This is a genomic window from Pantoea sp. X-Soil-MYKO-1785, assembly GCF_059730675.1.
The window spans coordinates 53,168-96,663 of sequence record NZ_AP036003.1 but is presented as its reverse complement, the minus strand read 5'-3'; the positions used below and the strand labels follow the sequence as shown (position 1 = coordinate 96,663).

Here is a 43,496-nt window from a genome sequence, read left to right as displayed (position 1 = left end):
ATCAGCGTTGGCGCGCGGACCACTCTCACTTTTGTCAGGCGTAATTCAGTAAGTTGATCGCCAGTCCGTACCACCATCCCAGCGAGACTGCCAGTGCGTCAGGTACATCTGAGCCAGCGAGGGCACACCGCGCACGACCATCGCGTTCTCGGAGTTTGACTCCGCTGCGCTCCGCGTAAAGTTAAACGAGCCGAGCTCCACATTCTGGCCATCGGAGATGATCACCTTGTCGTGCATGATTTTGTACTGGCTGTTAGTGCGCAGTGGGATGCCGGCGTTGACCACCACGTTCATTGCTGCCTGACTTGCTTTGCTGCGGTTGCCTTTGTCGTCCACCACTACCCTGACGTCCACACCACGACGTTTTGCCGCAACCAGGGACTTAACGATCGTGGGCGAGGTGAAGCTGTAGCCCATCAGGCGGATACTCTCGTGCGCCTCGTCCAGCGTGCGGAGGACCAGCTGCTCCGCGCTGCCCTCAGGCGAAAATCCGACGTCAATGGAAGGCGTCGCGGCTGATGCGTAAGCGACAAAGCTCAGCGAGGTCGCCATAGCGATCGCTGCAAACGTTAATTTCATGTTTTGTTCCTGCAGTAAGCCGGCAGTGGCCGGCAATAAGTCGGATGATTCATGTTGCAGAGGCAAAAAAAGAGGGCCTTAAAGGCCCTTAAAGGGATCAGCATTACAAACGTTTATTTAAGCAGTGGCAGACTGTGGATCAGTCTCACATTTGTTATCGGAATCAGGCTAAAAAGCTTTAGCCATTTCGCTACAAATAACCATACGTGACAACTGGTTAGCTAAAGGTTTTGGGGGTTTCAGACGCCAGCGCCACGTAGTTCTGCGCGGCTTTTTCAATTGCCTCGCGCCCCACGCCCATCAGGTGGGGTTCGCGCAGCCGGACCTTATAGCCCCGTCCCCGCGCAGGAAGGCTTTCCAGCACCATGTGCCAGAGTATTGCCGACCGCACCGCGGCTGATGGCGCCCGCTTCCAGCTGTATTCGCACTCCAGGGAGAATTCACAGACGGCGGCAAGCGCCGGATCGGTCAGCACCAGCCCACGGGTATCCTGTGCGGCCGGGGGCGCGTCAAGGACCTGCAGAATGTGCTGAACCCGGTCGGTCCGCACGTAGCTGCGGCGTCGGCGATAAGGCATGGTGGCCAGCAGCCGGGCTTCGGATGGCGGGCTGACCTCCATAAAGCGGTTGATGCGCACCGCTTCCTGCGTGAACTTGTCGGCATCATCGATGTAAAGCGAGCTCCCGCGGATGACCTGCCCCTTAAACAGGGTGACGTTTTCTCCCTCCTGCAGCGCCTGCACCTCCTCCACGTCGACCTTTTTCTTTTCGCTCACCTGCAGGCGCGGGTCATCGCTCAGACCGCTGCCGAGGATGCTGCCCTGCTGCACCAGTGCGCTCATGTGCGCACGGTATTCGGTGCCGGCCATCAGCTGCAGGATTTCCAGCGTGTCCTTCGGATCCATAATTTTACCGGTAATGCGCGTGCCCATGTTGGCGACCAGCGTCCACACCGCATCTCCCGCCGCCGTCTTCAGGCGCTGCACCTCCTGCCCGGCCAGCAGGAGGCAGTAGCCCAGCGAACGTATCTGCGTGGCCAGCTCACCGAGCTTCTCACTGTAGCCGGCGCCCACTTCGTCGATGATCCAGAGCAGCGGAAAGCGGTCCTTAAATTTGCGCACCTTCATGTTGTCTTCCGGACGCCCTTCCAGCTTTTCGCCAAGGTCCTGGCTTAATATCATGGCCAGCTGCGACTGATATAGCCGCCCAAGCGTGCTGCTTTCCGTGGCGGACAACTCAAGCGCCGGCACCAGCACGATCAGAATGCGGTCGTTGTGCACCACGTCCCGCAGGTCGATATCGCCCGCGTCGCGCGCAAAGACGTGGCCATAGGTGTCGTTGAACAGGCTCAGCATGCGCGTGTACTGCTGCATCAGGTAGCCGTGCTGGCGGTTCGCCTCCGGGTCCCACTCGGACGGCGTGGCCACCTTGTCCATGTCAAAGCCGGCCAGCGTGCTGAGGTAGTTCTCCAGCGCCACGCGGATTTCCTCGTGCCACTGCTCCTCTACCGCCTGCACGTAGAGCCCGGAAATTTTGCGCAGCGGCAGGTGCGCCTGGATGGTGCGCTGCGACATCACCGTGCCCTCGCGCCGGCACTTATAGACCAGCGCGGTTACCAGCGCCTGATTCATGGAGCGGGCCTTTTCCTGCCAGTCGCCGCCGCTGCCGCCAGTTTTGGGCAGCATGGAATCCATCAGGTTGGTGGTGTAGGTTTCCTGCGCGATGCCAAACACGTTGGTGGTGTTCGTCTGCGGGCGGCCCTTCACGTCTTCCAGCAGCTCCTGCGCGCGGGAGCGACCGCCTGTGATGAAGTTCATCATGCGCAGGTCGTCCTCACGGCCGAAGCGGCGGGCAATCGACATCATGGCCAGCGCCACGTCGTTCTGCGCCTTGTGGTCAGAAAAAATGACGCCCTTACCCCAGCACAGCGCGTTAAACACCCAGCCCAGCAGCGTCTCCGTTTTACCGGCACCGGTGGTACCGAACATCAGCACGTGACGCGTCAGGTCGTCCATGGAAAGCCACAGCTCCCGCCCGGCGTCCCTGCCGCGCAGGTAGCCGGCGTAAAGAATGCCGGCCGCGCGGCTGGTGTGAATACGCACGGTGGCCACCGGAAGAAAGCCCAGCACCTTTGCCGGCACCTTTCGCTCGGTCGACGGATCGTCCCGGTTAATGTCGGTCGGCATGCGCATCGGCATCTTCCAGCGGCCGGCGGGCGCCACGACCAGCGCCCAGAACATCAGCACCGGCAGGCTCAGCACCAGCGTGGCGGGCCAGAGGATGCCGGCGACCACGGCGGCCAGCATCCCCCAGGCCAGCGTGCCGGTCTCACACATCACGTCGATGAGCCACGAGCGGCCAGCGTGCCGGTTGACGCGCGCGCTGTCGAGCGCAGCGTTATTGTCCGCCATGATCGCCTCCGTTTAAAAAGTCCGCGAGCGCCGCCGGCGAGCTCAGTACGCTCTGCGGCACGTAGCGGCCGTCGTCTGAAATCGTCCAGGGGGTGCCCGGCAGCCGGTAGGCCCGGAAGGCCACCTCGTTGACGCCTATCGCCCCGCGCGCCGTTTCCGCCTGGTTCTCACTGGTGACCGCCGGTGCGACCGGTGCGGCGCCCGGCACGCCGATACCGGCATCGGCGGCAAAGAGCTGCTTCCACGCGGCAGGACGGTCAGCCTCGGGCAGTGCCATTACCGGCGTCAGCGTCTTCAGCGACGCCTCGCCACCCTCGATGGTGACCGGAAAAATCACCACGTTGACGGTGCCGGCAGCGGTTTCAAAGTGGCGCTCCATGCGCTGGCAGTTCGGGCATGCCGGGTCGGCGAACACGTAAATCGTGCGCGCGTGGCCGGATGACAGCGGTACGGTGAATAGTCCCCGTGCCGCCGCTTTACTGAGCTTGTCCGGCAGCTCAGCGCGCACATTCTGTGGCAGCTTCCAGTCGTCAGCAGGCGCGATAACTGGCGGCTGCTGGGGTTGCGTTGGTCGCTGTGGAGGAACTGGAGTGTCGGTGCGCCATCCATTTGGGGCCATGCCTGGCGCGTCGGGTGCAGTGATTGCGGCCGGAGCGCCCACTGTAGAGAGTAAACCGGCCCTTTCCGGCACCGGGGCCGTCTGCGGCACATGCGCAAACCACGTCAGAATCCCCAGCGCGACAGCCACAGCGCATCCTCCGGCGGCCCGCCACAAGCGGCGTCTTCTTGCTGCAGTGGTCAGCAGGCCGGTCAGGCAGCTGAGCAGCTGAGCGGCATCCTCTCCCTGATAAAGCGGCGTCAGCGCGTCGTGAGCATTCTGAGCGTAAAGGCCATCGCTGTGCAGCACGAGCCATGGCATATTTCTGAACGAACACGTAAAAATCGGCGAAGGGTTCCAGACTGTAGACCCCACGCCTCCGGTGGTGTCGGCCTGCGTTTGCGCGTAGCGTTTAACTGCCAGAAGTCTGCAGGTCAGCGTGGCCTCAAAGAGGCCCTCTCTGCGTGAAATTGTCATCATCAGATCCTTGTCTCAGCGCGCGCCGGCGCCGTCAGAAAATTCGTCTTCGCCCTGTCCGGGCAGATAAAGTGCGTCAGGGAACGGTATTTCTCGCTGCGGTTTCGCGCGTTTCGGCCGCGCGTCGCGCGGGTACACGAGCCCCAGCGACTCGAGCTCGAGCTGCAGGCCGGTCACTGCCTCATCCGTCATCAGCGGCGGGCGCGGCAGATTCATGCGGGCGGCCATTCGCTCCGCGCGCGCCTGCGCCACGATGCCCGCCCCCTCCACGAACACCTTGGCGGTGTCGGCGGTGTGAAGTCCGTACCACAGCGTGCGGTTGCAACCCTTCAGCCAGCGAAAGCGCGCTGGCGGCAGGCGGAGGTCACGTCCGTAGAGCCCGGCCAGCGCGGAGCGCACCGTCCCGTGCATGTTCAGCCACTCGATGACGCCCGGGCTGGCCAGCACGCGGGCCACGTGCTTTTCTGCAACCTGCCAGTCGGGCACGCTGCGAAATTCCGGCGCGCGAAACAGCCGGCGGGTCATGCAGGAGCGGTTCAGATCATCCAGCAGCGTGGTAGCCGCCTTCCTGTCACCGGTGAACACCTGCAGGCCAAAGACGGCCAGCAGCGCACGCTCATGCGGCTGCCACTGGTCAGGTGACGTCATGGCCGGCCCGTTCTGTGCATCGAATAAGGCTGTTGCCGCGTCACGATCGAGCACGCGGCGCTTGATCAGCCCGTGCTGCTCCGCAAACTCTTCGGGCTTCAGCGCCCAGGCGTTTTCCGGCGTGGTGTCGTTCATGAGCCCGTCACCGCGATGCCCGGACAGAACCGGAATGACGGAAGGCGCGAAGGTGGCCATTACACGCGGCAGCGAATGGATATCGATCGCGCGCCGGCTGCGAAAGCCCAGCGCAGGATGACGCGCCAGCGCCCAGCTGGTCACCGCGACTAACGGCATCATGGGCACGAAAAGGATGCCGGCGGTGAGGTTCATCACGTCGCGCCATTCGGTCAGCTTCACTGACTCCGCGCCGTTGCCGGTGGCGGCCAGCAGGTTGATGCGTTCGGCGGCGTAGCCGTGAATCTGCGGAAAGTCGGCGAAGCGCCACAGCCAGTAAAGGAACCAGCAGCTCCAGCGCACAAAGTCAGCAAAGAAAAGCCAGCAAAGCAGCAGCGTCAGGCCAAGGGTGATCATCACCATGGCCGGCTCGTTACTGCCGGTGGCGTTCGGATTAGAGGTGTACATGTGAGAGTTTCCGGGACCGGAGGCGGACGCAAGGGCCCGCCAGACTGCAGATAAGAAAACACCGGCTCGGGGCCGGTGTCAGAGGAAAAGCGTCAGAATGTCGGGTATATCAGACTACCTGCGGGACCACCACGTTGTGTTCGAACTCCACAAAGCGGCTCTGACGGCCAACATACTCAGGCCACGGCTCCTGCGGGAACGATTCTGAATAGCTCTTGTGGCTCATCGCGCCGATCGTATCAAACAGCTCTTTGGCCACCGTTGGATGCGCGTTAATACTCAGTACCGGCACTTCAGGATTCTTTGTATTAAGGCGAAGCGTACTACCTTCAAGTTCGCGATCCGTCCAGTCATCCATGGTGAGGCCGATGACGTCGACGAGCCCCTTCTTCACCATGTGGATGTACAGAAGGTTGCCGGACCTGATATCGACACCCAGATATTTACCGCGGCCCGCATCCATAACCTGATGGTGCTTCTGTGGAATGAAACGCTCGTCACTGGTGAGCATTGCGACCATATTTTTGAGCTGGCGATTGCGGGACTTCTTACCAAATCGACGAAAGGCCAAAGGGACAATAAGAGCAATCCAAACCAAAATAAAGAAACTAGCCATGCCAGCATCACTATGCCCGCCTGGTTGTTTGCCGAAATAGATCATGAGACTAGCCACAGCGAAAAAAATCAGACACGGCAGTACCAAAAAATAATAAACAAATTTTACAACAACCCACAGATTTTCAGTTTTTGAATCATGACGTTGGACTAATTTCATGGCATCCTCCTGCCGCATTTTCTCTGATTAAATTATACGCATGACTGTAAATAAAGCCAGGTGAAATTACTTAATTCCATCCTCTTTAGGCGAGCCAGTATTAGGGGATTTTTGCAAACCTGGCACTCTGCGGGAACCACCGCCTGCCGCAGCAAACATGCCTTTGACGTCATCAACCAGTCCGCCCATGATGCCGGCCATTCCTGCACCACCCAGGAACGTGATCACATAGTCGGCGAGCGTTGCCTGTAGTCCGAAGACTCGCGTGACGCCGAAGGTTGCTATGCGTGCGTAAATCAATAGCCAGCCAATCATTTTTACTAATCCCATAATTGAGTCCGCATTGGAGTTGGCCAATGCAGTCCCAAACAACAGATTCAGGAGGGTTCCACCGGCCATTACAGCCACGGAAGCAAAGAAAAAACCCAGAACCATCAGCGATGGACGAAGCATCATGTCGATCAGGAAGATATAGCCGTACGCACTGCGGCTGCCTTTATCCTCCTCGGCTCCTAAGTGAGTCGCAGACCACATTGGGCCCGCAGCACACCCCACCATGACGCTTACCAGCCAGTTAAACACCCCCACCATCCAGTAAAGAAAGGGTACCGCCGGCAGGAATACTGCCAGCGAAAATCCAACTGCAAACAGAAGTAACATCACGAAATAAAACGGCGGTGAAAGTTCCGTCAGAACATCTTTTACAACTGCTCCCGGATTGACGAAAAGCAGACCGCCAATTTTTCCCAATACTGAATTATCCGCAGTAGATGCCGCTGCTAGCGTTAATGTATAAGCTGCCAGAGCAGTCTCGGTGGCACCCAAAGTGTAGTCACCAATGGTTTGCATCTTAATCAGTGGATTAACTTGATGTGAAAAATCTGCTTGAGTGCCAATTTCGTTTGTAGCTATTGCGGTTGTGATTTTCTGCATCGGACTTTTATAAAAGCTCACAAATACTGCGTCCGGGTCTGTCGCGTTAAGAGCAGCCCCATCATCTTTAGCCGTCTGCGAACCGAGAGGCGCTGTGTAGGTGCTGTTCTGCACCTGCGATCGATACGCCGTAAACACCTGGTGATACAGGTCACCGGTGCCCGTTTCGCCGTGCAGGCTGGCCCCTGACGTCACCGGCGCCGCGTTGGCCACCTCATTCGTTTTGCTGTTGGCCGTCGCAAAGGTGTTGTACCAGGCGCCCAGCGAAATCCAGCCGTAGGTTTTAAGCTGCGTCGTCAGCTGGCTCTGCAGCGAGTCTTTGTAGTTCAGCTGGTTCAGCGCGTTGTTAACCGTTGTTTCATACGCGGCCGCCGCGTTCTGAATGGTGGTCTCCGGATCGCTCAGGGTACCGGTATCCTGATCGCGCCGGCTGAGATAGGCATCGACGTAAGCCTGCGCGGCGGCATCGAGCGTGGACTGCATGGTGTCCAGCGCCCCCCGTGATGCCGTGGTGACGCTCGCCGTGTTCACGGCCGACCCAAACAGGCTGTCCATGACGCCGGTTGACGGCTCGGGGATGCGGGCGCTGCCGCAGAGCGCGCTGCCGTTGCCCGTGGTGTAGTCGCCGTTTCCGCCCTTCGTTTCCATAAGCGCCGTTCGCGCCTGCCCGTCCTGATAAAGCGAGGACAGCTCGCGGTTGGTCGCGTACTTGCACAGGTTCATCTCGAACACCGCGCGCGCCGCCGAACGCGTGGAGGGCGCCGTGGGCTGCACGACCAGCGACATCCCGCTGCTTATCATGTCCGCCGCCTTGTCGGTGAACAGGTTCGCGCTGCCGATGCCCATGGTTGAAGCCGCCCACAGCATCACCAGCTGCGACAGCGACCAGCCGGACGCCGTCGGCACGAGCGTGATAAAGCCAGCAAAGCTCATCACGGGATGCAGCATGGTCCGGCCGGCGCTGAATACCTTGCCGTCCTGTCCACCTTTGAACACCGTCTTCAGCGTCACGATGAGGAACCACACCAGCGCGACCGAGCAGAGCACGCCATTCAGCAGCGCAAACAGCGAGCCGATAAGCGTGACCTGCCCGGGCTGAAACGGCGTAAGCACCACGTCGCCGAATATCATCACCAGCGCCTGCCGGGACAGGTCACCGGTCTTGCTGGCGGCATCGCTGATGGTCTGGTAGTCCACGCCGTCGGCAAACGCCGGGCAGGACGCGGCGCACAGCAGAGCCGCCGCCTGAATTTTTGTCAGTAGCTTCATGGTTTACCTGTGGGTCAGGGGATGACCTGAGTGAAAAGTGTTGGGGATGGCAGTATGGGAACGGCAGGCAGGCTGAATACGCTTAACGTTACTCCACGAACCGCCACACGTGCATCGGCACGCGATCGAAAAGCCTGCCGGCGGCGAGCTCCGCCCTGCGGTGGTCCCAGGCACAGGTCATCGCATACTCATCCGCCGGGTCGCCGCTGTATTTCAGCATCTCGTAAACCTTCTCCAGCGTGTCGGGCGACTGGTGACGCCGGAACTTCAGCAGCCATTCATCACGGGTCATGAGCTCTCTCCGTCCGATACGCGCCTCAGGGCGCTGACAAACCGGCTGACCGCAGCCGGCTCAAACAGCAGCTGCCCTTCGGACATGACCGGCACCGGCAGCGTGATACCGCGCAGGCGCTTACGCCGGCTGACGGCCTGCCAGAGCGCCAGCGGCGCAATGCCCGCCTCTCTTGCAAACGCATCAAGCGGTATCAGCGGTTCACCGGAGGGGGCGGGATGATCCGCAGGCTCCCGGGCGTGCCAGCGCGCCGCAAACGCCGTGGCCTCAGCCTGATCGAACATCAGTGCCGCACCGCGCACCTGCCTGCGGGCAGGCAGCAGCATGCCGTCCAGCTCGCCCGTGGTGCGCACGGCGTGAAGCAGCTCTCCCGGCCGCACCCGGAGCAGGCCGGCAAACACATCGAGCCGTATATACATAAAAGTCCTCCTTCAGCTCAGTCAGCCGCTCACAACGCGAAATGAAGCACAAGCGTCAGCAGCAGGGTAAAAATCAGCAGGTAACACAGGGGTTCTGTGAATTCCGGATTAAGCCTGAAAGGGGAAGACAGCGTATTCTCACTGGCGGAGTCAAGCTGGCTGATAGCCTCATCAATGACGACGGTAACCGCGGGTTCGGTTTCCGTTCCCTGCAGGCTCAGGCGTGCATTGTGCAGATGCGTAAGCACCTCTGACCTGCATTGTTCCGCTACACTGCTCCGCCCTTCCCTGCAGGCACGACGGGCGCTGTGCACCAGGTTCATGATCGTCTCATGCCGCTCACCCAGCTCCGCATCGTCCAGCAGGTTGATCACGCGGATAAGAAGCTGTTCGCGCGTTTTATTTCGCATGCGTTGTCTCCTTAAAGCAGGCCGCCGCTCAGCACCTGCCGGCACCAGCGCGTCTCCTGCAGAAAGTCCTGAAAACTGCCCTTCTCTGACGCCGACACCCGTTTTTCCGTCAGCTGCCACAGGCGGAAACTGGTGACCAGCGCCTGCACGAATCCGGTCGCCGCCAGCAGCATCAGCACGAGCATCACGCAGCCCACGCGCAGCCAGCCGGTCCCGCCGATGCTGCTGCCTGCAGCAATCAGCATCAGCAGGAACCCCACCACCGGCAAACCGGTGAGCCACATCAGTCCCCACCATATCCAGCGGCTGACGCGCAGGTTACGCGCAAGGCGGGCGGGCGGAAGCCCGCTGTCCGCCACCGCCTGCGACCAGTCAGCGGGGCGGTAATCTCCGGCGCCGCGCCCTGCCGTGACCTCGCGCAGGCGCTGCCACAGGCGGGAAACGTTGCGCCCGGCGTGGCGGCTCCAGCTGGACACCTCCCACGCCGGCAGGACAACGTTCAGCGCTATCCAGCCCACGCGCTTCGGCGTGATGCGGGACTTCTTTGCGCTCCCTTGCGGAGCGGCTGAATCAGATTCTTTCACAGGGGATCTCCTTCTGCGGTCAGGGTTGGCTCAGCGATCGAAAACGTGACGTGGTGAAGCGCCGCCAGCGCCTGCAGCGCGTTAAAGAGGAAGCCGTACACGGACGTCAGCGCCTCACTTTCCATGCAGCGGATGTCGGGCGTCAGGAAGATGACCTGTCCCGGACGCTGGCGCAGCGCGCTGAGGCTCAATCCCGGCGCGCCCGTGAACGTCTCCGCCACGTGCGGATGGTGGAAGATGGCCATGCGGCCGCGGATAGCCAGAACAGACTCGCCGGCGCCTTCATGCGTCAGCAGCGCGCGCGCCGCCTGCAGCGCCGGATGGTGCGGATACTGACGGCTCCAGCGGGCGATAGCCGTCCACAGGTCGTCAGCCCACAGCTGACCGGCCAGCGCGCCGAGCCCGGATGAGCGCCCGATGAAGTGGGCCGTGTCGTCCGCGAACGCCAGCACGCAGGCCATCAGACTGCGCGTCAGGTCGCTGTGCCCGTCTGCCGGGAACAGCGCGGAGGCCAGCGCCTCGCTCCCGTCCGTGGCGTGCACGTGGCGCAGCGCGCCCAGCACGTCCCAGACGTCGCCCTCCTGCGTTTGTCCGGGCGCCAGGCGCCACGCCTGCCACAGCGTCTTCCAGCGCGGCGCCTGCCAGAATGCCTCCCACAGCGCGCCGCAGGGGTCCAGCACCAGAACCGGGCCGGCGGCCGCGTCCAGCAGGGAAGAAAGCGCGCCGGCGTCCGGCGCGAAGGTACCGCTTGTCGTCATGGAATGCTCCGTAAAGGAATTACTTAGCGCTCACGCCGGCGCTCATCTGCGAGGACAGCGCCTGCAGCTGCGGGGCGTATTCATTTTTTGCCGCCAGCGCCAGCTGCTGGCCGCTGATGATGTTGGCCTGACGCAGCTCGTTTTTGATGCCGAGCGCCAGCCAGTTGGCCAGACTCTGCTGGCGTGCCATCTCGCGCGCCAGGTTGTCGCCGTCCATGCCCTGCAGGTCGGTGACCCACGCGGTGTTGGCGTAGCGCCGGCCCACCTCAAACGCCTCAAACTCGCGCTCGCTCATGGTGCCGGTCTGCTTTGCCTGCGCCGACGCGGTCTGCTGGAAGTAGCTTTCCGCCGACGGCGCCTGCCGCGCCTCGGTGAGCGCCGCCTGCGTGGCGTCCTGCGGCTGGCTCGCCGCCACCATGTCCAGCTGCGGCTGCATCGCCGCGCTCTGCATCGCCTTGTACTGCGTGAGCAGGCCCTGATACTCCTGACCGGTGGCGGTCTGGATTTCACCCTTGCCCGGCGTGCGTCCGGCATCGAGCTTCGCCGAGTTGTTCACATAGGCCATCGCCGCATCGGTCTGCGCCTGGGTGAAGGTGAGCTCGGGGTCTTTACCCGCCGGGCCCGCCCCGTCGTAAAGCGATCGCGCCTCGGTGTCGCCGCCCGGCATCGGCGAGACGCCCGGGCACAGCCCGGTACCGCCGTACAGCTTTGCCTCCTCCGCAGTACAGTAGCCCGCGTGAATCAGCGCGCTGCGATAGCCGCCCTGCCGGGGCGAGGTGGGCAGGCTTGCCAGCGTCTCCCGCACGACCGCACTCGACACGGCGCTGCCGCCGGCAAGCTTTGACGCCGCCGCGCGGGTTGCCTGACTCACCTGCGCGGCCGTGCCGGAGGCCGACTCGCTGCAGATGCTGTCCGGCACCGTGTAGGCCGCCCGGGCTTTCTCCAGCCGGTCCGCCTGACGGTTGAAGTTCTCCGCCTCGCGCTGGGTGCGCGCCGCTTCCGTGATGGCCGTGGTAGTTTTGTCCGAGGACTGCACCACCGCCGTGCCGGTCTCCTTCTCCGCCGACAGGATTTCAGCCAGCGTGGCCTGCATGGTCTGCAGCGCGGGCATGACCTGCGTCTGAATAGGGATGCTGCTCATTTCCTCGGTTGGGTACGCCAGCGCTTTCGGCGCCAGCGCCGCCAGCACGCAGGCGGCAAGCAGCCGGCGCCCCGCGGGGCGCCATGGTGTGGATTTATGCATGTCAGAACTCCTGAGGGGTCAGAGGTCGTAGCCCTGTTTATCGATTAGCTCGGTGGCGAGCGTGCGGATGACGTTGTCGCCGCGCGCCTCGCCCGCGGTGCGCTGACGGTGCTCGATGACCTTCTCGGCCGAGCCGTTCGGGAAGAAGCGACCAAGGATGCGGCGGGTCGTGCCGGCGCCGACGTCTTTATCAAGCATGCGGCGCAGCGACATATCCACCGGCGTGGTGCTGTGGCCCCACAGCTCCTCCGGGCCAACCGCGTTTTTCATGATGTGGGCAATGGTGCTGCCTCCCTTAATGCGGAAGATGCCAAGGAACGGCACCCCGCTGCCGTCGGCCGCCGGGCCGCTGCCCATGCGCTCAAAGCGGTCAAGCGTGGCGTCCGGCACCTTAAAGCGCTCTTTCAGCAGTTTCCTGTCCTCAGGGTCAACGCCGACCATATAAACGGAGTTGGCTGACTGGCGCAGCGCGTCGGGCATGTCGCGGAAGTACTGCGAGGACAGCACGGTGCGCACGCCAAACTTGCGCTGCTCGCGGTCGGCGGTTTCGAGCATCGGGAAGATAAAGGGGACGCCCTTGGCGTTGTGCAGCTCGTCGTACTGGCGGGTTTTAACCTCCTGGTCGAGCTGATCCACGCGCGCGCGGTGCATCCGGTGCCAGCGTTCGTGGAGCGCGGGAAAGAGCTCGTCCTGATACTGCGGCAGCACGAAGTCGCCGCCCGCGATGTGGCCGGCAAACAGGTACATCATGCCGGTCTGCAGGTGGCCCGCCTTTGACTTGTCGCCGGCGACGTACTGAATGTCGACCGTAATGACGCGCGCCTTCGGGCTTATCATGAAGCGCGTGCGCCCGGCGAACATGCGGTACTGGCCGCAGGCGTCGCGCAGGCAGCGGGCGATATACTCAATCAGCGGCTCGCTGCTGCCGTCGCGCTGGATGTTGCCGTACATGCTGCGAAAATCCTCGCTGAGCAGGCGTGGCGCCATGTCGGCGAGCTCCGGCACCGCCTGGAACTGCGCGCGCTGCGCGGCGTCCGGGTGGTCCGCGTCCTGCAGCAGGTCCCGCACCTCGTACCATGTAGCGTTGTCGCGGTATTCCGGGTGCGCCTCCCAGATGCCGGCGTCACTCAGCGCCGCGTCCACCTCCGGCACGAGCCCCGGCTCGTAGCGTCTCGGTTCCTCGCGACAGGCCTTAAACGAATCGCTGACCAGACGGCGCAGAATGATCGGCGTATCGCGGCCGTTGGGCGGCACGCCGGTGCCGGGGTCAATACACAGGGCCTGCAGCGCGTTCTCCATAAATTCGGATTCGTAGCTGAGCGGCATCGAAAGCCCCAGCTGGATGTCGAACAGGTTGCGGCAGTGCTGCGCGTCGTTACGCAGCACGATGTTCAGCACCTCGTCCTGACGCTCCGGCGGCAGCCCATCCCGCAGTATTGAGACCATGCCCTGCGCGCTGAACCCCTTATCAATGCCGGCAAAGAAGGGTAACTGCTGCTGCGCGGACATCGCCAGGATGATGGGCTGCCGGTTGATGAACACCGACTTACCGCCGCCGGACTCGCCGGCCACGATGCTCGTTTTCTTGGTCTGGTTGGAGGGCGCGAGCGCCACCGGCATCAGCTTGCCGTCGGGCGACACAAACAGCGCGTTGCCGTCCTCGCTCCAGGCCGTCGTCGGACGGGTAAGCGGCATCAGGTTCAGCGCCTCAGACAGCGGCGGATACATCAGGCACGGCCCGCTTGAGGCAGACGAGGCCGTGAGCGTAGCCACCCACGCCTTAACCGGGTCGCCGAAGGTCTGCGTTACGCCGCAGATCCCCCACGACGTCAGCGCCTGCTGCAGCAGCGTCAGGTTGCGCGTCACCGTTTCCGGAGAATCCCCCCAGGTCGCAGCCGTGATGGTCATAATGCACACCGGCTCGTGCATCTCGCGTTCGGCCAGCATCGAAATGGAATCGAAAATCGGTTTCAGGCCCGGCACCCAGGACGCCATGCTCAGCACGACGTGCTTGCCGCCGAGGCGACGCATGCCGCCGGGCATAAGGTCCTTGCGGATGCGGAACGGCACGCTGCGCGGAATAAGTTCGCGCAGGCGGGCAAAGCTCTGCGGACTCTGCGGCCCGAGGTTCACGGCGAGCGTGCCGTGCCAGACGCCTTTAATTTTGATCAGGTTGTTGCGTATCTCATCAACGCCCGCGCCCATGACCTGAAAGTTCAGCCAGGGGGCCAGCAGCGCGGTGGCGTCCTCCCCCTGACGCACGCCCCGGGGGATAATACGATCGTCCGGCAGCAGCGGCTGCCAGTCAGCGCCCGTGCCCGGGTCCACCTGCGCGCGCAGCACGCGCCCGGCTTCGTGCGCGTCGATGCGGCGCATCAGTACGCCCCTGCCGCTGTCGCCGAGCGCCCGCTCAACCTGCGAGAGGAAGGCGTCGTGGCGGATTTTGAGCCCCGCCAGCTCGGTGAGCAGCGGATTCTGCCCAAACGCGGCCGCCGGGCTGCCCTTCACCAGCGCCTTCAGGCGGGCGTTTTCATCGCGCAGTTCGTGCCCGGCCAGCACGCCGCGGCCGCTGTAGCAGACAAGCCAGGTGCGCTCCGCGTTCACCCAGGGCGTGAGCTTCTTCACCTGCTCATCGAGCATGTATTTCAGATCCAGACCGGTGCGCTTCAGTGACTGATACTGCGGCGCCAGCAGCCGACGGATGACAGCCCCGCCGCCATCCGGATCGCACTCGTGTACGGTGCTGATTTTATGACCCGTATGGCGATAGTGGGAGTTTAAGGACTCAGTCATGCGGTCAAGCCGTCCCTGCCACGCATCGTCATGCCCGGCGGCCAGCTTTTCGTCTGCCTCACTGTAGCTGCCGGCAACTTCATAAACCGTCAGATAGTCACCGCGATGAGTGACCATGATGTACGGCGCGCTCAGCTCCGGGTGACGAATGCGATCGTCGTCGGTGAGGCGCACCACGGTCTGCAGGTCGCAGTAGTCGGGCAGGTCGCGCGACACGGCAAAGCGCGTCGCGGCGGTGATCACTTCTTCAGTCCAGCGGATGAGGCGGTTTGGCATACAGGTCGCTCCGGGTATAGGTCGCCCATGCCGGGGTATGCACCGCGCTATCGGCGGTGCGGCCCAGCGGCAGCAGCAGGGTCAGGTCGTTAAAAACGTCAGCGGGCAAAATGAGCACGCAGCCCTCAAGCCGCTGCTGCATCTGCGCGCGCTTTACAGGCGGAAGTCGCGCGAAGGCCGCGGCGAACTCGGGCGCGCGGGAGGTGCCCCACATGCCCTCCACCTCGCGTGCGTGGCGGGCCAGCCAGTTCCAGACGCGCCTGCCCTGTTTACGCACGGCTTTACTCTCGCTGTGCTGCCCGATAAGCGCGCGGCGCTGCAGATTGATGATGTCGGCAGCGGGTGCATCAGGCAGCCAGGCGAGATGTCCGTGCGCGGCGGTGGGGCTGTCGAGGTTAAAGGTCAGCCAGCACAGCGTGCAGACCGGCTGCGCGTCCGGCCCCTGCCACAGGCGCTGCGCGCGCGTACCGCAGCAGCGGCATGACGCGCCGGGAGACAGCGCCACAGGTCGCGGGGATTCGTCTTCACCGCTGACGTCCGGTACAAGCGGCAGCAGAGAACCTGCCACCGGAGCCGGCGTACGATTCAAAACCATAGTGAAGTCCTGTTCGAACAAGAGGAGAACTGTCCGGGAAGTCCGGCAGTGATGCGGAGAATTGCCGCCCCGTGAGGGGGCGGCCGGGAAGTTAACTGATGCTGACCGGCGTCATGCCCATCTGGTTCATGCCGCGCTTGATGATTTCCGCGATACCCATAGCCAGCAGCCCGCCAATAATGGCAAGCGCTATCATCCAGGGTTTAATCTGCGGGTTATTCTTCATGGCTTTAATGGAAAGAATGCCGCCGGCAACTGAAAAGAACCCGATAACCTGGATGATGATGATACCGCTGGTCTGCCACGACTTGGCGCCATCAGCCAGGCGGGTACCTATTCCGGCTAAATCATCGTCGGCCATGGCCATCGGCGAGATGAAGGCAAGCCAGGCGCAGAGTGCGCGTAAAGTCATACGGCGCAGGGCTTCAGACAGCATCAGGACGCGTGCGTATGCCGCGCGGTAAAAGCGAGTAATCATGGTGTTTTCCTTAATGAATAAGAGTGGCCGGATGGCCGGTTAAATCGTCCATGAGGACGGAAGTCTTTGAATCTGCCTTAGCGCATACCGAGGGTTTTCTGTAAGGCGTCGAGCAGATAGGGGTTACAGATGAGCAACACCCCAAGGATAAATCTCACGGTACCCTTGTTGACGTCGTCGCCCGCCGTCAGGCCCGAGTGGCCATCTTTACGGGAACGGCGATACAGCATCACGCCCGCCAGTGCGAACCAGACGCCGACCATACGAAGCAGGCTCAGCAGGGCGTTGGCCGCGACCGCGCCCTGCCCGAACGTCCCCTGGTCCACATAGCTGATGGCGTCAAACGAAACCTGCCAGCCCACCTGTCGCGCCCCCGCGCCGATAAGCTGGTCCAGCCCCACCAGGCAGCCCGACAGCAGCAGACAGGCCACCACGGCCCCGCCGCTCGCCGACTGACCGGGCGCCTTGCGGGCAAGCCACGACTGACGGATAAGAAAGCCGCCGGCGCCGAGCACGCCGAACAGCGACCCCAGCGTCAGGGCCAAGGTGATGAACGAGCTCTGCAGCCCGGATGCCAGGTTAGACAGCATGGTGATGCCGTCAAGCGATCCTCCCATGACGCCTCCCTAGCGCAGCACGCCGGCGCTGGTTGTGACGCTGCGATCCGCCGCGTTAATGTCGCGCACGGTGACGCCGCCAAGGGTATCCCCCGCCTGCACCGCCCACGTCCTGCCCTGCCAGCTGATCCACGCCATCCCCTCCTGCAGGCTTTCCAGCCGCATGCCGGTGAGCGCCGATCGCGTCGCGCGTTTGCCGGCGGCGTGTCCGCCCGCCTCGGGGTAAGGCCGCGCGGCCAGCACGGTCAGCTGATTACCCAGCCGGGCGTTTTCCTGCGCGATGCCGGTAAGCTGCTGCTGCAGGGTGGCCAGCGCCTTCGTTTGCGCACGCACCGTGTCCGACAGGCGGGTGATCGCCTCGCGGTTGGCCGCCTCAAACTCGCGCCCCTCGCGGATGAGCTTCACCACGTCGTCCGGCACGCTGCCGGCCGGTTCCGCCAGGCTGAGCGCGGCGGCAGGGACGCTGAGTCCGCCCGTCTGCAGCGGTGCCGGCGCGGACGCGGCAGAGGCGGGCTGCACCGCCTCAAGCCCGGCGTCCTGCCCGAACGCGCGCTGGCTGGCATCCTGTGAGGAGCCTGAGGGCAGGAACAGATACCAGGCGATGCCACCCAGCACCAGACCTATCCCCGCCAGCCAGGGCAGGGAGTATCCCAGCAGCAGCGGGCGCGTCAGAAAGCTCTGCTGCTGCGGGGCGGGCGGTGAAGCGGCGGGGGTGACCGGCGCGATGACCGCCGGCTGCGGATCGAATTCATTCACGGGGCATTCCTCTCTGTTCGGCGGCGCGGATGCGCGCTTGGGTTTCTTCGCGCAGGTCCGCGGCGCTCGGGGTCGGGTTGCTGCTCAGTGCCGCCGGCAACGCGTTGCCTCCGGTCGCCTGCGACACGCCCTGCGGCGACTCGGCGTCGGTGCTGTAGACGCCGCGCATAAACTGGATGGCCACCACCTCGCCGTTTTTCACCGTTACGGTGCGGTCCGGCAGGCGGGCCGCGTCGCTGTTCAGCACCTGCGCCGCCTGCTCCGCCGTGCCGCCGGCAATCACCCCGGCCACCGCCGTGCCGTCAGGCGTGGACGGGCGAGTGGTGACGGTGTTGAAGCCGTTGCTCAGCAGCTGCGTGTTGGCCTGCGCGTAAAGCTGGCCCGCGCTGCCGATGCCCTTGAAGATGGACGGCAGCACGATGCGGCGGAAGTAGTGATGGTCGACGTCGGTGGCAATGTTGGCCACGAGCGTATCGTCCTGCAGCGCATAGGCGTCCACTTTGAAGTTCTGCCCGTTCAGCGCCATCGTGGTGAAGTGAATGATGACCCCGTCGCCCGACAGCTTCGCCCCCTCAGGCGCCTGCAGTACGGCGCCAGCATACTGGCCCGTGGTGATGCGGCCCAGCACCGGCGTGGTGCCGTTATCCGAGTTCACGCCGGTGTAAATTTCACCCGGCCCGCGCCAGTAAGGCGCCACAACGACGGAGGCCGGTGGCGTATTCGCGGCGACCTGACGGCTGCGCGCGGCGGCCTGCTGCACGTAGCTGTCCGGCTGCGAGTCGCGCCATGCGGCCCAGCCGCCGTCCTTTCCGCCCAGCAGCTGCGCGGCGGGAAGGTCGGTCTGTGGCTCCGCCTGGATTTTTGCAAGCAGCGCGGTCAGCGACTTCTGCCGCGCCTCGCTGAGCGCCTTCTCCTGCTCCTGCGTTCGCCCGTTACCCTGCGGGCGGGGCAGCTCACGCGGCGCCAGGGCCGGTGCGACCGTTGGCGTTTCTTTCGGCGTGACCACGTCCTGCTGCAGCGGGATGCTGGCGATAAAGCTGCCGTTCGAGGCGGCGGCGGTCTGCGCGCCCCGGGCGTTGTTTTCGCGCAGCAGCTCGCGGTAGGCCGCCTGCTCCTGTGCGCTCACCTGCGTGCTGCCGCCTACCCGCGTCAGGTTCACGCGGGAAGGTTCAGGCGGCGGTGCGGCAAAGTAGCTGTACAGCGCGTAGCCGCCGCCCGCCACCACCACGATGCCGCCAAGGATCAGGCCCATCATCAGGCGGATGTTGCCGCCGCCGGTGTTCTGTTTATCGCTCATGATTACTCCAGGGCAATGCTGAGGGCCTCGGTGCGCCCGTCAACCGAGAAGGCCACGCGCGGCGTCACCGGCAGCTTCCACAGGTGGGTGCCGTCGGCCGACGAAAGCGTGGTGTCGAACTCGTCGCGGATGTCCGCGCGCGAGCGAATGTAGAGGTCGTCGCCCTGCTGCCACACCGCAGTGTCCGGCACGCTGCCGGTGGTCTTCAGGCGCTTCGCGCCCGATGGCGGTACGCCGTCCAGAAACGCCTGCAGCACGTCGTCGTGCAGCCCGATGCGCGAGGGGCCCGGTGCGTCAGGCGCCGCGCCCGGCCCGCGGCGGGGAATGCGCAGGTCAAGGCGCGCGTCCACCGTCCAGGTCTTTTTCGCCGTGTCGGCCTCACCGCTCATCACGCTTATCTGCAGCGGCACCGGCAGGCCCTCAAGCCCCACGGTCACCAGCGTGTTCACGAAGTCGCGCTTTGCGGTGATGACCATAAAGGACATGCCCGGGATCCACTTCACGTCGATGTCCGGGGAGCCGCTCACCGGGTCGCCGAGGATTTTCCAGGGTGCGCCGGTGCTGTCGATAAAGCTCACGGTCGCCGGCCAGTTCACCGCGGTGCGCACCAGCGGCAGGCTCGCGCCGGGCTGCAGGCTCACCGTCTGCGCGGTGATGCGCGGTACCGCCGTAATACCCGGCGTGGCCAGCGCCCGGTTCTGCTCGGTCTGCTGCGCACGCAGCTGGCGGATTTCATCGGGCGTCAGCGGGGCAATAGTCGCCTGCGCCTGGTCATACGTGACCGAGGTGGGCGGCGGCAGCGCCTGCCCGGGCAGCGGGCCGGCCGCAGCCGGCGCGGCGGGCGTGCCCGTACCGCCACCGGTCTGGCCTGTCGTGGCAGCACCGCCGGCGGAAGTAGTCGAGCGCCAGCCGCCGTCGGTGCCGGCCGCCGGGGCGGTCCCCGTTGCCGTGACGGCGCTCGCGCTGCCGCACAGCGCCAGCCACAGGGCCAGCGTGCGAAAGTTGCTCATAGCATTATCCTGCGTTGTTGGTGATGGTCTGCGTGACCTCAAGGCCGCGCGGTTTGAGGCGCGGATCGGCCTGCTGAATGCGCAGCGTGAAGATGTAGCGCAGCGGCGGCGTACTGGTGTTCTGGCCCTGCAGGCGCAGCGTCACGGGATACTGGAACTCCCACGTGTAGCGCCCGCCCACCACGCCGCGGCGGGTGATGACGCCCGGCTCGACGGTGTTGGTCAGGTTCATGCGCTTGTCCTTCACCAGCGACAGGGTGTTTGAGTCGGTGCTGAGCGCCCTGTTGTAGCCGGTGAAGCCCTCCTCAGAGAAGTCAGCGGCCGCGGCGGTCATCTGGTCGCGGTAGTGCACGAAGTCGAGCGTAAACGCCTTGCTGATGGTGTCCGCACCAAACTGCCGCACGTCGCTCTCGCTCCAGACCGGCTTATCCGTCGGGTAAAGCGGCGTGATGCGCCCCGCTTCGGTAGCAAAGTACTCGCGCGGGAGAAACACGATGTAAACGGCAAGGGCGCCGATGACGATGGCCTGAATGACGTTGACGCTGAGGCTCCAGCCCAGCCTCTTCAGGCAGGTGCGCGCAAACTCTGCGCCGAGCGTGCGCTCGTGCTGCGCGTGCAGGGCGTGCTCATAGGCGTCCGGGTCGGTCAGGACGACAGCCGCCTCCTGAGACGGCGCGACGTGTTGGGGGTTCTGCATGCGGTACTCCTTACATTCCGTAGGACTGCCACGGATCGATGCTGGTCGGCAGGTTGCTGTTGATTTTGTCCGTCAACGCCCCGCAGACCTTCTCTGACGCCTGGTTCATGATGTCCTGCAGGCTCGGCAGGTTCGGCAGGCTGATGGAAATGTTGCGGATGCCGGACAGGCAGTTTTGCAGCTGATCGGACGTCTGGCTTTCACGGGCGGCCCACGCGTCGTTAGCCTTTTTGGCGGCGTTGTAGCCCGCCTCGCTGCCGGTCTGCGCGGCGCTGCCGGCTCGACAGGTCGCGGCGCCGGCGGCAAAGGCGGTGCAGCAGAAAAAGACCGCCACGAGGGCGGTCAGGTGTTGTTTCATGTCAGTTCTCCTGTCAGGAAGTGGCTTACACCGGGCGGGGTGGGGTGACCGGCGCTGCCTGTGGTGCCACCGCCGGCCGGTCCTTTGGGGCGGCAGCTTCTGCCTTGTAGCGCTCGTCGTAACCAAGGCGGGCGTGCAGCGCAGCGGGCACGTCTGCCGGAGCGTCGAGCTTCGCAATTCGCGGCTCAGCGTCACCGGTGAGGCGCACCACCACGTGCTCACGCGGCACGGGCTGACCGTTTGAGCGGTTGATGCCGTTGCCGCTGCCGACAGGCTGCGCTCCTTCCGGCGTCAGCAGGTTGACCACCATCGGCGGTGCGTCAGCGCTGCCCGGCAGGCTTACCAGCACGTGCTGATAGGTGCCGCCCTGACGTACCACACCCTGCAGGTAGTCCCCGTCGCCCTGCACCAGGTGCAGGTCGAGCCGGCCGTCATCGCCCCACGCGGACATCACCGGGATGCCGGCGCGATCGTTGTGCGCCGGGCGCGGCGCCGAGAGCGCATCGCCCGCCTGCGCGCTGCCCTGCCCGTCCGGCTTCAGCCAGTACAGGCCGTCGGCCGGCTTTGGCGGTGCGTCGACGTCCAGCCCGAGGCGGCTCACCAGCGTGTGCTGGATCTGGGTGTAACGGTTCACGTCCACGGCCGCGAGCGGCACCATGTCGTCTGCACCAGTCTGTACGCGGGCTCCGCCCACCGGGGCCATTGACCACTGATTGCGTCGGGTCTGAACCTTTTCGTACTGGCCGGTAAAGTTACCCTGAAGGTCCTTAACGGGCTTGTTAACGGTGACCGGCTGTTCGCCCTGCCACTGAAGGGTGACCATGCGCCCGGGCTTAAGGTTGGTTTCGCGCAGCAGGCCGGCAAGCTCCTTGCCCCAGAAGGTCTGCGGCCCCTCTTTAGTGCGCAGGGTAATAAAGGTGCTTTCGCTCTGGTCCGCTTCAAAACGGAACGGCGCCTGCCCGCAGGCGGTGACCTTACCAGTCACCGGCTCGCGCGCCTTTTCCGCCGGCGTATGAACCGCCGGTGACATCTTCGGCGCGGCAGGCTCTGGCGACGGTGCAGAAGCGGGCTGCTGTGACGCTGTCACGGGCGCTGCGCTTTGTGCGGGAGCCTGTGCAGGCGCAGCCTGCGCAACCGGCGTTGCGGGAGGCGTCTCAGTGGCCTGCGGTGCCTGCGGGTCTCCGCGTACCGCATCAGCTGGCGCGGCTGGCGTGACGGGCTGACCCGCTGCGCGGCGCGCGGCGTCCAGGTCCGCCTGCTGGCTGGCGTTTTTCATGCTCACGTCAAGCTTATTGGCCACAATGACGCTGATCGCAAACGCCTTAAACTCGTCGCTGCCGGTCAGCTCGATGCGCCCCTGATAGTGATTGGCGGCTGTCAGCAGCGCGGCGAGCACTTTCTCCTGATGCGCGCTGGCACCCTCTGCCATGACCAGGCGATTACCGCGGTCAATGAAGGCCGCCTCGCCGTCAAGCTTGTACAGTACGCTTTTGCCGTCCGGGTGCTTCTCGTGCGTGACGCGGCTCAGCAGCTTGTCGGCATCGATGCGTGCCTGTTTCGACCCGGATGAGGCTGGCGCATCTTCATCCTGCGGTGCCACGCGCGGGGCGCCGACCAGGATGGCATTTTCTGCGCCAAATGCGGATGTCAGCGGGTTGACCGCCGGCACGTCTGACTGCGGAACAGCCTCCGCCGCGGGTGCTGCTGCTTCATGCGCAGGCTCCGGCGCGCGGGCAGCGGGTTCAGGTCGGGCGTCCGCTGCTGCCGTCTGCAAGGATACGTCCGGCACAGCCGATGCAGCTGGAGCCGGGACCGAAGGTGCCGGTGGTGCCTGCTCCGCTGCCGTGACGGGCACCAGAGGCGGTTCGGATGCCGTTGCAGCTGCCGCTGCATTAGCCTGCGGAGCCGTGACACTGGCATCTGTCACCGGTGTCGCTGGTTCAGACACGGCGGCCACGGACTGTGTGGCAACGGGAGCCGGCGCTGCCGCAGCTTCCGGAGAGGGCGCGTCAGAAGATGTGACCGGTACTGAAAGCGGTGCCGGTGTGGCCGCAGCGGCCGGTAACGGCTGTGCGCCCAGATTCGCAAAGGCCCCTTCTGCTGCTGACAGTGCCGCCGGCGTGACGTTGCCGGTCTCTGACAGCCGCACGGCCTCATTGCGCAGCACCGCCAGGTTATCCTCAAACTGTGCGCGCGTGACCTCACCGCGAACGAGCAGGCCAATCTGCGCCTCAATGCGTGAAGGGACGCTGGCAACGTCGAGCGAGGCGGATCCGGGATTGCGGGAGAGGTAGTCTCCGCGGGGAGCCGGTGCGTCCGGCGAGGGCATGCCCGCAAGTCCGCCCTGCGTGACGCGGTCAAACGCGCCCTGCACTTCTTTCAGGTGGCTGCTGGCATAAACGCCCAGCACCTTTGCATCATCAAGCTGCGCCTGCAGTCGCGCCACGTTTTCCATCAGCGCCGGCGCCGCCGTTTCACCGCGGGCCAGCGACACAAATTCATCGCGCAGGGCCGTCTGAATACGATCAAGCGCCGTGGCGTTCGGGTCAGCGGCGGACGCCGGCGGCAACTGCGCCGCGAGCACCGCCGCGCCAGCCGAATACTGCGCGGCGCGCTCAGGGCTCTCCAGTGATGCCATGCGTTCAAAGACCGCGCGCGTTTCCGCCTGACGCCCGGGCGTAAAGCCCTCCGGGTCGGCGCGGGTAAACTCGCCGTAAAGCATCCGCACCTCACGATCAAACTGCGCACGCGTCACATCCCCGCGCGCCAGCAGCGCGTACTGCTGACCCACCCTGTCCGGTACGGTATTAATATCAAGCGTGCCGCCCGTCGGGTGCAGTGAACTCCAGGTATCGCGCTGCCCCAGCAGGCTGCGCAGGCGGCTGAACCCGCCCGTCTCCATGACGTTTGCCCCTGCCATTCCGCCCTGCGTCACCCGGTCGAAGACCTGCTGCATCTCCTTCACGTGCTCACGGGTGTACACGCCGGTTATCGCCGCGCTCTCCACGCGTGAACGCAGCGTGCTGATGTCCTGCAGCAGCGCCGCCGGTGAGACCTGCCCGCTGGCCAGCGCGGCCAGCCTGTCGCGCAGTTCGGCGCCGGTGCCGTAGAGCCCGGTGAATCCGTCATAGGTACCCGGTGATACCGGCGCCGGCGTCACCGGTGCTTCAGGTGCTGGCTGTGCTACCGCGACGTTATCAGCCGCCGGCGCGGTGACAGGTTGCGCTTCGGCTGTCGATGTCACGCCGGTAGCCGGCGCCGGGACATCAGATTCGCTGGCGTTAACGGCAGGTACCTCTGCAGGCACAGAGGTCGCGGCCGGGATGACCGGCTCATTCACAGTGGCTGCAGGTGAGGCGCTGTCCACCGCCGGCGCGTCTGTCTGCTGCGCCTTCAGAATGCGATACACGCTGGTCTGCCCGATGCCGAGCTGCTCCGCAATCTGTGCGGGCTTAAGCCCTTCATCACGCAGCTTCAGGATCTCATCCGTTTTCTCTTTTGCCGCCCCGGGGCGACGGACAGGTGTGGATTCGGCTGCGGCGTCCGGGGACGCGGCGGGAAGAGTGTCCGGCGCTGGCTGTGCGTCGTCGGGTGTGGCCATGACGTTTTCCTTGTAGTTAAGCCCGGCAAGGGCCTGATTAATTTGCGGAAGGAGGTCAGCCCTGAGGGCTTCCGTACCGCGTGACTGGTGTACATCGTTGAAATCGGTCAGGCCCGCGGCGCGCTCTGCGGACGTGAAGTCGGGGATGATCACCTTACCGCCGGTGTTACGCGCGGCCTGCTCCCCCATGACGAGCCCGGTGTTAACCGGCTTGCTGTGGTCGAAGTCGACCATGAACAGGTGTGGGCTGTCGGGATAGCGGGCGCTGAGAACGTTAGCCACGTTCAGCATGTTCCCGGCGTCGATGGTCATCACTACCGGGCGCCCGGTCACCTCGTTCAGGCTGCGCGCAGTGGCGTAACCTTCGGCGTACAGGATCGGCTCCCCGTCCGCGAGCGTTCCGCCCACCACCTTGAAGTGGCCGGCTTTCGGCGCATCCTTAAACAGGTACTTTTCACCGTCCGGCGGTATGTACTGCAGCGTGCGGAAAGCACCGTCCACGTCCTGAAACGGGATGACCAGCGCACCGTTACGCGTCTGCCTGAGGTCCGCGTCCGCCGTTACTCCCTTGCGCTGAAGATAAGCGTGGTCGGGGTCGGCGGTCGGAAGGCGCTCGTAGAGGCTTTTCGCTTTTGCGGTCTGCTGTGCATGAGTGGCTGCCAGCCGGCGTGCGGAGTCATCACGGGACTGGCGCGCAACAGCCTTCATATGCAGGCGTGCCACCGGATCGGCTTCCCCGCCGGTGCCTTTCCACTTCGTGATGTCCTTATGCGTTTTAGCGGTCCAGTAGTTGATGAACCAGCCACCCGGCTTGCTGCCGTCCAGAAACCCCCGGTAGACGCCGTCGCCGTTGCCCTTCGGGCCGTCGGTGACCGATACGCGGTGGATTTCACCGTCCATCACCGGCAGGCCGTCAATAATCAGCCCGGCGCCGGTCAGCGCGTCCAGAAATTCAGTCTGCGGGTCCCCGCCGCCGCTGCGCCGCGACGGGTCTGGCAGCCAGGCCTGCAGCCGGCTGAGGTCAGCCCCCGGGCGGGCGTACCAGAGCTGCGCCTCCTTATCCCACGTGATCGCGTTGCCTCCGTCCGGATGTTTACCGGCGTCGGCGCGCGCGGCGTCGCGCTGGTCCGGTAAAACGGCAAGCCACACCGGATAATCCGCTGTCTTCATAAAGCCTCCTGTGCTGCTGTGTCAGGACGGCTACTCGCCGTCGGTAAACCGGCGGTACCACCACGGGCGGCCGCTCAGGGATTTGCCGCGCGCCCAGCGAGCCAGGCGCGTAAGCAGTTCGGTGACGCCCCAGCCAAACATCCTCAGCACGCGGAACACGGCGATGATGCCGCTCACGACGTAAATCGTGTTCATGGCGGGAAAGCGGAACCAGAAGAGGTAGAGCAGGAACAGCCAGGCGGGGATGCCGACGAAGTTGAGGGCGCTGCCGGCCCGCCGCCAGAACCCCGGGGGATATGCCTCTTTATTCAGCGTACTCACGCGGTCCCCTCCTCAAACTCGCGGCGCTGGCGCGGCGACATCACCACGGCCAGCTCGGATTCGGCAATGCGGCCCCCGCGGTACAGGCGCCAGGCCTGATCCACGATGCGGCGCTTCTCCAGCCGGATGATGTTGTTGATATGCTGACCCCACTGCGACCAAGGCATTTCGGCGAGCCTTTCGCGCAGGCTGTAGTCGAAAAGGATGAACTCACGGACCGCGATGCGCTTACCGTCAATCGTGCGCAGCAGCGTCTGTACCACCACGTACTGCAGCACGCCCAGCAGCGACCACGCCATGGCCTCACGGCTTTCGTGGGGAAACTCGTTAATAAGGCGCGGGAAGGCCTCGCCCGGCGAGTCGATGTGCGTGGTGGAGAGCATCAGGTGACCGAGCTGGCCGGCGCGGATACCGGCGTCAATGGTCTCGCGGTCGCGCATCTCCCCCACGCCGATGACCGACGGCGCACGCCGGAGGTCTGCGCGGATGCCCGTAGCGAAATCGGGAATGTCTTTTCCCACCTGCGACTGCAGCGGCGGCAACACGTCGCCCGGACGGCCGAGGATGAACTCAATCGGATCCTCTTTAGTAGTGAGCTTGCGATCGGGGTCCGTATCCAGACAGTGGCGATAGGTCGAGGCGAGCGAGGTGCTTTTGCCTGAGCCGGTAATGCCACCCCACAGCCCCACCCCCTTCGCCGGGAGGAGGTTCGCCATCAGCTCCGGCTCCAGCCCAAGACTTTCCAGCGGCGGGATGTCGGAAGGAATGACTCGCATTGTCCAGCCAATAGTGCTGTCCTGACGCCCCGCAGTGCCCTGCAGCAGATTGACGCGAAAGCGGATGCGCTCGCCGCGCTTCAGTCCCCAGCGCCCGGTCATGTCGCCGTCGAGCTGCATCGCCCGGTCAACAGACACGCCGCCGCGCACCTGCGGGCGGAGCTCCGGGGAAAACACCTCGTCCATCAGTTTGGCCATGGTGTCGTCCGCCACCACAAACGGGCTTGCCCTGAGCAGGCGTCCGTAACGGCCGACCACAAAGTGGTTGTCGCCCTGCAGGTGAATGTCACTCACGTTGTTGCGCGCGCACCACACCATAAAGCCGCGCAGCGTATCGGCGCTGAGTCCGCCGCTGAAGTCATAAAGTTCCAGGTCTGAGGCTGCCATCAGCGCTTCTCCGTATTGATGACCGGCTTCCACTTCGCCTTGTCGGTGACGAAGCCGGCGCGGGATTCAAGACGTCGCTCGCGGTCACCGGTGGTGAGTTTGTTGTTGTCGCCGGTGACCGTCTGCTGGCGCTCGGTGACCACCGGCGCCGTGATGAGGTTCTGACGGCGCAAGAGCACGTACTGCAGCATGCCGTTGTAGTCGCGCGTCAGGCGGTTGACGTTGGCCTCCAGCGTCTCGTCGGCGCTCTGGCGCCCTTCCGCCCAGCCTTCGTTGACCGCCGCCTGCCAGATGTCGCGCTGCACGCCGTTTTCCGGGATGAGGCCGCCTGCCGGCTCGTCCGGCGGCACGGTGCTGAGCCCGGCCATCAGCCAGCCGCGCCACGTCGGCGGGTTGCTGACGAAGCGCTCAGGCTGGATGATTTCGTACACGTGGCTTGCGGTGCGTATCTGGTCGGGCGTGACGTGCGCCACGTCCACCGCCTCGGTGATAACCGGCGGCAGCCAGCCGCGGCTGCTGATGAGCGGGCGGAAGTCATAGGTGGCATCAAGCTGCTTAGCCCGCGCCTCCAGGTCGCGGCGCAGTTCCCACGCCCGCTGCGCCTTGCCGCCGCGAAAGCCGGTGGTGCGCCCGCCCTCGGTCAGCATCTGCCGGCGGTTGTCGGAAACGTCAGCGGTGTCGCGCTTTTGCGGTGACAGATAGGCCTCCGGCCCCGGCGGCGGCGCGCCGTCAGGCCCGGGCGCAGGTGCCGCTTTCGTAAAGTGAAATCCCGCGCAGCCCGCCAGCAGCGCGGGCAGCAGCAGGACGCAGAGTCGGGCTTTCATCGGCGGCCTCCCATTTTGTTGCGTCCCGGCTCAGCCGGCAGCGAGGGCATAAACTGCAGCACCATCTGCCCGGGGTAAGTCACGAGCGTGGCGCGCCAGGCGGTCTGCATCTCAATCATGCGCAGGACGTTTGCATAGGTGACGTCCTGCACCTCAATGTCCACGGGCAGCGGCAGGCGCACGCCGGCGTAGCTGAACTTCAGGCCGCGGGCGCGGGCCAGTGCGCTCAGCAGCTCCACCGCGTCGCCGTTCCAGCTGAAAGTGACGCGATCGCTGTCGGCACGAATGATCGCTACAGGCAGCGCTGTGCTGTCGCTCATGTCACCTTCAAGCCACAGTTGCTGCAGCTGCAGTGCCGTACGCGGCGGCTGAGTGGTTACGTGGGCCGCTGCAGCAGGCGCGGGCGGCGTAACGCTTGCGCTGTTAATGGCCTGACAGCCGGACAGCAGCACGGCCGCAGCGCAGGCTGCGGGAAGGATTGTTTTCATGAAGTCTCCGGAAGGCTCGGCTTGATCGTTAACGGAACAGGGGATCGCATACCCTGGGAGAGGGATGCTCGGGGGCCTACACGGCCAACTGGCAGATCCCTGTTTTTTGCGCGATGAATTAGCCTGATCGGCAGGTAATAAAATTCACCTAGTAATCAAGCAGGATTTTGATACAGCTGCAGTATCCGTTGGGTGCCTGTCCGGGCTGAATAACCGGACAGTTATCATCTGTTCTTGGTGTGTAGCCCACATAGTCATCTGAGCGCCCTTTATCAAAGGACGTCCTGCGACAGTAGTATCCGGTGCGGCCCTGAGTGGATTTTGCCCACACACCGGATTGGCAGGAAAGTATGGCGCCAGTCGCATCATGGCTTATCGCCCCGGTCTGGCCGCAGGAAGCGCCAGGATTATTGACCTGATCCTGACTCAGCACCCCTCCGGCCGAAACGTCACCGTCCGAGCGCAGGCTGCCCGCCCGCATCTGTCCGGCGGTGTAAATATTTTTATTATTAACTGACCTGACCCAGTCGTTATCCGACATATAAAAACCGCCGCCGTACGTTTCATTCAGCCAGCCCTTGCCACCGCGGGTAATGATCCAGCCGTTGTTGCTGCGGATATCGTTGTTTGCCGTGATGCCGTTATTGGCCGTGACGTTGTTACCGGCCGCTACGTTGCCATTTCCGGTCACGTTACCGTTCGCCGTCACGCTGCCGCCGGCGGTGATGTTTGTTCCCGCCGACACCTGACCAGTAAATGCACCCGTCGCTGCGTTGACCGTGCCGCCGCTGTTAATGTTGTTGCCGTTCATATCGATGGCCGTATGCATGCGGTTCAGGTCCGGCCGGCCGGTCACCTGATAGCGGTAAAGCCTGTCGCTTTCGTCAGCATCGGTGCCGAGCGCGTCGGCGGACAGGAATGCCGCAAGGCGCCCCTGCTGACCGGTCAGCCCGTAGTCACCGAGCTTTGCCTGCCAGCCGCCGTCGGCGCCAACCGCGTTATTTGCCGGCCAGACGTAGCCGCCCATGCCGTCGGTGTCCGTCGCTATCTGACGCAGGCCCTTATAGGGGATCTCGCTGCCGCCGGTGGTCAGCACGAAGGCGACCAGCTGGCCCGCCTGACCCGGGTCTCGGGCCACCGCGAGCTGGTAAGTCTGTCCGCTGTCGTTGGTCAGTGAAAAGCCCGCCGGGAGGTAGCCCTGCGTGCGCAGCGTGGCGCCGGTGATCACGACAGGGCCGCCGGCAACCTGCGTCAGCAGCGTGTTGCGGTTGTCGCGCACGTAGCGCTTGCCCGCCTGCGCCACGAAGCTCAGATGCGAGGCCGTTCCGGTCCAGACCTTTTCCTGCTGCATGCCGGCGTAGCGGTCCATTGCGCCGGGCGTGATGATGAGCACGATGGCCATCACGATGCCGAGCTGAAGCAGCATGTTGCCGCGGTGTACCGCACGCGGCTTCCGTTTCAGAAATTTCATCAGAGCACTCCCGCCAGTTGTTGGGGAAAGAAAAGGCACACGCCGCACAGGTAACCAAACAGCGCGGGCGCAAAGGGTTTTGAAGTCTGGCGCGTCAGCGCCGCGCACAGGCAGCACAGCAGCAGCCCGCCGGCGGCGGCGTAGCACGCGCTGCGCCACGGCAGCCAGGCGCACAGGCCGGCCATCAGATAAACGTCACCGAGCCCCATGCGCTCCTCGCGCTGGCGAAAGCTGGCCAGCCAGCGTACGGCGCCGGACAGCGCGAACGCGGCGAGACTGACGGGCAGCGCCTCGCTGAACGGCAGCACCGCATCCGGCAGCGCCGCAGAGGTCAGACCGCCCAGCCAGAACGTCATCGTGTAGCGCAGCGGCAGCCACTGACAGCGAAGGTCGGTAAGCGTCAGCGGCACCGCAAGCACCAGCAGGAGTAAGCTACGCAGGACGGTGCTCACCGGCAGCGCAGGTGGGAGCGACAGCAGCAAGCCGGCGGTGAGCAGGTAAATCAGGGCAACCGGCGTCAGAAGCGGCCAGGTCAGAGGCGGACCGTCATGCGTGCGCAGAAATCGGCTGGCCTGATGCGCCTGCAGCGCAAACAGCCCCGCGCAGCAGGCAAGCCATACGCCGGCCGCCGGACCATCGGTAAATAAAGTCATGAAATTTTCCGTGTGAAAGGTCAGCGTCGGGCCATGTAGTCGGCGTAAACCTTGCGGGCGTAAAGCATCCGGCGGGCGGTATTGTCGTCGGCGAAGCCGGCGTTATAGCTGCCGAGGCACTCCCACGTGACGCCGCAGACCTGCAGGTGCCGTGCAAGTATCCAGGCCCCGACCATCACGTTCAGGCAGGGTTTTGTCAGCAGGTCCTGCTCGCTCTGCAGCACGCCCATAGTGCGCAGCTGCGGCACGTGCGTGGAGTTGATCTGCATCAGGCCGAAGTCCCGGCTGGTAACCTGACCTTTTTTGTTGCGGTTATAGCCGATAGCCCCGGCGTTGAAGCCGCTTTCCACCTTGCTGATGGAGCGCAGCAGCTGCGGATCGACGTGGTAGCGTGCGCCCGCCTCGTTGTAGCAGTAAGCCTGCGCCGGCAACGCGGCGCACAGCAGTAATCCGGCCACCGTCAGCAGGTATGTAAGCCTGTTCATCATGAGTCACCGTGAGTCGGTCAGAAAAAGCGCCGGGTTTCCCCGGCCCTTCATCAGGTGTTGCTGGTGAAGACCAGCGTGTTGGTGCCGGCTGAGCCGCTGTCCGCCGTGCACTGTGATGCTGCCACTGACGCACTGACCGCCCCGCTGGTCGAGCTGCCGTTGATGCTGGTTGAGGCGACGTTGTTGGCGCCACTCATTTTCTGCACCAGCTGCGCGCAGGCCTCCTGCGGCACCTGCGTGTAGGTCAGGGAGAAAGCGGTATTCTGACCGCCGCTGGTGCTCACCGGCTGTACCGTAACGCTGCCGCCCCAGCGGTTATTCAGCGAGGCGCTGCCCGATGACTTGGTGCCGATCACCGCCATGCTGCCCGGGGCGCCGCCAAACTGTACCAGCGCGCCGGTCATGGCCGCCGCTGAGCTGAACTGGTAGGTGCCGCCGGTTTTCAGCATGCCGCGGGTATTGGTCATGAGCTCCCCGGCGTTGGACATCTCTTCGGTGTAGTCCGATCGGCTGAACAGACCGTTTCCGGAGGAGAGCACCCAGACGAGCACGAGGAGCGCAGCGATGCCCACGATGACGGCTTCCTGCAGGTTAAGGGCGCCGCGGTGAACGGCAGAGCGTTTTAAGGGTTGTGACATGGTTGAAACCTCATTAGGAAAGAAAGTTAGCGGTTGCCAATCAGCGAGCCCAGGTCCTGGGTTGCGATAAACGTGAGCAGCAGATAGCCGGCGGTCACGAGCATCCCCAGCAGCTGCAGAAGCCGGGAAATACGTTTGATGCGGTTGATGGATTTGGTGAGCCACATGCGCGCGAAGTTTTCGATGTTGTCCTCGCCGCCCGGACCGGAGGTCAGCAGCAGAAGCCTGTCGATAGCCTCCCGCGAGGGAAACGCATAGCCGCTGTCGGCCAGCGCCTGCCCGAGGTGCTTACCGCGTGCCACCTGACGCCGGGTGGCAGTCAGACGCTCATACAGCCAGGGCGTGGCGTTGCGGCTCAGCATGTCGAGCGCCTCCTCCGTGCGGACGTTGGCGCGCAGCAGCGCGCTGAGGTTCAGCAGAAAGGAAACGCCCTGCATCTCCCGGTAAAGGCTCCACGGCAGCAGATAGTCCAGCACCTGACGCCGCACCGGACCGGTGAGGCGCGGCAGTGACCAGACGACCCAGCCGGTAAAGGCAGCCAGGACGGCGGCCAGCACGTAACGGTTACCGATAAAGAAGTGCGTAATGGCACCCAGCCACCACAGGGGACCCGTCCAGCGGTCGGGCGGCGCGAGCTGTTCAAGACGCGGCAGGAAGCGGTCGTAGACCATCTGCATCATGTAGAACGTGCCGCCCAGCAGCATCAGCGGATAGGTCAGGTTCACCACCGCCGTGGCCTTCATTTCGCCGATGCCCTTCACCACCTCAATGGCGCGCAGCAGCGCCCCGCGAAGGTCTTTAGCCACGCGCCCCGCCCGCAGGATTGTCGCCTCCTGCGGCGGTATCCAGCCGGCCAGCCCGGCGTCCAGTCCCCGGCCGCGCGTCAGCGCGTGACGAACGTCCCCCAGGCAAAGCGATACGGCATCGTTTTTACGGCGCCGCGTGCGCTGCATGCCGGCAATCGCGTCCTCGGTTTTCTGGTTGTTCTCCAGCAGAAACGCCAGATCTTCGTACAGCATCATGCGGTCTGCCGTGCTGAAGGTTTTCTGTCCAAGCCAGCGCCCCAGCCCTTCCGAGCGCGCGCTGCCTCTGGCAAGCGAGCCCTTGAGGCGGCCACGCAGCAGGCGAATAAAGTCAGCCATGGCCGCCTCCGCTGCCTGAGAGGACCAGCGCCTCCGGCGGAAGCAGGTTCAGGGTGTCCTCATCGAGCGGACTGAGCTTATCCGCATCAATGGGGTCAACCTCGCCTGCCGCTATATAGCGCATCAGGTGCATGCCGCGGGTGATGCCGCCCATGTGATGCACCCAGTAGCTGCGGGCCGCGAGCTTGCCGAGCTCGCGATAAAGCTGCATAAAGCGGGCGTCAGGGCGGATGACCTCGGCAATCACCTTACGTCCGGTGATGCCGTGCCAGCAGCCCTTAGCGCTGCAGCCCGCATGGTTGCGAAATGCGACGGTCGCGGTATTGCAGTATGTTTCAACCAGCTCGCGGTCGTCTTCGCTGAGCGTTTCCCTGACGTCTGCCCAGCCTTGTTTACATGCCGGGCAGAGCGTCTGCACCAGGCGCTGCGCGATGAGGCCAATCACCACCTGCGGATCCATGACCATGCCGGCCGGTATGTCGAGGGTATCGGTAAGGCGGTCAATGATGCCCGGTGCGTCGTTCGCGTGAAGCGTGGACATCACCAGGCTGCCGCTTTTTCCTTCGCTGATGCAGGCGCGGGCGGACCAGCCGTCGCGGATTTCACCCACAACCTCCGCGTCGGGGTCAAGCCGCTTAAATGCCGAAAGACGACGCTGCCAGGCACGCGTGACCGATTCAGAATCGTTGCGGTCGGCGATGATAGTGGTCTGCACCGCTCCCTTCACCTTGCCCTCCACCGGGTCTTCCACCGTAACGAGACGGCGTTTACCCCGCGTCAGCTCCACGTACATGTGGCAGAAGGTTCGCATGGTTTTGCTCTTGCCCGAACCGGTGGGGCCGGCGGTGATGATGATGCCCTCCGGGCGCTGCAGCATGCGGCGTATCAGCTTCTGCTGCTCGGGAAGGTAGCCCAGCACGTCGAGCGAGGGGATGTCCTCGCTTTCGTCCAGTATCACGCGCAGCACCACGTAGAGGCCCGACTCGGTGGGCACGGCCGAGTAACGCGCGGCGTACAGTCCGAGCGCCTTCACAAATTCGTTGCGCAGGCGCCCGTCCTGTTCATCTGTTTCGCTGAAGGCCTGCGGCGCCACGTCGCACATCGACATCACGATAGTGGAAGCAAGGCTCATGCCCTCCTCCACGTCCAGCTCGGCCTGCAGTTCGAGGTCGCCGTGGATGCGGAACACCACCGCCGTAATATTCTCGGCGCCGATAAGGATGTGAATGTCTGAGGCGTGCGACTCGCCGGCGCGGCGCATAAAGTCCACCACCTTTTTCTGCTCCGGCGACCACGTTCCCGCAGCGGCGCTGCCGCCGCGTCCGGTCTGCAGCCGGCGAAGCTCGCTCAGGTGCACGGGCAGGATATCCAGCCCCGGCAGGCTGCGACGGGCGCGCGCGATTTCCGACTGCACCGCCGGGCTCGCGCGATGCTCGGTGGACACGTAAAGCCGCCCCTGCTCCGGGTTGCTGTCGTCAAGATGAAGCCAGTTCAGTGTCTGTTCGCTGAATTCCATTCGTCTACCCCGCGAAGGCCAGTGAAACGAGGCCTTTGTCAGGACTGCTGACGGTCACCTCGCTGAACGTGATTTTTGCCACCGTCCAGGCGGTGCCCGGAATGCGGCTGCCCGCCTGAACGCGCACCTGATTGCCGCCCTCGAGCTGAAGCGTGGCGGAGAGCTGCTGGCCGCCGGAGATTTCCACAATCAGCGGCAGCGCGCGGCTCTCCTGTGCGGGTTTGGGTGCGGCGCTGTCCTTCACCGGCGCGGCAGGCTGCGGATTAAAAGGCCCGCCCGTGCCGGCGTCGTAGCCGTTTTTCTGCAGCTCGTTGAACGCTTTGGCCTGCGCCAGCTGCGCCTCGTACAGCAGGGTTTTGGCCTGAATATCTTCCAGCCGGCCAAGGCTGGTATCGCGCGGGCCGGCATCAGGAGAGGCTGCCGGGCCGGGCGAATCCGATCCTTCAGTCGCTGCGGGCGCGGCGACGGCCAGCTGACTGACAATCAGCGCGGGCAGCAGCAGGTAACGCCACTTAATTCTCTGCATAGAGCATTCCTTCCAGGGTGTAGGTCAGCCGGCTGCTGTGCAGCTCGGCCTTTACGGAACTCAGCCGCAGCCCGTTACCCGGGAAGCGCGAAGCGTCGAACAGCCGGTCCGGCGGGATATCGGTGATAAAGGTGAAGCTGTAACGCTTCCACGGCAGCGGGATATGGTCCTGCCCGACGGTCTGGGTCAGCACGACGGGCTCGCTGAAGCGCAGGTTTGCCCGCAGGCGCTGCGCGTAGCTGGTCATGCGGCGAAGCTGCTCGTCCCCCGGCAGCAGCATTTCGGCCGGCGCAGCGGCAAAGCGGACCGTTTCCTTAAATGACGCGTCGTCGGACGGCCCGGGCATGTTGAACACGGCCTGCGCCCCTGCCCCGTAAAGCTGCGGCAGCCGGGCGGCAAAGTCCCCCACTGTGCCACCGTCCGGCAGGGCATAGTGCAGCGTAAGCTGCCCGGTGGCCTCGCACGTTGCCCGGCTGAACACCCAGCCGGCAATCGACAGCGGCGCCTGACGCCACTGCTTCACGCACGCGCTGAGCATGCCCGAGAAGTCTGGCTGCCCACCCCACGGTTTATTCAGGCTGGCAGGCTTCAGCGCCGCCGCCTCGCGTGCGCGGGTCAGCTCGGCCTGCACCCAGGCGGCGTGCTCGGCCTTTTCCTTTTCCTCCAGCCAGTGATTGCCGTACCAGGCGCCGGCCGCGATCACCGCAGCCAGAAGCATCAGGCGGGATGGCGTGCGGCTGTCGGTTTTGTGCAGCAGCGCCCGCGCCGGCACGGTGGCCGGGAGCAGGGCACTCAGCGGGTCACGGCGCGCGTCGGGCAGGTCCAGCAGGGTATCCGGATCGAACACGGTCCAGCCCGTTGACGGCGCCGGCGCCGTGCCCCGGAACAGTTCGGCAGCGCGGAGTGCGGTGGCCGCATCTCCCGTTACGTCCCCGTAAGGCGAAGGGTGACCGCCGGTGACCGCCATAAACCAGTACCTTCCGCCGGGAAGCAGAAAGATGCCCCAGCAGTCGGCGGGCACGCTTCCGAGCAGCGCCGCCGCTAGCGAGGCTGGCCGCTTACCTTTGGGAAGAATGGCAGTGTCGTCGGCAAGCGTGCCCAGCCAGGTGGCGGGCTCATCGGCCGTACCGGCGGGCAGCGCCAGCCAGTGGCTCGCGAGCTGGTCACGGGCCTCAATGCGCATGCGCCGGCGCCCGCGTACCGACACCCACTGCCAGTGCAGGCCGGCAATCAGCGCGTGTTTCCCGGAGGGAACCACGCTGACTCCGGGCTGCGTCAGTTCAGACGTCATAAAACCTCCTTATCCCAGCACGACGGGCGTTACGAGGATGATGAACATGCGGCGGCTGTCGTCACCGCGCGCCCCGCCTCCAAGGCCAAAGAAGCTGTAGCTCCCTGTGCCCTGCCGGTTAGCCGAATCGCTGAGCTGCTCATAGCCGCTCAGCACCAGCGTCTGGCCGGACTGCATGATCACGCGCTGTGTCGTGGTTTTCAGATTGGTTTTGGCCAGCTGCGCGTTCTGCCCGCCGGAGGTGAAGTCCTTGAAAGTCGGGTCGTCAGACATGCTGATAGAAAACTCCAGCTGCATCTTCGGCGAGTTCGGCATCAGGAAGGGCAGCGCGGTCATGTTAAAGCCGGTGGTGATGGTCGCCGTGGTGATTGAGGTGCTGGTCCCGACGTTCGCCGTCTGGCTGGTGCTGATGCTCGGCACATAGTCCTGTTGAAGCGCGTTCTGAATCGGGACGGCAGAGAGGTTCGTTGTCAGCGCCGAGGCTGTGGTCAGCACGCTGAGTTTCGCCTGCTCGTCCAGCGCCTTGAGGAACGTCTGCGTCCCCTCACCTTTGCCGTCCAGAATGGCCACGCCGCCGCTTAACGCGTCAGAAGCGGCCCCTGTGAACGGGCTCGTCAGCGACAGGCCGACGCTGCCGGTGTTGAGAACCGCGTTCCAGTCGATGCCCAGCTGGTTCTGATGGCGGTTCTCCACGCTGAACACCTTTACCGAAATCATCACCTGGCGGTTAAGCTCGCGGTTACGGTCGTCAATGTAGCGGCCGATGGCGTCGAGCACGCGAGGCGTATCGGTAACCGTCAGCACGCCGGCGGAGAGGTTAAGGCGCCCTGAGCCCGGCGTCAGCATTGACTTCACCGTGGTTTCCACGTCCTTAAAGATGTTGGACTTAATGGTCGCCGTCGTGGTCTGGCTGGTGCTGTTGTCGCCCTTGTTACCACCGCTGCTGTTACCGCTCGTGCCGGCAGAAGACGTGGTACCGCTGACAGTCTTTGATTCAAAGCTCGCGTCACTGTCCATAAAGTTAATGGCGAAGTTGCGCGTATCGAGCCAGAAGATTGCGATGTGCCCGTACTCGTAGCGCCACGACAGGCCAAGCCGCGTGGTCACGTTGTCCAGCAGCCCGCTGAGCGATCCGTTCCAGCTGACGCCGCGCAGTCCGCCGTCGCCCTGCTGCATCGTGACCGGCTGACTGCTGGTCTGGCCCATAGCGGCCAGCGGCACCATGCCGCTGGCATCGGGAGCCGGCAATGGGCCGGGCATTTTTTCTGTCCGGCCACCACCACCGCTGCCGGCCATGGCCGCCTGCGCGTCCGGAGTCACGACCACCGGGATGCGGCACTGATCGGTAATAAAAGCGCTGACGTAGGCGAGCGTGACGCTGCCGGGACGATTAATTTTGACCGCGCAGGGCGGCAGCTCGGGACGCTGCCCGGCGAGCCCGTTCAGGGGGATCGGGTTAATCCACTGAGACGTCAGGTCGCGCACGACCTGTCCGCTTTCAAGCGCGCGCTTGTGTGCATCGGCCTGCGCCTCTGTGGCAGCGGCCCGCTTTTCGGTGGCGTCCACGCGGTCAAGCGTGCTGCAGCCGCTGGCCAGCAGGCAGAGCGCCGCCGCCGCGGTCAGCCGGTGAGGTATTTTCATTGCTGTGTCCTGTAAGAAAGGGAAAGTCAGTTAACCCACACCACGCTGCCGTCGGGGATGACGGCAGGGACGGTGAGCTGCATGTCGGCGCCGGAATTGTCGACCAGGCGGCGCGATACCACGCGTCCAGCCAGCGCAGAGTGACGGGTCTGCGTCAGCAGTGCCGCCATCAGCCCGGGCTGAGCCGCGCGCCACACGTAGGTCCTGCCGCTGGCGATGACGTTGCTGAGGCCGGCGACACTTTTCCAGCCGGTAAGCTGCGCGTCGCTGACGCTGAGGTTATTCGCTGTGGGGTTCAGGTAGCGCCAGTCGTTGATGCGGTTCATGTAGCGCACCATCTGCGTGGCCTGCAGGCTCTGCGTCTGGTCCTGCAGCTGCCCCGCCTCCTGCACGGCCCGCTGGTCGGGGGAGAGCCCGCCCAGCAGCAGTCCCGCAAAGAGAACCAGCAGCCAGTACATGATCATTACTGCACCTCCTTATCATCCACCGACACCACGCACTGTGCGGCACGCACGCCCGCGTAAAGCGGCACCTTCGCGGTCCCGTAGAGGGTGAAGAGCCGGTTCAGCATCTCGCGGAAGCTGCCGTCAAAGTGGAGCGGTGCGTCTACCCGGTAGTTGGTTGGCGTCAGCCAGGCCACGGTCCAGTTCTTAATGCCCGGCACGGTACACGTCTCCGCGGCGGCCTGGCTGTAAAGCCAGTCCTTCACCGTGCTGCCCGTCTCAATGCGCCAGTGACGAACCTGAACCACTGGCGGCGGTATCACCGGCAGAACGGGCGCGCGGGTTGTTGCCGGTGAAACCGGCACGCTTGCCGCCCCGGCAGCTTTTGATGTGGCATCGCCGTGGAACGGGTTACGTCCGGTGGTCGGCAGCGGAACAGCTTTCACCGCTCCGGCCGGAGCCGGTCTGACGGGCACGGCGGCAGGAACCGGGGGTGATATTGGTTTGTCTGCGCTGCGTGCCGTCTGCGCGCGCTGCGCGGGCTCTACGGTGACGGTGCCGGTTTTCGCATTAACGGTCGCCTTCATCCCGCGCCCGGCCAGCAGCTTGTCCACGACGAACGGCCAGCGATCGTTGCCCGTCCACTGCCACAGCTCGGGCGCGTCGGCGGAAACGGCTTTGTCGAACACCACCGTGTGTCCGGGCGGGATAATTTTGCGCAGGGCTGCACGAAGCGTTGGCGCCGCGCCCCCCTGACGCACGAAGCCGTCGGAAGGCCCGGCGCCCGCCGTGGACGATGGCGCTGCGGTGCCTCTGAATACAGGGGCCCCGCCCGCCGCGACAGCAGGTTGCGACAGCAGCGGCGCGTGAGCTTTCGTGCCCGACGGTGAAGCCGGGCGCTGCGCGGAAGGCGTGCTCTGGTGAAGCCGGTACTGCATGGCGCTGATGTCGGCCGCGCTGCGCGAGAGGATGCCGTCCACCACGCTGCCCGAGGGCGGCCCGGTGATGACCGCCTGCTGCGCGCAGCCAGTGAGAAACAGGACCGGTATCAGCCCTGCCCGTTCGGTAAATGACATAAAGAGAACTCCGGATAACTCAGGGCTGCACCGTCTCTGCGGCGGCCGGAGCTGGGCCGGCAAAAACCGTGCGGGAAGGCAGGCGAAACCTGCCGGTCAGAAGGGGTGTTGCGGCGCCGGGTGCCTCCCGGTGCTCTGGCCAGACTGACAGACGCCAGAGCGGCATGACTTAGACTTGTAGCATCGCATTAATGAGTAATAAGACGATGTCAGTCTGACCGCGTGCGCTGGCCGCAGGTCCGCCACAACGAAAAGCGCACTGACCGGTCAGGGTGAGTGCGCTTTTCGTTGTGATCCCGGATCGGGCAAATGTGCCCGGCCGGTTGCCGGGCGTAATCAGTAAGTGCTGACGAGCCAGATGAGGTACCCGCTATCCGTCTGCCTTACGCTCATCAGCGAGCCTTTATCCGGCAGCAGCACGCTTCCGCCGCTGATATAGCGGGGTTGATCAGTATCGCTGCGGAGTGAACCGGCAATTGCCTGACGCTTGAGAGTGGCTTTCAGCGAATAATCCAGCATTACAGCAGGGGGCAGTTGCTTTACGGATTCAAGGTAGTGAGCTTTCAGGCTGGCGCTGAACTCTCCGTCAGGCCTCATTGAAAACGCACCGGCCTTACCGTCTTCACCAGCCGGGAGCCGGATGTGCAGCTTGCGGCCGGTCTGACCACCTTCCAGCAGAAGGTGCATCACGTCCCTGCTGCTCGCCGCATCCAGCACGTAAAGACCATCACCTTCGGCCCCATCGGCCTCCTGCCGCACATTAAGCCGGGTAAGAATGGCGTTCATCGAATCAGGCTGTGCCGGAGAAAACGTAAGGGCTGATACGTCAAAATGATGAAGAAACTGACCGTAGCCTTCAGACAGACGGGTTACCGCGTCAGAAGAGATGGCTGAAGCGGAAAGGCCCGCCATCATGACGATTACGAGCGCTGCCCGTGTTATCGCAAAACGTTTCATGAATGATGTCCTGATAAATGACGCTTACAGGCGGGCTGTCAGGCGGCTGAAGATTGGCTGTGAGATTTTTTCAAAGTCAGTATTTGCCTGGCCGGCTGGGCTGAGGCGCAGCGTTCGAACCAGAACACAACGGGTTCGGCCTTTACGTGACATAAACCGAACCGGAGGGCGGTCCGGAAATTAACGCTGTGCCGCTGTGCCTTTACAACCTGCTCAGCAAGAATCGTGCGAAACACCTCAGGTGGGGCATTTCCCTTTGACGTACGGCACTCCGTACAGACGGCGGCTATACCGCCATTAATGTAATTTTTACCGATGTATTCTGCATGCCAGTCTTTAGCAAGTAATGTGCTGCCGCAAAAGGCGCAGCGGCCGCTGAGCTGCTCACGCACAGCATCCCGTTTTCGTTTTGAAAGGTTCATAATAATCCCTGAATACGTCCTGCATCCCGCAGGCGCCTGAAGTGTATTAACTGCACGTCCGGAGCAGTGCCGGGCTGACCCACTCCGGAAAGAGTGGGTCCGCACAAAATGCTCTGAGTCATCTTGGCGTATGTGGCGTGTTACGACAGGGAAACCCGTTCGCGTCCTTACAGCGTAAGGAGCTAATCATCACTAGAGAAAGGGAAACGGCGGATCGCCCCGAGCCCGCTATCAATAGCTACGTCGAACTGATTCGCAGGGATATCATTGAAAGTTAAACCCGTTCGCTGCTGCACGGCGTGCAGCGCTAATACTCTCCGGGAAAATGACGTCCGGAAACCGGTAGCCGCGAAGCCCGCAGGCACCAGAAAAAGAGATATCGAACTGATTCGCAGGGATATGAACGTAACACCCAACATTCCGACTTTGAATTGTGACCGTCAGCGATATAAGAGACCGGTACAGAATGCCTCACTTTCTCTTATAACCTGCCCCGCCTTGCGACGGGTTCCCCTGATGTGATTCTGGTCATGACATAACCTCCGGACATCTTCCGTGCACCAGTGTTGCGTGCCGGCAAGAGAGGACCTTGAGATCAGGGTTTCGGGCACATTGTTAAAGAGCGGAGGCCGTTTTTGGGCAAAAAGAAGCCCTGCGCGAATGCGCATAATTCATCAGAAATGAGTGCCGGCAATTAATAAGCCGGATCAGATAATCTATTAGTCTTTGCTGCCTGTTCCGGCAGGAAAACGTTGCCCTGGTGTGGCAATCGATTCGAACAATTCAAGATGGTCTTCTAAACGAAACAACGCTTCTGTGACTTTCGCGCGGCCGGATTTTTTGGCTGACGCGGTAAGTTTTTCGTTCAGTTCCGTAGACATGTACAGCATGATTGCGATGCCTTTATGGTTTTTGGGGGCTGCCATGTCAACTCCATGTATGCGTTGTGTAAGCATTAAGTAAGTGACCGGTATTAAATAGGATTTATCCTGAATTGGAAACTACCTGTGACAGGTAGTTGACATGCTAACCAATAACCTCGCAATCTTTTAAATAGATAAATATCAATTACTTAATTGAGAGCCCCATAGATTAGCACCCCTTGTGGGGGGTGCTATAGCCTGAAAAAAAATCGTAATTAACTCTAATATTTTTGGTACTAGAGATTGAAACTAACTTAAAGCCAAATTAATGAGGAGCTTGCTGAAGATGAATACCCTGAGAGCATTTAACGAGCAGACTTCCAGTTTACTGAGAACAGCTTCGATGCTTTTCATAATTTCTTCAGGCGTTAAACCCAGCCTTTTGGCTGTCATATCTGTTGGAAGCCCTTTAATAAAGTAATAAGTACACTTTGCCTGATTAAGTGATAATTCTGGCAGGAGGGTAATGAAATTATCTATTTCGGAATGATGAGCATTAGACAATTTAAGGCTATCTTTCACACCATGAGGGGATGCTGATTTGCGACTCAGCATAACTCTGCTTAGAAAAATCAACCTTAGTGATTGAAGATTGTTTATATCTAAACGCTTGCGTGCAGCTTCAAGCGATTTTTTAATAGTTTCAGCAGATACGCCTCGTAGCTCTCCGGTTTCTTTGTAAGTCGCGCCGGCAGAATATAAACAAGTGTCGGTAACTTGTAGCTGAGTTAGTTCAGGAAAAAGCTTGCACAATTGTGCATATACAATAGGATCCACGGCAGCCATAGCAGCCTCCTAGACAGGTTGTTAAGGTTAGCTGGTTGTACAGGCCTCTAACCCTGTGCAATCAGCGACTAAATACTTCCGTTTGGCTTATTTCTCTTCCTTTAATTTCCTCATGGTCGTGGTAAATCTTTGCTAACACGCACCGGCACGTTCTCCGCTTCGACTGAGTCGTAACGTGGCACAGCTACCGGGGTCTGGGAACCATTGCTATATTTCTCACGGAACCATGACTCAGTAACTTCAACACGGTCCTGTTGTAATTTATTACCCACGTAAAATCTGTGAACGGCATTGTTCGCATTCAGAACCGCACCGCTATCGAGTAATCGTGTAACGCACGCCTGATCGCCATTAATGACTGCGTTCTCACCTGAACGACGCGCTGTAACCGCAGCTGCAAGCCACCAGGTTTCCTGATCAGACTCTCCACGAGGGAATACTTCAAGCCTGTCGCCATAATCAGTGACTTCAGCGATCCCATCGCGCTGGTACTCTACGCTGCCATCTTTCAGCAGTCTGACATCATGCGTCGGATTTCGCAGAACAGGAGCATCATCTCCGGAGCCGAAATAAACCACTGCATCCGGGATGCGGCTTGCGGTTTGTGCTTTACGGGCGTTTCGTTTTTCACGATAAGCCCAGCCACGCATCTGGCTGAGGGCTGCAACATCCCCATTCACCGCTTCACGTTCAACCCATGACTTCCAGCTCAGCGGTCGGCTCGCACCGGTGTCGCTCAGTACCTGACGCTCCTCGCGCAACTTCAGGCGCAGCTCAGCCATTGCCTTCATCTTTTCAAACTCAGCAACGCGATACATCAGCTTACGCATCAGTGGATCTCTGACTGTGTCGCGAACGTGTGCTTTAGCAACCACGCAGTGTGACGAAATCTGGCGGAAGCGCTCACCCGCACGCAGGTCAGGTTTCTCCCAGCCGGTACGATATGCATCATAGCGGGCACGCAGAATGTCACGTGCAACGGCGCGTGCTTCACGACGTTCGCGACGGGCTTCCTGATCGCGCACGTGCAGCTGAGGCATGTAAAATTTATCAACGGTTAGAATCCCTGCCTCATGGTCATCAGGATCGGACGCTGGAGCTG

The 43,496-nt window shown here is 63.2% G+C and carries 42 protein-coding genes (1 of these 42 cut by a window edge); all 42 read right to left on the bottom strand.

Annotated features, from left to right (window positions below):
* Positions 1 to 45: 45 nt before the first annotated feature.
* Positions 46 to 579 (bottom strand): phospholipase D family nuclease, encoded by a 534-nt coding sequence (locus tag AC6I8D_RS24740; protein WP_497821250.1) that lies wholly within the window; start codon positions 577 to 579, stop codon positions 46 to 48.
* Positions 580 to 796: 217 nt separating this feature from the next.
* Positions 797 to 2,989: an F-type conjugative transfer protein TrbC gene (trbC, locus tag AC6I8D_RS24735; RefSeq protein WP_497821249.1), complete on the bottom strand. Its 2,193-nt coding sequence runs from the start codon at positions 2,987 to 2,989 to the stop codon at positions 797 to 799.
* On the bottom strand, positions 2,976 to 3,908 hold the full coding sequence (locus AC6I8D_RS24730) for a thioredoxin fold domain-containing protein (RefSeq protein ID WP_497821248.1): 933 nt from the start codon (positions 3,906 to 3,908) through the stop codon (positions 2,976 to 2,978). Before AC6I8D_RS24730 ends, trbC begins: the two co-directional genes overlap by 14 nt.
* A gap of 171 nt (positions 3,909 to 4,079) precedes the next feature.
* Positions 4,080 to 5,294 (bottom strand): secretion/conjugation apparatus DotM-related subunit, encoded by a 1,215-nt coding sequence (locus tag AC6I8D_RS24725; RefSeq protein WP_497821247.1) that lies wholly within the window; start codon positions 5,292 to 5,294, stop codon positions 4,080 to 4,082.
* A gap of 109 nt (positions 5,295 to 5,403) precedes the next feature.
* Positions 5,404 to 6,069: a plasmid IncI1-type surface exclusion protein ExcA gene (gene excA / locus AC6I8D_RS24720; RefSeq protein WP_497821246.1), complete on the bottom strand. Its 666-nt coding sequence runs from the start codon at positions 6,067 to 6,069 to the stop codon at positions 5,404 to 5,406.
* Positions 6,070 to 6,135: 66 nt separating this feature from the next.
* On the bottom strand, positions 6,136 to 8,271 hold the full coding sequence (locus AC6I8D_RS24715) for a DotA/TraY family protein (RefSeq protein ID WP_497821245.1): 2,136 nt from the start codon (positions 8,269 to 8,271) through the stop codon (positions 6,136 to 6,138).
* 88 nt (positions 8,272 to 8,359) lie between these two features.
* Complete coding sequence (locus AC6I8D_RS24710; protein WP_222213606.1) at positions 8,360 to 8,563, bottom strand: Hha/YmoA family nucleoid-associated regulatory protein; 204 nt, start codon at positions 8,561 to 8,563, stop codon at positions 8,360 to 8,362.
* Positions 8,560 to 8,982 (bottom strand): hypothetical protein, encoded by a 423-nt coding sequence (locus AC6I8D_RS24705; protein ID WP_497821244.1) that lies wholly within the window; start codon positions 8,980 to 8,982, stop codon positions 8,560 to 8,562. Before AC6I8D_RS24705 ends, AC6I8D_RS24710 begins: the two co-directional genes overlap by 4 nt.
* A gap of 29 nt (positions 8,983 to 9,011) precedes the next feature.
* Complete coding sequence (locus AC6I8D_RS24700; RefSeq protein WP_497821243.1) at positions 9,012 to 9,392, bottom strand: hypothetical protein; 381 nt, start codon at positions 9,390 to 9,392, stop codon at positions 9,012 to 9,014.
* A gap of 11 nt (positions 9,393 to 9,403) precedes the next feature.
* Complete coding sequence (gene traX, locus AC6I8D_RS24695; RefSeq protein WP_497821242.1) at positions 9,404 to 9,976, bottom strand: conjugal transfer protein TraX; 573 nt, start codon at positions 9,974 to 9,976, stop codon at positions 9,404 to 9,406.
* The gene (locus AC6I8D_RS24690) at positions 9,973 to 10,734 is read right to left on the bottom strand and encodes a prepilin peptidase-dependent protein (RefSeq protein ID WP_497821241.1); all 762 of its coding nucleotides are present in this window, start codon (positions 10,732 to 10,734) and stop codon (positions 9,973 to 9,975) included. Before AC6I8D_RS24690 ends, traX begins: the two co-directional genes overlap by 4 nt.
* A gap of 19 nt (positions 10,735 to 10,753) precedes the next feature.
* Entirely contained in the window at positions 10,754 to 11,977 is a 1,224-nt protein-coding gene (gene traW, locus AC6I8D_RS24685) for a conjugal transfer protein TraW (RefSeq protein WP_497821240.1), read from the bottom strand.
* An 18-nt stretch (positions 11,978 to 11,995) separates the two neighbouring features.
* Positions 11,996 to 15,046: a putative type IV secretion/conjugal transfer ATPase gene (locus AC6I8D_RS24680; RefSeq protein WP_497821239.1), complete on the bottom strand. Its 3,051-nt coding sequence runs from the start codon at positions 15,044 to 15,046 to the stop codon at positions 11,996 to 11,998.
* Positions 15,018 to 15,641: a conjugal transfer protein gene (locus AC6I8D_RS24675; RefSeq protein WP_497821238.1), complete on the bottom strand. Its 624-nt coding sequence runs from the start codon at positions 15,639 to 15,641 to the stop codon at positions 15,018 to 15,020. Before AC6I8D_RS24675 ends, AC6I8D_RS24680 begins: the two co-directional genes overlap by 29 nt.
* A 91-nt stretch (positions 15,642 to 15,732) precedes the next feature.
* A complete protein-coding gene (locus tag AC6I8D_RS24670) occupies positions 15,733 to 16,119 on the bottom strand; it encodes a DUF6750 family protein (protein ID WP_497821237.1) in 387 nt (128 codons plus the stop codon).
* Positions 16,120 to 16,196: 77 nt separating this feature from the next.
* On the bottom strand, positions 16,197 to 16,736 hold the full coding sequence (gene traQ / locus AC6I8D_RS24665; RefSeq protein WP_497821236.1) for a conjugal transfer protein TraQ: 540 nt from the start codon (positions 16,734 to 16,736) through the stop codon (positions 16,197 to 16,199).
* A 9-nt stretch (positions 16,737 to 16,745) separates the two neighbouring features.
* On the bottom strand, positions 16,746 to 17,492 hold the full coding sequence (gene traP, locus AC6I8D_RS24660; protein WP_497821235.1) for a conjugal transfer protein TraP: 747 nt from the start codon (positions 17,490 to 17,492) through the stop codon (positions 16,746 to 16,748).
* Positions 17,485 to 18,789 carry a conjugal transfer protein TraO gene (traO, locus tag AC6I8D_RS24655; RefSeq protein WP_497821234.1) on the bottom strand — a complete coding sequence of 435 codons (1,305 nt, stop codon included), beginning with the start codon at positions 18,787 to 18,789 and terminating at the stop codon, positions 17,485 to 17,487. Before traO ends, traP begins: the two co-directional genes overlap by 8 nt.
* Positions 18,790 to 18,791: 2 nt before the next feature.
* A complete protein-coding gene (locus AC6I8D_RS24650; RefSeq protein ID WP_497821233.1) occupies positions 18,792 to 19,799 on the bottom strand; it encodes a DotH/IcmK family type IV secretion protein in 1,008 nt (335 codons plus the stop codon).
* A gap of 4 nt (positions 19,800 to 19,803) precedes the next feature.
* Positions 19,804 to 20,496, bottom strand: coding sequence for a DotI/IcmL/TraM family protein (locus AC6I8D_RS24645; RefSeq protein ID WP_222235195.1), 693 nt, complete (start codon positions 20,494 to 20,496; stop codon positions 19,804 to 19,806).
* Positions 20,497 to 20,506: 10 nt separating this feature from the next.
* The gene (locus AC6I8D_RS24640; protein ID WP_280173388.1) at positions 20,507 to 20,854 is read right to left on the bottom strand and encodes a conjugal transfer protein; all 348 of its coding nucleotides are present in this window, start codon (positions 20,852 to 20,854) and stop codon (positions 20,507 to 20,509) included.
* Between the two features lie 25 nt (positions 20,855 to 20,879).
* Entirely contained in the window at positions 20,880 to 25,625 is a 4,746-nt protein-coding gene (locus AC6I8D_RS24635) for an LPD7 domain-containing protein (protein WP_497821232.1), read from the bottom strand.
* Positions 25,626 to 25,655: 30 nt separating this feature from the next.
* Positions 25,656 to 25,946: a conjugal transfer protein gene (locus AC6I8D_RS24630; RefSeq protein ID WP_455853613.1), complete on the bottom strand. Its 291-nt coding sequence runs from the start codon at positions 25,944 to 25,946 to the stop codon at positions 25,656 to 25,658.
* Positions 25,943 to 27,109 (bottom strand): plasmid transfer ATPase TraJ, encoded by a 1,167-nt coding sequence (gene traJ / locus AC6I8D_RS24625; protein WP_497821231.1) that lies wholly within the window; start codon positions 27,107 to 27,109, stop codon positions 25,943 to 25,945. Before traJ ends, AC6I8D_RS24630 begins: the two co-directional genes overlap by 4 nt.
* Positions 27,109 to 27,933: a type IV secretory system conjugative DNA transfer family protein gene (locus tag AC6I8D_RS24620; protein ID WP_497821230.1), complete on the bottom strand. Its 825-nt coding sequence runs from the start codon at positions 27,931 to 27,933 to the stop codon at positions 27,109 to 27,111. The genes traJ and AC6I8D_RS24620 overlap by 1 nt, the downstream gene beginning before the upstream one ends.
* Positions 27,930 to 28,421: a DotD/TraH family lipoprotein gene (locus AC6I8D_RS24615; protein WP_497821229.1), complete on the bottom strand. Its 492-nt coding sequence runs from the start codon at positions 28,419 to 28,421 to the stop codon at positions 27,930 to 27,932. The genes AC6I8D_RS24620 and AC6I8D_RS24615 overlap by 4 nt, the downstream gene beginning before the upstream one ends.
* Before the next feature lie 148 nt (positions 28,422 to 28,569).
* Positions 28,570 to 29,892 carry a shufflon system plasmid conjugative transfer pilus tip adhesin PilV gene (gene pilV / locus AC6I8D_RS24610; RefSeq protein ID WP_497821228.1) on the bottom strand — a complete coding sequence of 441 codons (1,323 nt, stop codon included), beginning with the start codon at positions 29,890 to 29,892 and terminating at the stop codon, positions 28,570 to 28,572.
* Entirely contained in the window at positions 29,892 to 30,545 is a 654-nt protein-coding gene (locus AC6I8D_RS24605; RefSeq protein ID WP_497821227.1) for a prepilin peptidase, read from the bottom strand. The genes pilV and AC6I8D_RS24605 overlap by 1 nt, the downstream gene beginning before the upstream one ends.
* Positions 30,546 to 30,565: 20 nt before the next feature.
* On the bottom strand, positions 30,566 to 31,030 hold the full coding sequence (locus AC6I8D_RS24600; RefSeq protein ID WP_222213790.1) for a lytic transglycosylase domain-containing protein: 465 nt from the start codon (positions 31,028 to 31,030) through the stop codon (positions 30,566 to 30,568).
* Between the two features lie 53 nt (positions 31,031 to 31,083).
* Positions 31,084 to 31,671: a type 4 pilus major pilin gene (locus AC6I8D_RS24595; RefSeq protein WP_222235186.1), complete on the bottom strand. Its 588-nt coding sequence runs from the start codon at positions 31,669 to 31,671 to the stop codon at positions 31,084 to 31,086.
* Positions 31,672 to 31,697: 26 nt separating this feature from the next.
* A complete protein-coding gene (locus AC6I8D_RS24590) occupies positions 31,698 to 32,813 on the bottom strand; it encodes a type II secretion system F family protein (protein ID WP_222235185.1) in 1,116 nt (371 codons plus the stop codon).
* Positions 32,806 to 34,329, bottom strand: a complete 1,524-nt coding sequence (locus AC6I8D_RS24585; RefSeq protein ID WP_497821226.1) for a GspE/PulE family protein — start codon at positions 34,327 to 34,329, stop codon at positions 32,806 to 32,808. The genes AC6I8D_RS24590 and AC6I8D_RS24585 overlap by 8 nt, the downstream gene beginning before the upstream one ends.
* Before the next feature lie 4 nt (positions 34,330 to 34,333).
* Entirely contained in the window at positions 34,334 to 34,855 is a 522-nt protein-coding gene (pilP, locus tag AC6I8D_RS24580) for a type IV pilus biogenesis protein PilP (protein WP_497821225.1), read from the bottom strand.
* Positions 34,842 to 36,146: a type 4b pilus protein PilO2 gene (pilO2, locus tag AC6I8D_RS24575; protein ID WP_497821224.1), complete on the bottom strand. Its 1,305-nt coding sequence runs from the start codon at positions 36,144 to 36,146 to the stop codon at positions 34,842 to 34,844. Before pilO2 ends, pilP begins: the two co-directional genes overlap by 14 nt.
* Positions 36,147 to 36,155: 9 nt before the next feature.
* A complete protein-coding gene (pilN, locus tag AC6I8D_RS24570) occupies positions 36,156 to 37,787 on the bottom strand; it encodes a PilN family type IVB pilus formation outer membrane protein (RefSeq protein WP_497821223.1) in 1,632 nt (543 codons plus the stop codon).
* 26 nt (positions 37,788 to 37,813) lie between these two features.
* Positions 37,814 to 38,251 (bottom strand): type IV pilus biogenesis protein PilM, encoded by a 438-nt coding sequence (gene pilM / locus AC6I8D_RS24565; protein ID WP_497821222.1) that lies wholly within the window; start codon positions 38,249 to 38,251, stop codon positions 37,814 to 37,816.
* Entirely contained in the window at positions 38,251 to 39,306 is a 1,056-nt protein-coding gene (locus AC6I8D_RS24560) for a TcpQ domain-containing protein (protein WP_497821221.1), read from the bottom strand. The genes pilM and AC6I8D_RS24560 overlap by 1 nt, the downstream gene beginning before the upstream one ends.
* A gap of 336 nt (positions 39,307 to 39,642) precedes the next feature.
* Positions 39,643 to 40,263 (bottom strand): hypothetical protein, encoded by a 621-nt coding sequence (locus AC6I8D_RS24555; protein WP_497821220.1) that lies wholly within the window; start codon positions 40,261 to 40,263, stop codon positions 39,643 to 39,645.
* Between the two features lie 38 nt (positions 40,264 to 40,301).
* Complete coding sequence (locus AC6I8D_RS24550) at positions 40,302 to 40,685, bottom strand: HNH endonuclease (RefSeq protein WP_497821219.1); 384 nt, start codon at positions 40,683 to 40,685, stop codon at positions 40,302 to 40,304.
* Positions 40,686 to 41,404: 719 nt separating this feature from the next.
* Positions 41,405 to 41,611: a TraY domain-containing protein gene (locus AC6I8D_RS24545; protein WP_497821218.1), complete on the bottom strand. Its 207-nt coding sequence runs from the start codon at positions 41,609 to 41,611 to the stop codon at positions 41,405 to 41,407.
* Between the two features lie 246 nt (positions 41,612 to 41,857).
* Positions 41,858 to 42,394: a helix-turn-helix transcriptional regulator gene (locus AC6I8D_RS24540; protein WP_497821217.1), complete on the bottom strand. Its 537-nt coding sequence runs from the start codon at positions 42,392 to 42,394 to the stop codon at positions 41,858 to 41,860.
* A gap of 110 nt (positions 42,395 to 42,504) precedes the next feature.
* Positions 42,505 to 43,496, bottom strand: partial view of a TraI/MobA(P) family conjugative relaxase gene (gene traI / locus AC6I8D_RS24535; RefSeq protein WP_497821216.1) — the 3' portion only. Its footprint extends 976 nt past the window's final position; only the last 992 of its 1,968 coding nucleotides appear in the window; its start codon lies beyond the right edge, outside the window; it ends in the stop codon at positions 42,505 to 42,507.

What these genes read in the sequence shown, in the direction of transcription:
- AC6I8D_RS24740 (WP_497821250.1), bottom strand. Translation starts at nt 579, where the DNA reads ATGAAATTAACGTTTGCAGCGATCGCTATGGCGACCTCGCTGAGCTTT.
- trbC (WP_497821249.1), bottom strand. Translation starts at nt 2,989, where the DNA reads ATGGCGGACAATAACGCTGCGCTCGACAGCGCGCGCGTCAACCGGCAC.
- AC6I8D_RS24730 (WP_497821248.1), bottom strand. Translation starts at nt 3,908, where the DNA reads ATGCCATGGCTCGTGCTGCACAGCGATGGCCTTTACGCTCAGAATGCT.
- AC6I8D_RS24725 (WP_497821247.1), bottom strand. Translation starts at nt 5,294, where the DNA reads ATGTACACCTCTAATCCGAACGCCACCGGCAGTAACGAGCCGGCCATG.
- excA (WP_497821246.1), bottom strand. Translation starts at nt 6,069, where the DNA reads ATGAAATTAGTCCAACGTCATGATTCAAAAACTGAAAATCTGTGGGTT.
- AC6I8D_RS24715 (WP_497821245.1), bottom strand. Translation starts at nt 8,271, where the DNA reads ATGAAGCTACTGACAAAAATTCAGGCGGCGGCTCTGCTGTGCGCCGCG.
- AC6I8D_RS24710 (WP_222213606.1), bottom strand. Translation starts at nt 8,563, where the DNA reads ATGACCCGTGATGAATGGCTGCTGAAGTTCCGGCGTCACCAGTCGCCC.
- AC6I8D_RS24705 (WP_497821244.1), bottom strand. Translation starts at nt 8,982, where the DNA reads ATGTATATACGGCTCGATGTGTTTGCCGGCCTGCTCCGGGTGCGGCCG.
- AC6I8D_RS24700 (WP_497821243.1), bottom strand. Translation starts at nt 9,392, where the DNA reads ATGCGAAATAAAACGCGCGAACAGCTTCTTATCCGCGTGATCAACCTG.
- AC6I8D_RS24690 (WP_497821241.1), bottom strand. Translation starts at nt 10,734, where the DNA reads ATGACGACAAGCGGTACCTTCGCGCCGGACGCCGGCGCGCTTTCTTCC.
- traW (WP_497821240.1), bottom strand. Translation starts at nt 11,977, where the DNA reads ATGCATAAATCCACACCATGGCGCCCCGCGGGGCGCCGGCTGCTTGCC.
- AC6I8D_RS24680 (WP_497821239.1), bottom strand. Translation starts at nt 15,046, where the DNA reads ATGCCAAACCGCCTCATCCGCTGGACTGAAGAAGTGATCACCGCCGCG.
- AC6I8D_RS24675 (WP_497821238.1), bottom strand. Translation starts at nt 15,641, where the DNA reads ATGGTTTTGAATCGTACGCCGGCTCCGGTGGCAGGTTCTCTGCTGCCG.
- AC6I8D_RS24670 (WP_497821237.1), bottom strand. Translation starts at nt 16,119, where the DNA reads ATGATTACTCGCTTTTACCGCGCGGCATACGCACGCGTCCTGATGCTG.
- traQ (WP_497821236.1), bottom strand. Translation starts at nt 16,736, where the DNA reads ATGGGAGGATCGCTTGACGGCATCACCATGCTGTCTAACCTGGCATCC.
- traO (WP_497821234.1), bottom strand. Translation starts at nt 18,789, where the DNA reads ATGAGCGATAAACAGAACACCGGCGGCGGCAACATCCGCCTGATGATG.
- AC6I8D_RS24650 (WP_497821233.1), bottom strand. Translation starts at nt 19,799, where the DNA reads ATGAGCAACTTTCGCACGCTGGCCCTGTGGCTGGCGCTGTGCGGCAGC.
- AC6I8D_RS24645 (WP_222235195.1), bottom strand. Translation starts at nt 20,496, where the DNA reads ATGCAGAACCCCCAACACGTCGCGCCGTCTCAGGAGGCGGCTGTCGTC.
- AC6I8D_RS24640 (WP_280173388.1), bottom strand. Translation starts at nt 20,854, where the DNA reads ATGAAACAACACCTGACCGCCCTCGTGGCGGTCTTTTTCTGCTGCACC.
- AC6I8D_RS24635 (WP_497821232.1), bottom strand. Translation starts at nt 25,625, where the DNA reads ATGAAGACAGCGGATTATCCGGTGTGGCTTGCCGTTTTACCGGACCAG.
- traJ (WP_497821231.1), bottom strand. Translation starts at nt 27,109, where the DNA reads ATGGCAGCCTCAGACCTGGAACTTTATGACTTCAGCGGCGGACTCAGC.
- AC6I8D_RS24620 (WP_497821230.1), bottom strand. Translation starts at nt 27,933, where the DNA reads ATGAAAGCCCGACTCTGCGTCCTGCTGCTGCCCGCGCTGCTGGCGGGC.
- AC6I8D_RS24615 (WP_497821229.1), bottom strand. Translation starts at nt 28,421, where the DNA reads ATGAAAACAATCCTTCCCGCAGCCTGCGCTGCGGCCGTGCTGCTGTCC.
- pilV (WP_497821228.1), bottom strand. Translation starts at nt 29,892, where the DNA reads ATGAAATTTCTGAAACGGAAGCCGCGTGCGGTACACCGCGGCAACATG.
- AC6I8D_RS24605 (WP_497821227.1), bottom strand. Translation starts at nt 30,545, where the DNA reads ATGACTTTATTTACCGATGGTCCGGCGGCCGGCGTATGGCTTGCCTGC.
- AC6I8D_RS24600 (WP_222213790.1), bottom strand. Translation starts at nt 31,030, where the DNA reads ATGAACAGGCTTACATACCTGCTGACGGTGGCCGGATTACTGCTGTGC.
- AC6I8D_RS24595 (WP_222235186.1), bottom strand. Translation starts at nt 31,671, where the DNA reads ATGTCACAACCCTTAAAACGCTCTGCCGTTCACCGCGGCGCCCTTAAC.
- AC6I8D_RS24590 (WP_222235185.1), bottom strand. Translation starts at nt 32,813, where the DNA reads ATGGCTGACTTTATTCGCCTGCTGCGTGGCCGCCTCAAGGGCTCGCTT.
- AC6I8D_RS24585 (WP_497821226.1), bottom strand. Translation starts at nt 34,329, where the DNA reads ATGGAATTCAGCGAACAGACACTGAACTGGCTTCATCTTGACGACAGC.
- pilP (WP_497821225.1), bottom strand. Translation starts at nt 34,855, where the DNA reads ATGCAGAGAATTAAGTGGCGTTACCTGCTGCTGCCCGCGCTGATTGTC.
- pilO2 (WP_497821224.1), bottom strand. Translation starts at nt 36,146, where the DNA reads ATGACGTCTGAACTGACGCAGCCCGGAGTCAGCGTGGTTCCCTCCGGG.
- pilN (WP_497821223.1), bottom strand. Translation starts at nt 37,787, where the DNA reads ATGAAAATACCTCACCGGCTGACCGCGGCGGCGGCGCTCTGCCTGCTG.
- pilM (WP_497821222.1), bottom strand. Translation starts at nt 38,251, where the DNA reads ATGATCATGTACTGGCTGCTGGTTCTCTTTGCGGGACTGCTGCTGGGC.
- AC6I8D_RS24560 (WP_497821221.1), bottom strand. Translation starts at nt 39,306, where the DNA reads ATGTCATTTACCGAACGGGCAGGGCTGATACCGGTCCTGTTTCTCACT.
- AC6I8D_RS24555 (WP_497821220.1), bottom strand. Translation starts at nt 40,263, where the DNA reads ATGAAACGTTTTGCGATAACACGGGCAGCGCTCGTAATCGTCATGATG.
- AC6I8D_RS24550 (WP_497821219.1), bottom strand. Translation starts at nt 40,685, where the DNA reads ATGAACCTTTCAAAACGAAAACGGGATGCTGTGCGTGAGCAGCTCAGC.
- AC6I8D_RS24545 (WP_497821218.1), bottom strand. Translation starts at nt 41,611, where the DNA reads ATGGCAGCCCCCAAAAACCATAAAGGCATCGCAATCATGCTGTACATG.
- AC6I8D_RS24540 (WP_497821217.1), bottom strand. Translation starts at nt 42,394, where the DNA reads ATGGCTGCCGTGGATCCTATTGTATATGCACAATTGTGCAAGCTTTTT.